General features: G+C 68.3%; 51 protein-coding genes and 1 riboswitch (2 of these 52 cut by a window edge). Of the genes, 27 read left to right on the top strand and 24 right to left on the bottom strand.

Features of this window, described 5'->3' with window-relative positions:
- Both GOAMI_RS01075 and GOAMI_RS01070 read left to right on the top strand, forming a co-directional pair.
- Positions 1 to 4,114: the 3' portion of an ATP-dependent helicase gene (locus GOAMI_RS01075; protein ID WP_006434537.1), read on the top strand. Its footprint begins 521 nt before the window's first position; only the last 4,114 of its 4,635 coding nucleotides appear in the window; its start codon lies beyond the left edge, outside the window; it ends in the stop codon at positions 4,112 to 4,114.
- Positions 4,107 to 4,898, top strand: coding sequence for a DNA-formamidopyrimidine glycosylase family protein (locus tag GOAMI_RS01070; protein ID WP_006434536.1), 792 nt, complete (start codon positions 4,107 to 4,109; stop codon positions 4,896 to 4,898). Before GOAMI_RS01075 ends, GOAMI_RS01070 begins: the two co-directional genes overlap by 8 nt.
- 81 nt (positions 4,899 to 4,979) lie before the next feature.
- On the opposite strand, the gene GOAMI_RS01065 is transcribed toward GOAMI_RS01070, so the two are convergent.
- Together GOAMI_RS01065 and glpD are read right to left on the bottom strand one after the other, a co-directional pair.
- Entirely contained in the window at positions 4,980 to 5,402 is a 423-nt protein-coding gene (locus GOAMI_RS01065; RefSeq protein WP_006434535.1) for a pyridoxamine 5'-phosphate oxidase family protein, read from the bottom strand.
- Positions 5,403 to 5,495: 93 nt separating this feature from the next.
- On the bottom strand, positions 5,496 to 7,238 hold the full coding sequence (glpD, locus tag GOAMI_RS01060) for a glycerol-3-phosphate dehydrogenase (protein WP_006434534.1): 1,743 nt from the start codon (positions 7,236 to 7,238) through the stop codon (positions 5,496 to 5,498).
- A gap of 75 nt (positions 7,239 to 7,313) precedes the next feature.
- Here glpD and glpK point away from each other — a divergent pair, with 75 nt between their 5' ends.
- Positions 7,314 to 8,801, top strand: a complete 1,488-nt coding sequence (glpK, locus tag GOAMI_RS01055) for a glycerol kinase GlpK (protein WP_006434533.1) — start codon at positions 7,314 to 7,316, stop codon at positions 8,799 to 8,801.
- Between the two features lies 1 nt (position 8,802).
- Here the strand turns inward: glpK and GOAMI_RS01050 are convergent, their stop codons facing one another.
- The 3 genes from GOAMI_RS01050 to GOAMI_RS01040 form a co-directional block, all read right to left on the bottom strand.
- A complete protein-coding gene (locus GOAMI_RS01050; protein WP_006434532.1) occupies positions 8,803 to 9,243 on the bottom strand; it encodes a hypothetical protein in 441 nt (146 codons plus the stop codon).
- A complete protein-coding gene (locus tag GOAMI_RS01045; RefSeq protein WP_006434531.1) occupies positions 9,237 to 10,574 on the bottom strand; it encodes a hypothetical protein in 1,338 nt (445 codons plus the stop codon). The genes GOAMI_RS01050 and GOAMI_RS01045 overlap by 7 nt, the downstream gene beginning before the upstream one ends.
- An 83-nt stretch (positions 10,575 to 10,657) precedes the next feature.
- Positions 10,658 to 12,061, bottom strand: coding sequence for an NAD(P)H-quinone dehydrogenase (locus tag GOAMI_RS01040; RefSeq protein WP_006434530.1), 1,404 nt, complete (start codon positions 12,059 to 12,061; stop codon positions 10,658 to 10,660).
- A 331-nt stretch (positions 12,062 to 12,392) separates the two neighbouring features.
- Between GOAMI_RS01040 and GOAMI_RS01035 the strand changes: the two genes are divergently transcribed.
- Positions 12,393 to 12,875, top strand: a complete 483-nt coding sequence (locus GOAMI_RS01035; protein WP_006434525.1) for a gamma-glutamylcyclotransferase family protein — start codon at positions 12,393 to 12,395, stop codon at positions 12,873 to 12,875.
- 6 nt (positions 12,876 to 12,881) lie between these two features.
- On the opposite strand, the gene GOAMI_RS01030 is transcribed toward GOAMI_RS01035, so the two are convergent.
- Positions 12,882 to 14,117 carry an amidohydrolase gene (locus tag GOAMI_RS01030; protein WP_006434524.1) on the bottom strand — a complete coding sequence of 412 codons (1,236 nt, stop codon included), beginning with the start codon at positions 14,115 to 14,117 and terminating at the stop codon, positions 12,882 to 12,884.
- A complete protein-coding gene (locus tag GOAMI_RS01025) occupies positions 14,114 to 14,815 on the bottom strand; it encodes an enoyl-CoA hydratase/isomerase family protein (RefSeq protein WP_006434523.1) in 702 nt (233 codons plus the stop codon). Before GOAMI_RS01025 ends, GOAMI_RS01030 begins: the two co-directional genes overlap by 4 nt.
- Before the next feature lie 101 nt (positions 14,816 to 14,916).
- Between GOAMI_RS01025 and GOAMI_RS01020 the strand changes: the two genes are divergently transcribed.
- A complete protein-coding gene (locus GOAMI_RS01020; RefSeq protein WP_006434522.1) occupies positions 14,917 to 15,720 on the top strand; it encodes a purine-nucleoside phosphorylase in 804 nt (267 codons plus the stop codon).
- Positions 15,721 to 15,778: 58 nt separating this feature from the next.
- Positions 15,779 to 16,447: a hypothetical protein gene (locus GOAMI_RS01015; protein WP_006434521.1), complete on the top strand. Its 669-nt coding sequence runs from the start codon at positions 15,779 to 15,781 to the stop codon at positions 16,445 to 16,447.
- Positions 16,448 to 16,486: 39 nt separating this feature from the next.
- Here the strand turns inward: GOAMI_RS01015 and upp are convergent, their stop codons facing one another.
- The gene (upp, locus tag GOAMI_RS01010; RefSeq protein WP_006434520.1) at positions 16,487 to 17,110 is read right to left on the bottom strand and encodes a uracil phosphoribosyltransferase; all 624 of its coding nucleotides are present in this window, start codon (positions 17,108 to 17,110) and stop codon (positions 16,487 to 16,489) included.
- A 104-nt stretch (positions 17,111 to 17,214) separates the two neighbouring features.
- On the opposite strand from upp, the gene GOAMI_RS01005 reads away from it, so the two are divergent.
- From GOAMI_RS01005 to GOAMI_RS00995, 3 genes are all read left to right on the top strand, one after another.
- Positions 17,215 to 17,571: a type VII secretion target gene (locus GOAMI_RS01005; RefSeq protein WP_006434519.1), complete on the top strand. Its 357-nt coding sequence runs from the start codon at positions 17,215 to 17,217 to the stop codon at positions 17,569 to 17,571.
- Entirely contained in the window at positions 17,571 to 18,527 is a 957-nt protein-coding gene (locus GOAMI_RS01000; protein WP_040004486.1) for a C40 family peptidase, read from the top strand. Before GOAMI_RS01005 ends, GOAMI_RS01000 begins: the two co-directional genes overlap by 1 nt.
- Before the next feature lie 78 nt (positions 18,528 to 18,605).
- Positions 18,606 to 19,874, top strand: a complete 1,269-nt coding sequence (locus GOAMI_RS00995; RefSeq protein ID WP_006434517.1) for a SatS C-terminal domain-containing protein — start codon at positions 18,606 to 18,608, stop codon at positions 19,872 to 19,874.
- A 255-nt stretch (positions 19,875 to 20,129) separates the two neighbouring features.
- Here GOAMI_RS00995 and GOAMI_RS00990 read toward each other — a convergent pair whose 3' ends face one another.
- The 3 genes from GOAMI_RS00990 to GOAMI_RS00980 are packed head-to-tail and all read right to left on the bottom strand — an operon-like array spanning position 20,130 to position 23,031.
- A complete protein-coding gene (locus tag GOAMI_RS00990; protein ID WP_006434516.1) occupies positions 20,130 to 21,239 on the bottom strand; it encodes an adenosine deaminase in 1,110 nt (369 codons plus the stop codon).
- Positions 21,236 to 22,582, bottom strand: coding sequence for a thymidine phosphorylase (locus GOAMI_RS00985; protein ID WP_006434515.1), 1,347 nt, complete (start codon positions 22,580 to 22,582; stop codon positions 21,236 to 21,238). Before GOAMI_RS00985 ends, GOAMI_RS00990 begins: the two co-directional genes overlap by 4 nt.
- Positions 22,579 to 23,031 carry a cytidine deaminase gene (locus GOAMI_RS00980; protein WP_210737721.1) on the bottom strand — a complete coding sequence of 151 codons (453 nt, stop codon included), beginning with the start codon at positions 23,029 to 23,031 and terminating at the stop codon, positions 22,579 to 22,581. The genes GOAMI_RS00985 and GOAMI_RS00980 overlap by 4 nt, the downstream gene beginning before the upstream one ends.
- 177 nt (positions 23,032 to 23,208) lie before the next feature.
- Between GOAMI_RS00980 and sdhC the strand changes: the two genes are divergently transcribed.
- From sdhC to GOAMI_RS00960, 4 genes are read left to right on the top strand one after another with little or no spacing between them, the layout of a single operon-like run.
- Positions 23,209 to 23,613 carry a succinate dehydrogenase, cytochrome b556 subunit gene (gene sdhC / locus GOAMI_RS00975; RefSeq protein ID WP_006434513.1) on the top strand — a complete coding sequence of 135 codons (405 nt, stop codon included), beginning with the start codon at positions 23,209 to 23,211 and terminating at the stop codon, positions 23,611 to 23,613.
- A gap of 12 nt (positions 23,614 to 23,625) precedes the next feature.
- Positions 23,626 to 24,081, top strand: a complete 456-nt coding sequence (locus tag GOAMI_RS00970) for a succinate dehydrogenase hydrophobic membrane anchor subunit (protein WP_005195959.1) — start codon at positions 23,626 to 23,628, stop codon at positions 24,079 to 24,081.
- A gap of 14 nt (positions 24,082 to 24,095) precedes the next feature.
- Positions 24,096 to 25,850: a succinate dehydrogenase flavoprotein subunit gene (gene sdhA, locus GOAMI_RS00965; RefSeq protein ID WP_006434512.1), complete on the top strand. Its 1,755-nt coding sequence runs from the start codon at positions 24,096 to 24,098 to the stop codon at positions 25,848 to 25,850.
- On the top strand, positions 25,850 to 26,638 hold the full coding sequence (locus tag GOAMI_RS00960) for a succinate dehydrogenase iron-sulfur subunit (RefSeq protein WP_006434511.1): 789 nt from the start codon (positions 25,850 to 25,852) through the stop codon (positions 26,636 to 26,638). Before sdhA ends, GOAMI_RS00960 begins: the two co-directional genes overlap by 1 nt.
- 497 nt (positions 26,639 to 27,135) lie before the next feature.
- Here GOAMI_RS00960 and GOAMI_RS00955 read toward each other — a convergent pair whose 3' ends face one another.
- Positions 27,136 to 27,690 (bottom strand): TetR/AcrR family transcriptional regulator, encoded by a 555-nt coding sequence (locus tag GOAMI_RS00955; protein ID WP_006434510.1) that lies wholly within the window; start codon positions 27,688 to 27,690, stop codon positions 27,136 to 27,138.
- Positions 27,691 to 27,863: 173 nt separating this feature from the next.
- Here GOAMI_RS00955 and GOAMI_RS00950 point away from each other — a divergent pair, with 173 nt between their 5' ends.
- The 4 genes from GOAMI_RS00950 to GOAMI_RS00935 all read left to right on the top strand — a co-directional run bounded on the left by GOAMI_RS00950 (position 27,864) and on the right by GOAMI_RS00935 (position 32,052).
- Positions 27,864 to 29,012 carry a cytochrome P450 gene (locus GOAMI_RS00950; protein WP_167325084.1) on the top strand — a complete coding sequence of 383 codons (1,149 nt, stop codon included), beginning with the start codon at positions 27,864 to 27,866 and terminating at the stop codon, positions 29,010 to 29,012.
- Positions 29,013 to 29,096: 84 nt separating this feature from the next.
- Entirely contained in the window at positions 29,097 to 29,507 is a 411-nt protein-coding gene (locus GOAMI_RS00945; RefSeq protein ID WP_006434508.1) for a hypothetical protein, read from the top strand.
- A gap of 84 nt (positions 29,508 to 29,591) precedes the next feature.
- On the top strand, positions 29,592 to 31,133 hold the full coding sequence (locus GOAMI_RS00940; protein ID WP_006434507.1) for an APC family permease: 1,542 nt from the start codon (positions 29,592 to 29,594) through the stop codon (positions 31,131 to 31,133).
- The gene (locus GOAMI_RS00935; RefSeq protein ID WP_006434506.1) at positions 31,123 to 32,052 is read left to right on the top strand and encodes a universal stress protein; all 930 of its coding nucleotides are present in this window, start codon (positions 31,123 to 31,125) and stop codon (positions 32,050 to 32,052) included. Before GOAMI_RS00940 ends, GOAMI_RS00935 begins: the two co-directional genes overlap by 11 nt.
- 22 nt (positions 32,053 to 32,074) lie before the next feature.
- Here the strand turns inward: GOAMI_RS00935 and GOAMI_RS00930 are convergent, their stop codons facing one another.
- Together GOAMI_RS00930 and GOAMI_RS00925 are read right to left on the bottom strand one after the other, a co-directional pair.
- Positions 32,075 to 33,517 (bottom strand): NAD(P)/FAD-dependent oxidoreductase, encoded by a 1,443-nt coding sequence (locus GOAMI_RS00930; RefSeq protein WP_006434505.1) that lies wholly within the window; start codon positions 33,515 to 33,517, stop codon positions 32,075 to 32,077.
- A complete protein-coding gene (locus GOAMI_RS00925) occupies positions 33,514 to 35,013 on the bottom strand; it encodes a gamma-aminobutyraldehyde dehydrogenase (RefSeq protein ID WP_006434504.1) in 1,500 nt (499 codons plus the stop codon). The genes GOAMI_RS00930 and GOAMI_RS00925 overlap by 4 nt, the downstream gene beginning before the upstream one ends.
- A 110-nt stretch (positions 35,014 to 35,123) precedes the next feature.
- Here GOAMI_RS00925 and GOAMI_RS00920 point away from each other — a divergent pair, with 110 nt between their 5' ends.
- The 3 genes from GOAMI_RS00920 (at position 35,124) to GOAMI_RS00910 (ending at position 38,354) form a co-directional block, all read left to right on the top strand.
- The gene (locus GOAMI_RS00920) at positions 35,124 to 35,588 is read left to right on the top strand and encodes an Lrp/AsnC family transcriptional regulator (RefSeq protein WP_006434503.1); all 465 of its coding nucleotides are present in this window, start codon (positions 35,124 to 35,126) and stop codon (positions 35,586 to 35,588) included.
- Positions 35,585 to 36,976, top strand: a complete 1,392-nt coding sequence (locus GOAMI_RS00915; RefSeq protein ID WP_006434502.1) for an aspartate aminotransferase family protein — start codon at positions 35,585 to 35,587, stop codon at positions 36,974 to 36,976. The genes GOAMI_RS00920 and GOAMI_RS00915 overlap by 4 nt, the downstream gene beginning before the upstream one ends.
- A gap of 76 nt (positions 36,977 to 37,052) precedes the next feature.
- On the top strand, positions 37,053 to 38,354 hold the full coding sequence (locus GOAMI_RS00910; RefSeq protein ID WP_040004484.1) for a D-alanyl-D-alanine carboxypeptidase family protein: 1,302 nt from the start codon (positions 37,053 to 37,055) through the stop codon (positions 38,352 to 38,354).
- 39 nt (positions 38,355 to 38,393) lie between these two features.
- Here GOAMI_RS00910 and GOAMI_RS00905 read toward each other — a convergent pair whose 3' ends face one another.
- The 3 genes from GOAMI_RS00905 to GOAMI_RS00895 are packed head-to-tail and all read right to left on the bottom strand — an operon-like array spanning position 38,394 to position 41,420.
- Entirely contained in the window at positions 38,394 to 39,452 is a 1,059-nt protein-coding gene (locus GOAMI_RS00905) for a YhjD/YihY/BrkB family envelope integrity protein (RefSeq protein WP_006434500.1), read from the bottom strand.
- A 48-nt stretch (positions 39,453 to 39,500) separates the two neighbouring features.
- Entirely contained in the window at positions 39,501 to 40,535 is a 1,035-nt protein-coding gene (gene trpS, locus GOAMI_RS00900; protein ID WP_006434499.1) for a tryptophan--tRNA ligase, read from the bottom strand.
- Between the two features lie 48 nt (positions 40,536 to 40,583).
- Entirely contained in the window at positions 40,584 to 41,420 is an 837-nt protein-coding gene (locus tag GOAMI_RS00895) for an exodeoxyribonuclease III (protein ID WP_006434498.1), read from the bottom strand.
- 169 nt (positions 41,421 to 41,589) lie between these two features.
- On the opposite strand from GOAMI_RS00895, the gene GOAMI_RS00890 reads away from it, so the two are divergent.
- Entirely contained in the window at positions 41,590 to 41,772 is a 183-nt protein-coding gene (locus GOAMI_RS00890; RefSeq protein WP_006434497.1) for a (2Fe-2S)-binding protein, read from the top strand.
- A gap of 104 nt (positions 41,773 to 41,876) precedes the next feature.
- Complete coding sequence (gene bfr, locus GOAMI_RS00885; protein ID WP_006434496.1) at positions 41,877 to 42,362, top strand: bacterioferritin; 486 nt, start codon at positions 41,877 to 41,879, stop codon at positions 42,360 to 42,362.
- An 18-nt stretch (positions 42,363 to 42,380) separates the two neighbouring features.
- Here the strand turns inward: bfr and GOAMI_RS00880 are convergent, their stop codons facing one another.
- On the bottom strand, positions 42,381 to 43,655 hold the full coding sequence (locus GOAMI_RS00880; RefSeq protein WP_006434495.1) for an MFS transporter: 1,275 nt from the start codon (positions 43,653 to 43,655) through the stop codon (positions 42,381 to 42,383).
- A 126-nt stretch (positions 43,656 to 43,781) separates the two neighbouring features.
- Positions 43,782 to 45,584: a PE-PPE domain-containing protein gene (locus GOAMI_RS00875; protein ID WP_006434494.1), complete on the bottom strand. Its 1,803-nt coding sequence runs from the start codon at positions 45,582 to 45,584 to the stop codon at positions 43,782 to 43,784.
- A gap of 264 nt (positions 45,585 to 45,848) precedes the next feature.
- A riboswitch (SAM riboswitch) is annotated at positions 45,849 to 45,968 on the top strand.
- A gap of 63 nt (positions 45,969 to 46,031) precedes the next feature.
- On the opposite strand from GOAMI_RS00875, the gene GOAMI_RS00870 reads away from it, so the two are divergent.
- On the top strand, positions 46,032 to 47,354 hold the full coding sequence (locus GOAMI_RS00870; protein ID WP_006434493.1) for a bifunctional o-acetylhomoserine/o-acetylserine sulfhydrylase: 1,323 nt from the start codon (positions 46,032 to 46,034) through the stop codon (positions 47,352 to 47,354).
- 16 nt (positions 47,355 to 47,370) lie between these two features.
- Positions 47,371 to 48,525, top strand: a complete 1,155-nt coding sequence (gene metX / locus GOAMI_RS00865) for a homoserine O-acetyltransferase MetX (protein WP_006434492.1) — start codon at positions 47,371 to 47,373, stop codon at positions 48,523 to 48,525.
- A 22-nt stretch (positions 48,526 to 48,547) separates the two neighbouring features.
- Here the strand turns inward: metX and GOAMI_RS00860 are convergent, their stop codons facing one another.
- From GOAMI_RS00860 to GOAMI_RS00850, 3 genes are all read right to left on the bottom strand, one after another.
- On the bottom strand, positions 48,548 to 50,035 hold the full coding sequence (locus GOAMI_RS00860) for a hypothetical protein (protein ID WP_006434491.1): 1,488 nt from the start codon (positions 50,033 to 50,035) through the stop codon (positions 48,548 to 48,550).
- 163 nt (positions 50,036 to 50,198) lie between these two features.
- On the bottom strand, positions 50,199 to 50,492 hold the full coding sequence (locus GOAMI_RS00855) for a DUF3017 domain-containing protein (protein WP_006434490.1): 294 nt from the start codon (positions 50,490 to 50,492) through the stop codon (positions 50,199 to 50,201).
- Between the two features lie 107 nt (positions 50,493 to 50,599).
- On the bottom strand, positions 50,600 to 51,505 hold the full coding sequence (locus GOAMI_RS00850; protein WP_182155221.1) for a bifunctional methylenetetrahydrofolate dehydrogenase/methenyltetrahydrofolate cyclohydrolase: 906 nt from the start codon (positions 51,503 to 51,505) through the stop codon (positions 50,600 to 50,602).
- A 55-nt stretch (positions 51,506 to 51,560) separates the two neighbouring features.
- On the opposite strand from GOAMI_RS00850, the gene GOAMI_RS00845 reads away from it, so the two are divergent.
- Positions 51,561 to 52,499, top strand: a complete 939-nt coding sequence (locus GOAMI_RS00845; protein ID WP_006434488.1) for a serine/threonine dehydratase — start codon at positions 51,561 to 51,563, stop codon at positions 52,497 to 52,499.
- A 57-nt stretch (positions 52,500 to 52,556) separates the two neighbouring features.
- Positions 52,557 to 53,021, top strand: a complete 465-nt coding sequence (locus GOAMI_RS00840; protein ID WP_006434487.1) for a tRNA (cytidine(34)-2'-O)-methyltransferase — start codon at positions 52,557 to 52,559, stop codon at positions 53,019 to 53,021.
- On the opposite strand, the gene GOAMI_RS00835 is transcribed toward GOAMI_RS00840, so the two are convergent.
- Positions 53,018 to 53,245 carry a DUF167 domain-containing protein gene (locus tag GOAMI_RS00835; RefSeq protein ID WP_006434486.1) on the bottom strand — a complete coding sequence of 76 codons (228 nt, stop codon included), beginning with the start codon at positions 53,243 to 53,245 and terminating at the stop codon, positions 53,018 to 53,020. The two genes, GOAMI_RS00840 and GOAMI_RS00835, sit on opposite strands and share 4 nt — an antisense overlap.
- A gap of 48 nt (positions 53,246 to 53,293) precedes the next feature.
- Positions 53,294 to 56,578: an error-prone DNA polymerase gene (locus GOAMI_RS00830; RefSeq protein WP_006434485.1), complete on the bottom strand. Its 3,285-nt coding sequence runs from the start codon at positions 56,576 to 56,578 to the stop codon at positions 53,294 to 53,296.
- Positions 56,579 to 56,754: 176 nt separating this feature from the next.
- Here GOAMI_RS00830 and GOAMI_RS00825 point away from each other — a divergent pair, with 176 nt between their 5' ends.
- Positions 56,755 to 57,671, top strand: partial view of an SDR family oxidoreductase gene (locus GOAMI_RS00825; protein WP_006434484.1) — the 5' end (the start) only. Its footprint extends 1,024 nt past the window's final position; the window shows 917 of its 1,941 coding nt (coding positions 1-917); the start codon lies at positions 56,755 to 56,757; its stop codon lies beyond the right edge, outside the window.

Below are 57,671 nucleotides of genomic sequence, written 5' to 3'. Positions count from 1 at the left end.
CGCGACCAAGCGCGGCACGCACCTGGCGCTGACCCTCGAGCGCCTCGACGAGCTGCTCGAGAAGCCCGCTCAGCGGATCGGCCTGTCGGCGACCGTGCGGCCACCCGAGGTCGTCGCCGGGTTCCTGTCCGGGTCGGCCCCGTGCCAGGTGGTCAAACCGAAGGCCGACAAGACCTTCGACCTCCGCGTCGACGTCCCGGTCGAGGACATGGCCAACATCCCGCCCGCCCCCGGCCCCGACGGCGCCGACCCGGCCGAACTCGACGATGCCTTCTCTCCCACCGCCGGTTCGCTGTGGCCGTACGTCGAGGCGTCGATCGTCGACCAGATCGAGGCCAACCGGGCGACGATCGTGTTCGCGAACTCGCGACGCCTCGCCGAGAAGCTGACCGCGCGGCTCAACGAGATCCACGCCGGGCGACAGGGCGCGACCACCGAACCCAGGGCCAATCCGACGGTCGCGGGCGGGGCCCCCGCGTTCGTGATGGGCAGCGGGGCGAGCTCCGGCGCCGAAGCCGTTCTCGCGCGTGCCCACCACGGTTCGGTGAGCAAGGAGCACCGCGCCCAGATCGAAGACGACCTCAAGGCCGGTCGTCTCGCGTGCGTGGTGGCGACCAGTTCGCTGGAACTCGGCATCGACATGGGTGCGGTGGATCTCGTGATCCAGGTCGAGGCGCCGCCGTCGGTCGCGAGTGGTCTGCAACGCATCGGCCGCGCGGGCCACCAGGTGGGCGAGATCAGCCAGGGCATCCTCTACCCCAAACACCGCACCGATCTGCTGCACTGCACGGTCACCGTCGAGCGCATGCTCGACGGTGCGATCGAGGAGATCAAGGTTCCCCAGAACCCCCTGGACATCCTTGCCCAGCAGACCATCGCGGCCGCCGCCGTCGACGATCTCGAGGTCGACCACTGGTACGAGGTCGTGCGCCGGGCGGCTCCTTACCGGGATCTGGGACGGGGGGTCTTCGACGCGACACTCGATCTCATCGCGGGCCGATTCCCCTCCGACGAGTTCGCCGAACTCCGTCCCCGGGTCAACTGGGACCGCGACGCGGGCGTGATCACGGGACGCCGTGGCGCACAACGACTCGCGGTCACCTCCGGCGGGTCGATCCCCGACCGCGGGCTCTTCGGCGTCTTCATGGTCGGCGAAAAGTCAACGCGCGTGGGCGAACTCGACGAGGAGATGGTCTACGAGTCGCGGGTCGGCGATGTGTTCGCGCTGGGTGCGACGAGCTGGCGGATCGAGGACATCACCCACGACCGCGTCCTGGTGTCGCCGGCGTTCGGCCAACCCGGCCGGCTGCCGTTCTGGATCGGCGACGCGATCGGGCGTCCCGCCGAACTCGGCGCGGCGATCGGGGCATTCACCGGGGCCATCGCCGACCCCGGGAAGCTCGACACCCACGCCGAGCGGCTCGGGCTGACCGAGAACGCCCGCACCAACCTCGCCACCCTCATCGCCGAACAACGCGAGGCGACCGGACATGTCCCCACCGACCGGACACTCGTCGTCGAACGGTTCCGCGACGAACTCGGCGACTGGCGCGTCATCCTGCACTCCCCGTACGGGCTGCGGGTCCACGCGCCGTGGGCGAGCGCCATCTCCCAGCGACTTCTCGCGACGCTCGGCATCGAAGGCGCCACCACCGCATCCGACGACGGGATCATCCTCCGCCTCCCCGACACCGACGACGCGCCCCCGGGCGCAGATGTCTTCCTCCTCGACCCCGACGAGGTCGAACAGCTCGTCACCGACGGTCTCGCCGACTCGTCGATGTTCGCCTCGAGATTCCGCGAATGTGCCGCGCGTGCACTGCTTCTGCCCCGCCGCGATCCGGGACGCCGCGCACCGCTCTGGCAGCAGCGCCAGCGCAGCGCCCAATTGCTCTCGGTGGCATCCAGGTTCCCCGACTTCCCGATAGTCCTCGAGGCCGTGCGGGAGTGTTTGCAGGACGTGTACGACCTCCCCGCCCTGCTCGATCTGCTCAGCCTCATCCGCTCGCGTCGGATCCGCGTCGTGGAGACCGAGACGCCGAGTCCGTCGCCGTTCGCGGCGTCGCTGCTGTTCGGCTACGTCGGCGCCTTCATGTACGCCGACGACGCACCACTCGCCGAACGTCGCGCCGCCGCATTGTCACTCGACACCAGCCTGCTTGCGCAACTGCTGGGCCGCGTCGACCTGCGCGAGTTGCTCGATCCCGGTGTCATCGCCGAGGTCATCGCCCGCCTGCAACGGCTGTCCCCGGATCGCCAGGCGCGCGACGCCGAAGACATCGTCGACCTGCTCCGCTGGCTCGGACCGCTGACCACCGAGGAGGTCGAGGTCCGGTACCGCGGCGAGACGCCGGTGGCCGAAGTGCTCGCCGAGCTGCACCGCAGCGGTCAGATCATCTCCGTCAACCACAACCGGCGTGCGCTCTGGGCCTCGATCGACGACACCGCGCGGTTGCGCGACGCACTCGGAGTCCCTGCACCACTGGGCATTCCGGCCGCCTTCCTCGAACCGGTACCCGATCCGATCGGCGACGTCATCGGACGTTACGCCCGCACCCACGGGCCGTTCACCATCGCCGACGCGGCGGCGGCCCTGGGGATCGCGACGGCCGTCGTGCGCGACACCCTGGGCCGCCTCGCGGGCGAACGACGCGTCGTCGAAGGTGATTTCCTCCCGGAGACCGGACCGGCCGATCCGGCTCAGGGGACGGCACCGACGACCCAGTGGTGCCACACCGACGTCCTCGGGCAGATCCGTCGTGGGTCGCTCGCCGCGAGCCGGGCCGAGGTCGCACCGGTCGGCACCGAGGTCCTCACCAGATTCCTCGTCGAGTGGCAGCACGGGTCACCCGGGACGCAGTTGCGCGGCGTGGACGGAGTGGCGACGGTCGTGGACCAGCTCGCCGGATATCCGCTCCCGGCGTCGGCCTGGGAGTCGCTGATCCTGCCCGCACGCGTCACCGACTACGCGCCGTCCATGCTCGACGAGCTGCTGAGCAGTGGCGAGGTCGTCTGGTCGGGGCACGGCCGCATCGGCAACGCCGACGGCTGGGTGGCCCTGCATCCGGCCGACGTCGCCGCGTTCACCCTCCCCGAGTCCGACACCATCGACACCACCACCGTCCACGACGCCATCACCACCGCCCTCGAACCCGGTGGTGCACTGCGGTTCCCACAGATCGCCGGGGACATCGGCACGGGTACGACGACACCCGCCGCCGATGTCGAGAGTGCACTGTGGGACCTGGTCTGGGCCGGTCAGGTCAGCAACGACACCTTCGCTCCGGTGCGCGCGCTGCTCCATCCCCGGCGCAGTCCGTCGACTCCACGGTCGGCACGCGCCCACCGCGCACGAGGCCGCGCACCACGACTCCGCGCCGGACGCCTCTCCGCGCGCTACCTGACCGAGCACGCGTCCGGGCCACCGGTCGCGCCGACCGCGAGCGGTCGATGGTTCGCACTGGACCGACCCGTGATCGACCCGACCATCGCCACGCAGGCACTGTGCGACCAGCTGCTCACCCGGTACGGCGTGATCACCCGGGGCAGCGTCACCGCCGAAGAGGTGACCGGCGGATTCGCCCGGGTGTACAAGGCGCTCAACGTCTTCGAGGACAGCGGCCAGGTACGTCGCGGCTACTACGTCGACGGACTCGGCGGCGCACAGTTCGCCTCCCCGGCCACGGTCGACGAGTTGCGGCGGCATGCCCTACCCGACCGCAAGCCCCCGCGCGAGGCCACCATCCTCGCCGCCACCGACCCGGCGAACCCGTTCGGTGCGGCGCTGGAGTGGCCGAGGTCCCGGGATGCCGATGCCGGTCACCGACCGGGTCGCAAGCCCGGCGCGCTGGTGGTGCTGGTCGACGGCGAGCTCGTGTGCTTCGTCGAACGCGGCGGCAAGACGCTCCTGACCTTCACCGACTCGATCCCCGCCCTGGAATCCGCTGCCGGAGCACTGGTGGCCCTGGTCCGTGCGGGCCGCATCTCCCGGTTGACGATCGACCAGATCGACTCGGAACCGGTGCGCGGCACCGACTTCGTCAAGGTCCTCGTCGAGGCCGGTTTCGCCACGACCCCGCGCGGCATCCGACTCCGGTACGGAACCCATGCCTGAGGGCGACACGGTCTTCGCCGCGGCCGCCCGGCTTCGTCAGGGTCTGGAAGGACGCACACTCATCTCGACGCAGTTCCGCATCCCGTCGCTGGCCACCGCCGACCTGTCGGGACGGACCGTCGTCGGGGTCAGGTCGAAGGGAAAGCATCTGCTCATCGACGTCGAGGAGAGCGAGCCCGGTGCAGGCGACGCGGTCAGCATTCATTCCCATCTGAAGATGGAGGGTGTCTGGCATGTGCATCGCCGGGGCCAGAAGTGGCGTCGCCCCTCGTACCAGGCGCGGGTGGTGCTGCGCACCGACGATCACGAAGCCGTCGGCTTCGATCTCGGCACCCTCGAACTCCTCGCCGACCCCGACGCCGCCCTCGCCTACCTGGGGCCAGATCTGCTGGCCGACGACTTCGATCGTGACGAAGCGATCCGCCGACTCGGCGCAGACCCCGAGCAGACCATCGGCGCGGCACTCCTCGACCAACGCCTGATGGCCGGCGTCGGCAACGTCTTCCGCAGCGAGATCTGTTATCTGCGTGGCGTTCTCCCGAGCCGTCCGGTCGGAGACGTGGACCTCGGCCCGATGGTCGACCTCAGCCGTCGATTGCTGTGGGCCAATCGGATGCGCTCGGCCCGGACCACCACCGGCAACACCTCACCGAACGCGCGCATGTGGGTGTACGGCCGCAACGGCCAGTTGTGCCGCCGCTGCGCGACGATCGTCAAACGCGGCGAACTCGCCTCGACCGGTGGCGAGCGATCCGTGTACTGGTGCCCACGCTGCCAGAGTTGATCGCAAACCCACCGGTTTTCGGCAAAACCGGCACCCTCGAGGGTGGAGAGTTTGCCGAAAACCGGTGGATTTGTGGCGGCGTCAGACGGGGTAGCGTTCGGGTTCGGGTCCGAACTCGAAACGACGCGCAGTGATCTCCTCGACCGCGATCTCCACGTAGTTGTACTTGACCGTCGCGATCCACGGACGCAGCGGCAACCGGTCGGCGGCCTCGATCTCACTCAGTGCGGACAGAATCCGCGCCGAGCCCTTGGCCACCACACTCCACCCACCGGTGTCGGTGTGGGCGTCGGACTCGAACGCCACCCGGTTGTTCACCACCATCTCGGCGAGCTTGGTCCCCTCACCCGTACGCAAGGTGATCTTCCCGTCCGCCGCATAGTAGTTGACCGGGAAGATGTCGGGAGTGTCGTTGACGCTCAACGCTATCCGTCCCAGCTCCCCGGAGCCGAGCAACTCCCAGGCTTCTTCCGGAGCGAGTATCTGAACCGGCATCTCCGTCATGATCAGTCCCTTCTTCCCCAGTTCGATGATCCCTTACGAGAGACGGTGGCGACAGAGGACAAAGTCTCCGAGTTCGCCGGATGGCCGGCGGTCTCACTCGGGGACGGGCACCGGCTCCAGGATCTCCGACCGCGCCTCGGGTGCGGCCGCCCGCAGGGCGTCGGCCGAGTCGTCGTCGGGTTGCTGCTGCGAGGCCACCTCGGCCTCGACCCGGGCGATGTAGGTCGCGACCTCGAAGTCGCGCTGTTCGGTGGTCCAGCCCAGGATCGGGGCGAGCAGGTCGGCGACCTCGTCGGCACAGTCGACGCCGCGATGGGAGTACTCGATCGCGATACGGGTACGCCGCGCCAGCACGTCCTCGAGATGCCGTGCGGCCTCGGCGACCGCCGCGTAGACCACTTCGACGCGGAGATACTGCGGCGCCGCGCCCAGCGGTGCGAGCAGCGACCTGTCCTCGGACGCGTAGTAGAGAACGTCGTCGATCAGCGAGCCGTAACGGTTGAGCAGTCGTCGAATCCGGTATGGGTGGAGGCCGTACCGCTGTCCGAGATGCTCGCACTGGTTGATGAGCGCGAAGTACCCGTCGGCGCCGAGGAGCGGCACCCGCTCGGTGATCGACGGCGCCACGCGGGTGGGGATGAAGTCGTTGCAGGCTTCGACGGCGTCAGCGGCCATCACCCGGTAGGTGGTGTACTTGCCGCCCGCGATCGCCACAAGTCCCGGCGCCACGGTGGCGACGGCGTGCTCGCGCGAGAGTTTCGACGTCTCGTCGTCCTCACCGGCCAGCAGCGGCCGCAGACCGGCGTACACGCCTTCGATGTCGTCGTGGGTCAGCTTGGTGACCAGTACCTCGTTGACGCGCTCCAGGATGTAGTCGATGTCCGCACGGGTGGCGGCCGGGTGTGCGAGGTCGAGGTTCCAGTCGGTGTCGGTGGTGCCGATGATCCAGTGGGTCTCCCACGGGATCACGAACAGCACCGAATTGGCGGTGCGCAGGATGACCGCGGTCTCGCTGACGATCCGGTCGCGCGGCACCACGATGTGCACGCCCTTCGACGCGCGCACCTTGAAGTGACCGCGCTGCTTGGACAACGCCTGGACCTCGTCGGTCCACACCCCGGCGGCGTTGATGACGCAGTGGGCGCGCACCTCGGTGACGTCGCCGCTCTCGGTGTCCCGCACGCGCACTCCGAGTACGCGGTCGGATTCTCGGAGAAAGCCGATCACCTGCGTCGAAGTACGGATGACCGCGCCATAGTTGGCCGCGGTGCGGGCCACGGTGAGGCTGTGCCGGGCGTCGTCGACGACCGTGTCGTAATACCGGATTCCGCCGATGAGCGAGTTGCGCTTGAGTGCCGGAGCCACGCGCAGCGCGCCCGATCGTGTCACATGGCGCTGGCCCGGCACCGATTTGGCGCCGCCCATGCGGTCGTAGAGGAAGATTCCCGCCGCCACATACGGCCGCTCCCAGACCCGCTGAGTGAGCGGGTAGAGGAACGGGAGGGGTTTCACCAGGTGCGGGGCCAGCAGGCGCAGCGAGAGCTCGCGCTCCCTGAGGGCCTCCCGGACGAGACCGAACTCGAGTTGCTCCAGGTAGCGGAGTCCGCCGTGGAACATCTTCGACGACCTGCTCGAGGTCCCCGAGGCGATGTCGCGCGCCTCGACCAGCGCCACCCGCAGACCGCGCGTGGCGGCGTCGAGCGCGGCGCCGACCCCGACCACCCCGCCACCGATCACCACGATGTCGAACTGTTCGTCCCCGAACCGCCGCCACGCCTCGGCGTGGTAGAGCGACCCCATGTCCGCCGGCCGGTCCGGGTTGAACTCGGTGTTCATGTTCGCCGAGCCTAATTGATTCCGGCCCACACCACAGCGTGCGACACTGACGGCGTGGGCAGTTCAGGCAATTATGTGGCGGCGATCGACCAGGGCACCACCTCGACCCGGGCGATGATCTTCGACCGCAAGGGACACGTCGTCGGGGTGGAACAACTCGAACACGAACAGATCTTCCCGCGGGCCGGCTGGGTCGAACACGACGCCGCCGAGATCTGGCGCAACACCCGCCGGGTCGGCGCCGCCGCACTGGCCTCGGCCGACCTGACCGCCAAGGACATCGTCGCCTGCGGCATCACCAATCAGCGCGAGACCACGGTGATCTGGGACCGCGAGACCGGACGGCCGGTCCACAACGCCATCGTGTGGCAGGACACCCGCACCGCCGACGTGTGCACCGAACTCGCCGGCGACGTCGGTGTCGACCGTTACCGCGAACGCACCGGCCTGCCACTGTCGACCTACTTCGCCGGACCCAAGATCCGCTGGCTGCTCGACAACGTCGATGGGCTTCGCGAGCGCGCCGAATCCGGCGAGTTGTGCTTCGGGACAATGGATTCCTGGATTGCGTGGAACATGACCGGCGGAGTCGACGGTGGGCAGCACGTCACCGACGTCACCAATGCCTCGCGCACCATGCTCATGGACCTGCGGACGCTGAGCTGGGATGAGAAGATCTGCGACGAGATGGGCATCCCGATCTCGATGCTGCCCGAGATCCGCAGCTCGTCCGGCGACTTCGGCGCGCTGCGAGGCAACGGACCACTCCCCGGCGTCCCGCTGACCGGCATCCTCGGCGACCAGCAGGCCGCCACCTTCGGCCAGGCCTGCCTGTCACCCGGCGAGGCCAAGAACACCTACGGGACCGGTAACTTTCTGCTGCTCAACACCGGAACCGAGCCGGTCTTCAGCGAGCACGGCCTGCTGACGACGGTCTGTTACCGCATCGGCGACGAGCCGGCGCGCTATGCGCTCGAGGGGTCGATCGCGGTGACCGGCTCGCTCATCCAGTGGCTGCGGGACAATCTCGGCCTGTTCCCGGTGTCGTCGGATGTGGAGAAGCTGGCCGCGGAGGTCGACGACAACGGCGGCGCCTACTTCGTACCCGCCTTCTCCGGCCTCTTCGCGCCACGCTGGCGCTCCGACGCCCGCGGTTTGATCGTCGGTCTGACACGCTTCGTCAACAAGGGCCACCTGGCACGGGCTGCGTTGGAGGCCAGCGCCTTCCAGACCCGCGAGGTCATCGAGGCGATGCAGGCCGACGCCGGCATCGAGCTGTCCACGCTCAAGGTCGACGGCGGGATGGTGGTCAACGAACTGCTCATGCAGTTCCAGGCCGACATCCTCGACGTCCCGGTCGTCCGGCCCGTGGTCAACGAGACCACGGCACTGGGTGCGGCATACGCGGCCGGTCTGGCGGCGGGGTTCTGGGAGAGCGAGGACGACATCCGCGCGAACTGGGCCGAACACAAACGCTGGGAACCCGCCATGGCCGAAGACGAGCGGGAACGCCTGTACGGCGAATGGAATCGCGCCGTCGAGCGCAGCTTCGATCTGGCGTGAATCAGGCGACATAGTCGGCGAGAACCCCGACGACACCCGCGGTGCCCCCGAGCGCGGCGGCGGCTTCGTAGGCAGCCTCCCGCAGAGCGGTGCGCGGTGCCTCCGCGGCCGTCGACACCGACATCGCGGCGAGGACGCAGTCAACAGCCCGGGCACGGCGGAAGCTGTCGAGTTGACGATCGGTGTCACCGCGTCGCTGGTGGGCGAACGAGTCGAAATCATGTTGTGCGGCAACGACCCTCAACGACGCCACGCCCGCCGGCTCGGCACTCCCCTGCTGGCGCCACTGGCGGATCACGTCGCGGACCTCGGGGGTCGACGCTCCGGTCACGTCCATGACGGTGGCGACCAGGAGATGCAGACACCGGATGATGTCCTCGTCGGGCACCGCGGAGGCGAGCCGGGCGACACCGCCGGGCAGCCTGTCCACCCGGCTCAGCATGTCCGGCCACGTGTCGTCGACGATGGTTCCTCGCCTCCGCCGGTACCCGCGTCGGCGGTACCGGGGTGCCGAACCGCCGGAGCGAGCGCGTCACCCGGCGTCGGCTGCGGGGGTACGGCCTCCGGTGCGGCCGGGGCCATGTGCGGAATCCAGTCGCCGATCACCGGCGGCCCGACGAGCGGCAGGTCGCCGACTATCTCCGCGCCGTGCTCTCGGTTGTGCAGGTAGGGCGCCGCCTTGTGCTTGTCGTCGTCCTCGGCGCCGGGCCGGCGGGCCGTGGGCGGCGCGCCGGCGGGGCCCACCGGTGGTGCGATCCCCGCACGTGGTCCCGCAGCACTCGCTGCCGGCGGCGTCGACGTCGTCGGCGTGGCGACTCCGGGCGACGACGGCGTCAGCGGGAGCGGTCCGACCACCGGGGCGATCGGCACTCCGGCCCCGACGCCGGAACCCGTTCTGTCAGAACCATTTCCGCGATCGTTCCCGGATCGTCCGGCACCGGCAACACCGTGCGTGCCGACACCGCCCGGTGTGCCCTGACCGCCGCGGAGCAGACCGTCGGGGTCGTCGGCATCCCGGCGGCCGGACGATCCCGACGGCGAGGAGGACGACGAGACCGGCGCGACCGGGGTGGGTCCACCTCCCGCCGGTCCAGGTCCCGGCCCACCGGTCGCGACCGGGGCCGTGGCGCCACCGGAACGGCCGAAGTCTCCCGCGTCGACGGTGTTCGCCGCCTGGCCGCGCGGCGCCTCGGAACCGGACCCCGGGCCGGCCGCGGACGACGGGCCGTCGATCCCGCGCACCACGTCGTCGGGCCCGGTGGGCTCCGGAAGCGCGTGCTGGACACGCTGCATCGGTGACGAGTACGTGCCCGACATGGTGCGGTCCGCCTCGAACCGCACCATCGGAGCGTCCTCGGGGTTGTCGCGGAGATGCTGCTGCAGTTCTCGCAACCGCCCCTCCTGACCCCGTGTCGCACCGACGATCCCGACGGCGGTACTCAGGGCCTCGCCGACCACGGTGGCCGTCTCCAGGCTCCGTTGCATGGCGTCGGACAACGCCTTTCCCGTATCGAGGGCGGCATCGGAGGCGAGGCCGAGCAGCTCGTCGCCGAACATCGCCGCCATGCGATCCGACGCGCGGCGCACCGCCTCGATCGCCTTGAGGATCGTCTCGACGTCACCGGAGGCCCGGCCGGGATCCATGGTGCGGAGGGTGTCGATGATCTCGTCGATGCCCATGCCGGCCCAGTCGGTGCGTCCCCCGCCGAACGACGGCGCATTCGACACACCCCGGTTGTTCTGCGCAAACGGGTCGGCAACGGGCCCTGTCACGACATCTCCCCCTGCGTCGCGGTGCGCCCGGTTCCGGGCGGATTCTCCACGACCCTACCGTGATCGCGCCGCTCGACGAAGTGTCAGTCCAGATCGTCGTGCCGGACGAGCTGACGCGCGGCCTCGGTGATCGAACCGGACAGCGACGGGTACACCGAGAACGTCTGCGCGAGATCGCCGACGGTCAGTTTGTTCTGCACCGCGAGGGCCAGCGGGAGGATGAGCTCGGAGGCGTTGGGCGCCACCGCGACACCACCGATCACCACGCCGGTGGCCGGACGGCAGAAGATCTTCACGAATCCGCGACGCAGCCCGCTCATCTTGGCGCGCGGATTGGTCGCCAGCGGCAGCATCACCGTGCGCGCGGGGTACTCGCCGGCGTCGATGGCCTTCTGCGAGACCCCGACGGTGGCGATCTCGGGACGCGTGAAGATCGCCGACGCAACGGTTTTCAGCTTGATCGGGCTGACGCCCTCGCCCAGGGCGTGGTACACGGCGATGCGACCCTGCATGGCGGCCACCGAGGCCAGCGGCAGCAAGCCGGTGCAGTCGCCGGCCGCGTAGATTCCGGGCACCGAGGTCCGAGACACCCGGTCCACCCGGATGTAGCCACCCTTGTCGACCTCGACCCCGGCACGCTCGAGTTCGAGGTTCGCGGTGTTGGGAATCGAGCCGACGGTCATCAGCACGTGACTGCCGGTGACGGTGGACCCGTCGGCGAGATGCGCGGTGACGGTGTCACCGTCGCGAACGACCTTGTCGGCACGCGCGTGCTTGACGAGTTCGACGCCGCGCTCGGCGAGCGCATCCTCGAGCACCAGGGCGGCGTCCTCGTCCTCGTGCGGGAGCACGCGGTCCCGGCTCGACACCAGCGTCACCTTCACACCGAGTTCGGTGTAGGCGTGGACGAACTCCGCGCCGGTGACACCGGAACCGATGACGACGAGATGCTCGGGCAGCTCTTCGAGGTCGTAGAGCTGACGCCAGGTGAGGATGCGTTCGCCGTCGGGCTGCGCGTCGGGCAGGATGCGCGGCGACGCGCCGGTCGCGATCAGCACGACGTCACCGTCGTAGCGCTCGGTGCTGCCGTCGGCGAGGGTCGCGACGACGCAGTGGGTCGAGACGCCGACCTGCGTCTCGTCGAGAACGGCGGTACCGGAAACCAGTTTGACGCCCTCACTGAGGAGTCGCGACTTGATGTCGGCGGACTGGGCGAAGGCGAGGTCGCGCACGCGCTGATGGATCTGCGGGAGGGTGACCAGGGTGTCGTCGGTCTTGATGTTGATGCCGAGGTCGACGGCGCGACGCACCTCGGTACGGATACCGGTGGAGGCGATGAAGGTCTTCGACGGGACGCAGTCCCACAACACACAGGCACCACCGATCCCGTCCGAATCGATCACCGTGATGTCGGCGCCGTACGCGGCCGCGGCGAGCGCCGCCTCATAACCCGCTGGTCCACCGCCGATGATGACGATCCTGGTCACTGTGCACTCCTGTCCTTCACCGGTCTCGTCGCGGCGGCCTTCGTGGGGCACCGTGCGCCCGGCGTGGTGTTGTCGAATGGGCGAACTGGTCGGTGCCGGACCGGCGGGCGTCCGACTGGCTGGTGTCCGACTGCTGATCCGACTGGGTCGAGCCTCGCGGGGTGGTGCGTCGCTCTGATATGGCGGACCGTCACGTGGTGTCGCGCCACCTAACAACCTAGTCCTGATCGTCCCGCGGCACTCCTCGGGTGGCCCCGCATGCGGCGTACGCCACTCCTCGGCTCCTGCCTGTCGCCTTCCGGACTCGCCGCCGACCCACTAGGCTCCACCCGTGCCGATTTACGCAGCCTACGGATCCAACATGCATCCCGAGCAGATGGCGGAACGCGCGCCGCACTCGCCGATGTCGGGTACCGGATGGCTACGCGGGTGGCGCCTGACCTTCGGTGGCGGCGACATCGGCTGGGAGGGTTCCCTGGCGACGGTCACCGAGGACCGCGATGACCCCGACGCCCGTGTCTTCGTCGTCCTGTATGACGTGACGACCGAAGACGAGGAACTCCTCGACCGGTGGGAGGGTTCCGAGCTCGGCATCCACCGCAAGATCCGCGCGCGCGTCGACACCGCCGACGGCCCCGTGCTGGCCTGGCTGTATGTGCTCGACGCCTACGAGGGCGGACTCCCCTCGGCCCGCTATCTCGGTGTCATGGCCGAGGCCGCGGAGATCGCCGGCGCCCCCGCCGACTACGTCCAGGATCTGCGGTTGCGCGAGTCGCGCAACGTCGGGCCCGGGCCTGGTCCCGTAGAACCCTGAGGTCTTCTAGGGCGCGAACGGCGGCGTCAGTTCCGGCAGTTCGCCGGCAGCGCTGCGTGCGTTGAGTACGACCCCGGCGAGCGTGCGGACGCCGATGGCGAGGGCGCGTTCGTCCAGGTCGAAGTTGGGGGCGTGCAGGTCGACCTGCGGACCGAAACCGTCCCACACGCCGAGTCGGGCCATCGCGCCCGGAACCTGCTCGAGGTACCAGGAGAAGTCCTCGCCGCCGGGTGATTGCGGGGTGGCGGCGACGGTCTCGGGTCCGATCGCGGCGACCGCGCGTTCGAGCATGCCCACCGCGATCTCGTCGTTGACGACGGGCGGAACGCCTCTGAAGTAGGAGAGGTCGTAGCGCACGCCGAGCGGCGCGAGGAGTTCGCCGACGACGCTGCGGACCAACGGTTCCAGTGCCGCCCAGGTGTCGTGGTCACCGGTGCGGACCGTGCCGCGCATCCGGCCTTCCTGCGGGATGGCGTTGGCGGCGCTGCCGGCATTGGCCGCACCCCACACCATCACCGTGCCCGATCGGGGGTCGACGCGCCGGGAGAGCACGCCGGGCAGTCCGGTGATCACGGTGCCCATCGCGTAGATCAGGTCGCCGGTCAGGTGCGGGCGGGAGGTGTGTCCGCCTGCGGAGTGGAGTTGCAGGTCGATGTGGTCGGCCGCCGACGTCAGCGGACCCGATCGCAGGCCGACGGTGCCGACGGGCAGACGCGGATCGCAGTGCAGCGCGAAGATGCGCCCGAGTCCGCTGGTCACACCGGCTTCGATGGCGTCGAGCGCGCCACCGGGCATGACCTCCTCGGCCGCCTGGAAGATCAGCCGGACACCCACGGGCAGCGGACCGGCCGAGGCCAGGAGTTTGGCCACGCCGATCAGGATCGCCGTGTGGGCGTCGTGTCCGCAGGAGTGAGACGCACCCTCCACGGTCGAGGTGAACGGGAGGCCGGTGTGTTCGGTGACCGGCAGGGCGTCCATGTCGGCGCGCAGACCGATCCGCGGTTCACCGGAGGGACCGAGGTCGCAGACGACGCCGGTGCCCAGCGGGAGCCGGCGCGGGTCGAGACCGGCGGCCGACAGTTCGGCCATCACCAGCTCGGTGGTGCGCACCTCCTGCCGGGACAGCTCGGGATGAGCGTGGATGTCGCGCCGCCACGCGATGAGCTCGGGGCCGTGGGCGGCCAGCCACGCGTCGATGATGCGCGACGCGTCGGGGAGTCTGTCCGCCGTCACGCCGGTCACGACAGGACCCCTGCCGGAGTCGGAAGGGCGAGGTCGTCGAGCAGTGGTCCGCGCAGGCCTCGTTTGATCAGGGCGAGGTTGGAGCCGGCCGTCGCCGCGCGCGAAGCGGCGACCTCGGCGGCGCGGGCGGTCAGCCGCTCCGCCTCGACCGCCTCGTCGACGATCCCCGCCGCGGCGGCCTCGGCGGCGCCGTACCGCCGGCTGGTGTACATCGCCTCGGTCGCGGCCCGATCAGTGAGCCGCGTGCGCAGGAGTGTCGACATGCCGCGGGTGAAGGGCATGTTCAACGCGGCCTCGGGCAGAGACCAGAACCCACGTTCGGTGCGCATCAGCACATGGTCGGTGCAGAGGGCGAGCATGGCGCCGGCACCGAACGCGTGGCCGTTGATCGCGGCGACCGTCGGGACGGGGAGCGTGAGGATCGTGGCATACAGCGAGTGCACGCGGTCGAGGTATGCGGGCAGTTGATCCGGCGCGGCGAAGATGTGGTCGGTGTCGAGCCCGTTGGTGAAGAACTTGCCGGTCGCGGTCAGCACCAGTGGGCGGCTCGGGTCGGCGCTCACCTCACCGAGCAGTCGTTCCACCTCGTCGAGCCATTCCAGACGGAAGCGGTTCTCGGGGTTCGACTCGTCGAGTTCGACGCCTGTGGCCCCGAGCTGGAGTTCGACGACCTCCCCGACCTCGTTGAGATATGGCATGGCCTGACCCTATCGCCCCGCGACGAGTCCTCTCCGGGCACGGCCGTCGCACGATCCCTCGGTGCCGCACCGGCGTCGGGGTCACCGTTTAGGGTTGGCGCATGGATCCCACTGCCGACGCCGGCGCCGCAGCCATCGTCGCGGCCGCCACCATCGCCGCCGAGACCGACGCCGCCGCACACGATGTGGCCGTCATCCTCGGCTCCGGGTGGGCGCCGGCGGCCGACGCGTTCGGCGCGCCGATCCGTTCGTTGCCGATGTCCTCGATCCCCGGCGTCACCCCGCCCGCGGCCGCCGGTCACGGCGGAGTGATCCACTCGGTCCGGGTCGGCGACCGCCGAGTCCTCTTGATCCTCGGCCGGATCCACGCCTACGAGGGCCACGATCTCGCACGCGTCGTGCACCCGGTGCGTACCGCGGCCGCGGCCGGCGTCCACACGGTCGTGCTCACCAACGCGGCCGGCGGCCTGCGCGAGGACATGTCGGTGGGTCAGCCGGTCCTGATCTCCGACCACCTCAATCTGACGGCTCGTTCTCCGCTGGTCGGCGCACAGTTCGTCGACCTCGTCGACGCCTACTCCCCGCGGTTGCGGGAGATCGCCCGTCGCGTCGACCCGTCGTTCGCCGAGGGTGTCTACGCCGGTCTGCCCGGACCGCACTACGAGACCCCGGCCGAGATCCGGATGCTCCGCACGCTCGGAGCCGACCTGGTCGGCATGTCGACCGTGCACGAGACGATCGCGGCCCGGGCGGCCGGACTCGAGGTTCTCGGGATCTCGCTGGTGACCAATCTGGCCGCCGGGATCACCGGCGAACCCCTCAGCCACACCGAGGTGCTCGACGTCGGGCGTGCGTCGGCGACACGCATGGGCGAGCTGCTCGCCCAGATCATCGGCGAGCTGTAGAACCGATCCCGACGCCGAATCCTCACCCGAGTAGTCCCGACAGATCTCGAGGAGCACCATGACCTATCCACCCGACGGTTCCGGCGGTTACCCGCCCGGCGGGTACCCGGGCGCCTATGGGCCGGGTGGCTATCCGCAGGGTCCGCCACCGCAACCGCCGCGCTCGCCCTGGACGTCGCCCGCGGTCCTGGTGGCGATCGGCGCCGGTGTCCTGCTGGTCGTGGCAGGGGTGCTCGCCGCATTTCTCCTGATCCCGTCGGACGAGGAGTCCTCCGACACGACCGCCGCGACCACCACCAACCCGGAGCCCGCGACGATCACGAGCACCGTCACCCGGTCCCCGACACCTCCCCAGACGACCGTCACGACGACGCCGCCACCGGTGCCGAACCGTCCGACCCCGACCGTGACGGGTGCCGACTGGCAGGGATTCGTCACCGGTCCGCGCTGCAACGCGGCCGACGACCCGGCCGTCGCGATCGGTCAGACCTCACGGTCCCGGGTGGTCATCTGCCAGGTCGGGAACCAGACGGGTCGCTGGTACTACAAAGGCCAGGCACCCGAGGGCGGCATCGAGCTGCAGTTCCCGACCCGCGTCGGCAACACCTTCGAGGCGCGCAACGGAGCGGTCCGCTATCTGGTGTCCCCCGCGAGTCTCACCATCGTCGAGGGCGGTTCGGTGCTGACGAACGAACCGATGCTCGCCTACTGGTCGCTGCCCGGCTGAACCGCTCGCGACCGGCCGCCGTCCTCGGCACGAACCCCGTCAGCGCGGCCCGAACTGACGATCGCCGGCGTCGCCGAGCCCCGGCACGATGTAGTTGACATCGTTGAGTCCCTCGTCGATCGCCGCCACGACCAGCCGGCACGGATGGCCCGACTCCTCCAGGAGGGCCACGCCCTGCGGCGCCGCGACGACGCAGACCGCGGTGATGTCGGTGGCGTTGCGCGCGACGAGCAGTTCGATCGTGTGCAGCATCGACCCTCCGGTCGCGAGCATCGGGTCGAGCACGAAGACCGGAAGTCCGGAGAGGTCCTCGGGCAGCGACTCGAGATACGGCACCGGTTGTGCGGTCTCCTCGTCGCGGGCGATGCCCACGAAGCCGACCCGGGACTCGGGCACCATCGCATGCGCCTGCTCGACCATTCCCAGACCCGCTCGCAGGACCGGCACGAGCAGCGGCGGCGTCGCCAGACGCGATCCGGTGTACGGGACCAGCGGCGTCTTGATCTGCATGTCGACACGCGGCGCACCGGCCAGCGCCTCATAGATGAGCATCTGGGTGAGATCCGACAGCGCCGCACGGAATCCGGCGTTGTCGGTGGTCTCGTCTCGCATCGTCGTCAGACGCGCGGCGGCCAGGGGATGATCGACGATCAGGCGTTCCATGGCGACCAGAGTATTTCCTGGGTCCGTCCGCGTGCGCAGTGCGTGCCGTGAGCCGCGTCGGGTGTCCGATGGAACCGAACGGGTGTCCGCCGCGTCAGAATCCCATGAGCCCGCGATCCACGACCTCATCCGCCGCCCTCACGCCTCCCGACCACACCCCGGGTACCACGCTGCTGACGGATTCCGCGGCACTGCAGGAGTTTTCGTCAGCCCACAGTGCCGGCGGCGCTCTGCTCGGTGATCGTGCCGCTGACGAAGCGGCACTGGTCGACCTCGCGATCACGTTCGGGATCATCGGCGCGGAGTTCCTCGCCGCGGTGGTCGAGTTCCTGCAGATCCACCGGCGCAGTATCGAGACGACCGCGGCACGTCAGGAACAACTGGCGTCGGCCACCCGGCGCGCCGACGAAGGCTACCTCGACTGCGACTGCGCGGCCGCGGACCGGGAGTTCACCCTGTGATGCCCGGTGCAGAGCTCCTCATCGAACCGCTGCGCCTGCTCGTCGGCGCACTCGGCACCGGCGTCCTGGCGCCGGGCAATCCGGCAGAGACGATCCGGTCCGCCGCGTCGGCCGTCGACGCCGCGCGCCGTGGGTCGGTGGCGGCCACCGAAGCCGTCCGCCCGCATTGGAAGGGGTCCGGCGCGGACGCCGCCACCGACGCGGCCGTCGGACTGCAGCAGAGCATGGGCGCGCTGACGGGCGACGCCGACGAATTCGCCCGCCTCGTCGAGAGCGCCGGCAGCAAGGTCCGGTCGGCGTCGACCCAACTCGGCGCCCTGGTGGATTCGCTCGAACGTCGTGCCCGCGCGTTCGGGAGCGAACTGTTCACGCCGGCCGGACTGCTGACGATGCTGCCGGTGGCGGCCGAGCACCTCGGGCGCGGCCTCGAGATCGTCTCCCGCACCCGCGCCGACCTCCGCTCCGACACCGACGCGATGACTTCCCTGGGCCGACGGATCGCGCCCGCTGCGGTCACGACCGCCGCACCACCGGGCGAGCGGCATTCGGAATCCCCGGCATCCGAACGCGTGCCGATCACCCTCCCCGACGGTTCGGTGGCGTACGCGCCCGACGAGCGAGCGGCGAAAGCCGTCCGGGCGGCGTTGAGTCAGCGCGGTGTTCCCTATGTCTGGGGCGGGACGACGCCCGCCGGATTCGACTGCAGCGGTTTCACGCGCTGGGCGTATCGGCAGGCCGGCCTCGAACTCCCCCGCCTTGCCCAGGATCAGGACACCGCCGGATTCCGCGTGTCCCGGGCGCAATTACAGCCGGGCGATCTCGCCGTGTGGTCCGGCCACGTGGCGATGTACATCGGCAACGATCAGATGATCGAGGCCGGCGATCCGGTGGGTGTCTCACCGGTTCGGACCGCCAATCTCGACCAGACCTTCGAGGGATTCTTCCGGCCGCGCTGACGATGCGGCGCGAGTACCGTTCGGCGTCTGTGGGGGCACTACTGGATCCACGGCGATCAATCGCTAGGCTGTGTCCCCATGGCCGGAGACATCGTCCCGATTGAGCTCGGACTCACCGACGGAAACAGCTTCACCCTGTGGGCACCCCGCTGGCGGGAGGGTGACGACGAGTGGGAGGCGTTCCTCGGTCTCGACGAGGATCTCTACGTCCTGCCCGGCGTCGCCGAACTCGCGGCCTTCATCCGCACCAACGACGACAACGACCTCGTCGAGCATCCGGCGTGGCCGACCATCGTCGGCGTGCAGGCCGACGAGCTGGTGCCGGACGAGCGCCACACCTACGACCTGGTGGGCGTGCCGGAGCTGGCCGCCGAGGACCCGACCCCTGAGGTCATCGCCGAACTCGAGGACGCACTCGAGATCGTGCGCATCCTGGGTGAGGTCTGCGAGCTGACCTCGGTCACGAAGTTCTTCAACGGCAACCCGATCCTGGGTGCGGTCACGACCGGCACGCGCAACTTCGAGGGTCGCGAGGGCCTCGACCTGTGGGTGCGCATCGGACGTCTCATCGCGAAGCACTGGGACGACGTCCTCGACGCGATCGACGAGGTCATCACCACGCCGAAGGTCGACGCCAAGGCCGTGGAGGCCGCCGAAGCCGAACTCGAGGCCGCCGCCTCCGCGGAGGACGAGGACGAGCCGGACGACGACGACATCGAGATCGTCGAGACCGCGGACGACGAGGCCGAGGACGAGGACGACGAAGACGAAGAAGATGAGGACGATTACGACGACGACGATTTCTGGGCGTCGGTCGGCATCGACCCGATCAAGATCGTCACGCGCGGCAACGAGTACCTGACGCTGCGCTGCTACCTCGGCGACGACCCGGTCTTCCTCGGCACCAAGGGCAAGATCTTCGTGTTCACCTCGGCGCGGGCACTCTCCCGCTTCCTCGCCGACGACAACAGCCATGACCTGTCCGACCTGTCGACGTTCGAGGACATCCGCACCGAGGCGACCAACGGCTCGCTCGAGTTCGACGTCATCGACGACAACGTGTACGTGCTGCCCGGTCTCGCCGAGGACATCGCCGACGGCCCGCGCCGCATGGACCGCGACCAGCTCGACCTGGCCGTCGAACTGTTCACCGACGCAGCCGACTACGCCGGCGACGACACCGTCAACGAGGCACTGGGATCGTCCACTCCCCTCGGCTGGTTCGTCGACTACACCGTCAACCCCGACCCGAAGCGGATGGCCCCGAGCGGACCGTTCGACAACGAGGCCGAGGCGTGGCGCGCACTCGAGCACGACTTCGAGAACCGGCTCGTCAAGAAGGGCTGAACCGCCGCCACCCGCTCCTTGAGTAGCCCCGGAGCTTGCGGAGGCGCTACATCCGCTCCTTGAGTAGCCCCGGAGCTTGCGGAGGCGCTACACCCGCTCCTTGAGTAGCCCCGGAGCTTGCGGAGGGGCGTATCGAAAGGACCTACGCCGCCGGCCGTCATCCCCGCCGGCCGAGTAGGCCCGAGGGGTTACCCGAGGGCCGTCATCCCCGCCGGCCGAGTAGGCCCGAGGGGTTACCCGAGGGCCGTATCGAGGTCACCCCAGCAGCACCGCGTAGCCCGGCTTGATCACGTCGTCGATGAACGCCAGACGTTCGTCGAAGTGGATGAACGCCGACTTCATCGCGTTGACCGTGAATCGTTCGAAATCGGCCCAGCCGTAACCGAACTGATCGGCCAGCAGTCCGAACTCCTTGCTCATCGTGGTGTCACCCATGAGCCGGTTGTCGGTGTTCACCGTGACGCGGAACCGGAGTCGGGCCAGCACGTTGAACGGATGCTCGGCGAGTGATGCGACCGCGCCGGTCTGCACATTCGAGCTCGGGCACAGCTCGAGCGGAATCCGCTTGTCGCGCACGACGTTCGCGATCAGGCCGAGCTTCGCGCCGGTGAAGGAATGGGCGGCGAGGTCGACGCCTTCGGGGAGTTCGATGTCGTCGAAGACCCGCACGCCGTGCCCGAGACGGTCGGTGCCGCAGAAGCCGATGGCCTCGTGGATCGACGGCAGGCCGAACGCCTCGCCCGCGTGGATGGTGAACGGCGCACTGTTGGCCCGCATGTACTCGAAGGCGTCGAGATGACGGGTCGGCGGGTGGCCCGCCTCGGCGCCGGCGATGTCGAAGCCGACGACGCCGCGCTCGCGGTAGCGCACCGCGAGTTCGGCGATCTCGCGCGACCGTGCCGCGTGACGCATTGCGGTGACCAGACATCGCACGCTGATGCGCTTCCCGCGGTCGGCGACGATCCGCTCGCCGTCGGCGAAGCCACGGAGAACCGCTTCGACGACCTCGTCGAGGGTGAGCCCGGCCTCGAGATGCTGTTCGGGTGCGTAGCGGACCTCGGCGTACACGACGTTGTCGTCGGCGAGGTCCTCCACACACTCGCGCGCGACCCGTTCGAGGGCGTCGACGGTCTGCATGACGGCGACGGTGTGGGTGAAGGTCTCCAGATAGCGCTCGAGGGAGCCGCTGTCGGCGGCCTCCCGGAACCAGCGCGCGAGCCCGGCCGCGTCGTCGACCGGCAGCCCGTCGTAACCGACCTGGTGTGCGAGTTCCAGGACGGTCGCCGGCCGCAGCCCGCCGTCGAGGTGGTCGTGAAGGAGCACCTTGGGCGCAAGGGTGAAGTGCGCCGGATCCAGCGTCGTCATCTTGTGAACCTAACGGAATCGAGGATCAGTGGCCGGTCGCCGGCGCCGCGTCTGTCGGTGCCCCCGTCCTCGATCCGAAACGCACCGTCGAGGCTCGAGCGCGCGCCGGCGATCCGTTCCTCATCCTGGGTGTGCAACGTGAACAGCGGTTGACCGGCGCGGATGGGGTCGCCGGGTTTGGCGTGGATGATGACACCCGCCTCGGCCGAGACCGATTCCCCCGGTTTCGACCGTCCGCCGCCCAGCCGCCACGCGGCGTCCCCGACCGCGCGCGCGTCCATATCCGTCACGATGCCGTCTCGATCGGCGGTGACCACCTCCTGGTGCCGGGCGACCGGCAGCGGAGCATCCGGGTCGCCGCCCTGCGCGGCGATCATCGACCGCCAGGAGTCCATCGCCCGGCCGTTGGCGAGATGCGACGCCGGGTCGGCGTCGGGCAGACCCGCGGCGTCGAGCATCTCCCGGGCCAGTGCCAGGGTCAGTTCGACGACGTCGGCGGGCCCACCGCCGCCGAGCACCTCGACCGACTCGGCGACCTCGACCGCATTGCCGACCGCCAGGCCCAGCGGAACGCTCATGTCGGTGATCAGCGCCCGGGTGTCGACCCCCGCGTCGTGTCCGAGTTCGACCATCGTCGACGCCAGTTCACGCGCATCGGATTCGTCGGGCAGGAAGGCGCCCGAGCCGGTTTTCACGTCGAGGACCAGGGCTCCGGTGCCCTCGGCGATCTTCTTGCTCATGATCGAGGTCGCCAGCAGCGGGATGGACTCGACCGTCCCGGTGACATCACGGAGCGCGTAGAGCTTACGGTCGGCGGGTGCGAGATCCGCGCCCGCGGCACAGATGACCGCACCCACCTGCTCGAGCTGGGCGAACATCTCCTCGGTACTCACCTCGGCCCGCCAGCCGGGAATGGATTCCAGCTTGTCCAGGGTGCCGCCGGTATGCCCCAGGCCGCGGCCGGACAGCTGCGGAACCGCGACTCCGAAGGACGCGACCAGAGGCGTCAGGGGCAGCGTGATCTTGTCCCCGACGCCACCCGTGGAGTGTTTGTCGACGGTGGTCAGGGGACGTCCGTCGCGGCGAAGGCCGGTCAGATCCATCCGGCGTCCGCTGTCGATCATCGCCCGGGTCCAGGTCGCGATCTCCCGCCGGGTCATGCCGCGGAGGTAGATGGCCATCAACAGCGACGACATCTGTTCCGGCGCGACCTCGCCGCGCGTGAAGCCGTCGACCACCCAGGCGATCTGCGCGTCGCTGAGCTCGAAGCCCCCACGCTTGGTCGCGATCACCGAGACGGCGTGGATGACCTCGTCGCTCGCAGCCCCGAGCGAGGAGGTCACGAGACGACCTCCGCGATGTCGTCGGGACCGAACGCGTCCGGCAGGAGGTCGGAGAGGGGACGCGGGCCGGCGGGGTGATCGACGAGGAGTTCGCGGCCTCCGTGCTCGAGGAGGACCTGCCGGCACCGCCCGCACGGCATCAGGATCTTCCCGGAGGCATCGGTGACCGTCACCGCACGCAGGGACCGATCACCCTGTGAGATCAGCTGCGCGACCAGCGCGACCTCGGCACATATACCCAGGCCGTATGAGACATTTTCCACATTGCAGCCGGCCACGACACGCCCCTCGGAGGTGACGCCCGCCGCCCCCACCGGGTAGTGCGAGTACGGCGCGTAGGCACGGGACAACATTTCAGTTGCCCTGTGTCGCAGGACATTCCACGGTATTTCGGTAAGCACGCCCACCTCCTGGCAAATCGTGTAACCAACCGGACATGCGCAATTCATCGCCGCCAAAGCTCGGGTAAGGCAAACCTAAGTCGTAATGTCTTGTGCCTCAGATCGGTTCGGGCAATTTATCACCGCAATGGGCATGGGTTTAGAGTCTCTTGTCATGGGTCCATGGTCGAGTCGGAGCATGCCGATTCGACGCGTCCATCGACGATGTTGGAGGCCACTTTTCCGATGAGCACCTCGACCGAAGTCGCACCTGACCCGGTGCGTCGACGTTCCCTGTACCGCGGCGACCCGGGCATGTGGTCCTGGGTCCTGCACCGCATCACAGGCGTCACCATCTTCTTCTTCCTGTTCGTACACGTGTTGGACACCGCGGTCATCCGCGTCGATCCCAACCAGTACGACGAGATCATCGAAACCTACAAGACCCCGATCATCGGTCTCATGGAGATCGCCCTGGTCGCGTGCGTCCTGTTCCACGCCTTCAACGGCGTGCGCCTGATCCTGGTGGACTTCTGGGCCAAGGGCCCCAAGTACCAGCGTCAGATGCTGTGGGTCGCGATGACCCTGTTCGTCGTCGTGTTCGCCGCCGGCGCCATCCGCCTGCTGCAGATCATGTTCAGCCACCTGTAGGAGACACCAGAGATGACCACCTCGGAAGCCACCGGTGTCGCGAAGACCCTCGGCAAGGAACACGACCGTCCGGCCAGCCTGGACAACCCTCGTTCGCCCCGCAAACCCAAGGGCGGCAACTTCGAGAAGAACGCATGGATGTTCATGCGCTTCTCCGGCCTGATCCTCGTCTTCCTGACGATCGGCCACATGTTCATCATGCTCGCCTGGGACGGCGGTGTGCACCGCATCGACGCCTCGTTCGTCGCCGCGCGGTGGAGCTCCCCCGGCTGGCAGATCTGGGACCTGACCATGCTGTGGTTGGCCCAGCTGCACGGCGGCAACGGTGTCCGCACCGTCATTGCCGACTACTCGCGCAAGGACTCGACCCGCTTCTGGCTCAACGTGCTGCTGGCCGTGTCGATGATCCTGACCCTCGTGCTGGGCACCTACGCGATCCTCACCTTCGACGTCAACAGCGTCGGCTAAAGGAGACCAACAACATGCAGGAACACCGCTACGACGTCGTCATCGTGGGCGCCGGCGGCGCCGGGATGCGCGCGGCGATCGAATCCGCACCGCGCGCCCGCACCGCGGTTCTGACCAAGCTCTACCCCACCCGCAGCCACACCGGCGCGGCTCAGGGCGGCATGTGCGCCGCGCTGGCCAACGTCGAGGAGGACAACTGGGAGTGGCACACCTTCGACACCGTCAAGGGTGGTGACTACCTCGCCGATCAGGACGCCGTCGAGATCATGGCCAAGGAGGCCATCGACGCGGTGCTCGATCTGGAGAAGATGGGTCTGCCGTTCAACCGGACCCCCGAGGGCAAGATCGACCAGCGTCGATTCGGCGGGCACACCCGCGACCACGGCAAGTCGCCCGTGCGTCGTGCCTGCTACGCCGCCGACCGCACCGGTCACATGATCCTGCAGACGCTGTACCAGAACTGCGTCAAACACGACGTCGAGTTCTTCAACGAGTTCTACGCCCTCGACATCTGCCTCACCGAGAACGAAGACGGCGAGCAGGTCGCCACCGGCGTCGTCGCCTACGAACTCGCCACCGGTGAGATCCACGTGTTCCACGCCAAGTCGATCGTCTTCGCGACCGGCGGCTCGGGCCGCATGTACAAGACGACGTCCAACGCCCACACCCTCACCGGTGACGGCATGGGCATCATCTTCCGCAAGGGCCTGCCCCTCGAGGACATGGAGTTCCACCAGTTCCATCCGACGGGCCTGGCCGGCCTCGGCATCCTCATCTCGGAGGCCGTGCGCGGTGAGGGCGGCATCCTGCGCAACGCCGACGGCGAGCGCTTCATGGAGCGCTACGCCCCCACCATCAAGGACCTCGCGCCCCGCGACATCGTCGCCCGCTCGATGGTTCTCGAAGTGCTCGAGGGCCGCGGTGCCGGACCCAACAAGGACTACGTCTACATCGACGTGACCCACCTCGGCGAGGACGTCCTCAACGAGAAGCTCCCCGACATCACCGAGTTCGCGCGCACCTACCTCGGCGTCGACCCGGTCACCGAGTACGTGCCGGTGTTCCCGACCTGCCACTACGTCATGGGTGGCATCCCGACCAACGTCGACGGTCAGGTGCTGCGCAACAACGACGAGGTCGTACACGGTCTGTACGCCGCCGGTGAATGTGCCTGTGTGTCGGTGCACGGTGCCAACCGCCTCGGCACCAACTCGCTGCTCGACATCAACGTCTTCGGTCGCCGCGCAGGTATCGCCGCCGCCGAGTACGCCAACAACGCCGACTTCGCCGACCTCCCGGAGAAGCCGACCGAGATGGTCGACGGCTGGCTGGAACTGCTTCTGTCCGAGCACGGCCACGAGCGCGTCGCCGACATCCGGACCGAGCTGCAGGCGTCGATGGACGCCAACGCCTCGGTGTTCCGGACCGAGGAGACCCTCAAGCAGGCGCTGACCGACATCCACGCGCTCAAGGAGCGGTACGCCCAGATCAAGGTCCACGACAAGGGCAAGCGTTTCAACAGCGATCTCCTCGAGGCCATCGAGCTAGGCTTCCTGCTCGAGATGGCCGAGGTCACCGTGGTCGGCGCACTCAACCGCAAGGAATCGCGTGGCGGCCATGCACGCGAGGACTACCCCGATCGCGACGACGTGAACTACATGCGTCACACCATGGCCTACAAGAAGGGCACCGACCTTCTCTCGGACATCGAGCTGGACTACAAGCCCGTGGTGCAGACCCGTTACGAGCCGATGGAGCGTAAGTACTGATGACATCTGTTCTGGACAAGCCCGCACCCTCCTCCGACGAGCCGCCACTGCCCCCGGTGCCCGACGAGGCCACCATGGTCACGCTCAAGATCTTCCGGTTCAACCCGGAGAATCCGGACGCCCAGGGCTTCGAGAGCTTCCGCGTCCCGGCACTGCCGACCGACCGTCTGCTCAACCTGCTGCTGTACGTGAAGGGCTACCTCGACGGCACCCTGACGTTCCGCCGCAGCTGCGCACACGGCGTGTGTGGTTCCGACGCGATGCGCATCAACGGCGTCAACCGTCTGGCCTGCAAGCTCCTGATGAAGGACATGCTCCCCAAGGACAAGTCCAAGGAGATCACCATCACCGTGGAACCCATCAAGGGTCTTCCGGTGGAGAAGGATCTCGTGGTCAACATGGAGCCGTTCTTCGACGCGTACCGCGCGATCAAGCCGTTCCTGATCACCTCGGGCAACGAGCCGACCCGTGAGCGCATCCAGAGCCAGAGCGACCGCGCCCGCTTCGACGACACCACCAAGTGCATCCTCTGTGCGTGCTGCACCACGAGCTGCCCGGTGTTCTGGATCGAGGGTTCCTACTTCGGCCCCGCCGCGATCGTCAACGCGCACCGCTTCATCTTCGACAGCCGGGACGAGGGCGCCGTCGAGCGTCTCGACATCCTCAACGACGTCGACGGTGTGTGGCGCTGCCGCACCACCTTCAACTGCACCGACGCATGCCCCCGTGGCATCCAGGTCACGCAGGCGATCTCGGAGGTCAAGCGCGCACTGATGTTCTCGCGCTAGAGGTTCCAACGCTTTCTCTGCAGCCCGGCAACGGCCCGCACCGATTCGGTGCGGGCCGTTGCTCATCCGGGCGCCGGGCCTGCGCGCAGGCCCGCCTCGCGGCCACCGGAAACCCGCGTCGCACCTCTCGCCGCCACTGAGGTGCGAGGAGCGATAGCGGCCGGACTGAGTAAGCGACGAAGGAGCGCATCGAAGTCGACGAGCCACCACCGCTACCTGAGGTGCGAGGAGCGATAGCGACGAGCCTCGAAGGGCCTGGTGACCATAGCGCGAGAACTGTTCCGAGCGAGTACCTCTCACCTTCGCTCGTAACGGCGGCCGCACGCATGCAGCATTAGGTGTCGCCAGACGACACCTAATGCTGCACCTACGGGATCGGACGTCGGGAGTTGCCATCGAGGTGCCCTGGCCGGGCCGAGATGAACTCGCGTGCGACATCGACCCGGCCAGGCGACACCGGCCGATGTCGCCCGTTCTGAGTGTCATCGCACACGACGTCAGTCCGACGCCCGTCGGTGAGAGACTCCCGCGACGATCGAGTCCACCAGCTCCGCCTCCTCCTCCGGCGCGGCCGGCCACAGCAGCATCGTCAGCACCGACCGGATGGCGAACCGTGCCGCGACGGCATCATCGGGGTCGATGCCGACGAGTTCCGCTGCCACGGCCAGCACCGTCGGCGACGCGAGCACGGTCGGGGTCGACGCAATGAGGTTCGCCGGGCGGAGGAACTGGCGGATCACCCGGTCTGCCCGGAGCGCCCGGACGGCCTCGGTGATCGCGACCCGCGCCCGCTCCTCCCCCACTGCGCCGGCCGCCTCTGCGTGGATCGCCTCGAGCACGGGCGCAGCGGTGGTCGCGAGAACCGCCTCGATCAACGCGGTCCGGCCACCGGCGTGCCGGTAGATCGTCGCTCGCGAGCAGTGCGCTCGGAGCGCCAGTTCGTCGACGCTGAACGCGTCGAGTCCCCGCGTGGCGATGAGCGCCGCCGCCTGGGAGACGAGCTTCCTTCGCGCCGCGTCGCCTCGATCGCCACCGACGAGCCGGTCCGTCATCCCCGCACCTCCGTCACCGATTCTCATCATGAGACAGATGACCGAATCATGCACGCCCTTTCCGACAGGTCAGAGCGATCAGGTGAGACAGCGGAGCCGCTCACCGGAGTAGCCGGGTATCGACTTGGCGTGGGATCGTTGCCCCCTGCATGCCGGTCGGCGACGCTGAGAGAATGCTCGCACTCGACGATCCCGCCTTCCTGTCGCGCTTCCACAGCGGATTCCCGGTCCAGCGGATCGGCGACTCCCCGTTCTTCGCCGTCGGCTCCTGGGAACTCATCGCCGACGTGGTGCGCCGACCTCAGGAGTTCTCGTCGAACCTGACCGCCACCATGGTCTGCCACGAGGACGGGTCGGTCTCGGAGTTCCCGGTGGCCGGCCTCGGCGACGCGATGCACGTCCTGGCGACCGCGGACGGTCCACGGCACCGGCTCCACCGGTCGCTGGTCATGCCGTCACTGACGCCGGCACGTATCCGTGCGTTGGAGCCCTATGTCGCCGAGGTGGTGGACACCGCGTGGACCGAGGGACTGAACGAGAACACGATCGACTGGACAACCGCTGTCGCACAACGTGTCCCGATAACGGTGGTCACCGAACTGCTCGGTCTCTCACACGACGACGTCGGCGATCTCGCCCACTGGGCGGGCGCAACCAATGTGCTGATCGACGGCGTCATCACCCCCGGTCAGCTCACCACCGCGACCACCGCCGTCGCCGAACTCACCGCCTACCTCGGCGACGCGCTCGATCGGGCGCGCGACGACGACCGGGCGGGCACGCCGGGACGAGGCGTGCTTGCCGACATCGCGTCGGCCGTCTCCCGTGAGGACCTGGATCGCCCGTCTGCGGTGATGATCCTCCTGCAACTGGTCGCGGCGGGCTCCGACTCCACCGTCAGCCTCCTGACCAGCGCCGTCCGGATGCTCACGCAGCATGCCGACGTCGCCGCGCGACTCCGCCGCGAGCCCGGGCTCATCCCGGCCTTCATCGAGGAGACACTGCGCCTGGATTCCCCTTTCCGCGGCCACTTCCGGCATGTCGTGTCCGACACCACCCTCGGCGACACCCACCTTGCGGCCGGCTCCCACGTCTATCTCATGTGGCGCGCGGCCAACCGTGATCCCGAGCATTTCGACGCCCCGCCGACCATCGACCTCGACCGTGCCACCGCCCGGTCGGGACACGGCTCGCACCTGGCATTCGGCAAAGGACTCCATCTGTGCGTCGGTGCCGCCCTGGCCCGCCTGCAGGGCCGCCTGGCGATCTCCCGATTGCTCAGCGCACAACGGATTTTCGGCAGACTGCGGCGATGGAGCTGACACTCGTTCGGTGAACCGTGGAACCGCCCGGCGTTCGGCTGCGTCCAACAAGAACTTATCCAGCCCGCCGAACGGAGCGCCGACGTGGTCCGAGTCCTGTACTTCCGCCTTCTACTCACCGTCCTGGTCAGCACAGTGCTGTGCCTGGCGGTCTTCTCACCCGCAACGGCGTCGCCTCCGGACGAGCCGGACACCCACCGGATCACGATCACCTTCACCTCCGACCGGCAACTCAACGGTGCCGCCGTGTGGTTCGACGCCGACGGCCGGCTGCGAACGCAAACCGACGTCCCGCTCGCACATCAGGACGGCCCGACGAAGCTGTGGTCGGCGACCCTGGTGTACACGAGACCTTCGCCGCGCGAACCACTCGATGCGCTATTCCAATCCAGCGGAACCTTTTCCAGATGCGAGATCCGCGTCGACTCCGTTCTCGTGGCCGACGACATGGTACGCGGACCGCACCCGACGAGCAGGTGCCGACCACGCAATTGAGCCGGGTTTCGAACTTACCGGGAGGAACCGGAACGGAGAATCGTACTCTGGCTCTCGTCATGGATACGTGAGCGGAGAACGGGCATGTCGGAGCGCATCGAGGCCGGATCGGTCGGAGCCGACGCGGGCACGCCCGGCATCATCGAGAACCCGGGAAGCAAGGGACTTCGCGCCGGATCGATCGGGCTGATGGGAAACGTCATCATCGGCTTGTCCGCTGTCGCACCGGCTTACAGCCTCGCCGCCACCCTCGGTTACGTGGTCGACAACGTTCGCGACAAGGCACCGGCGATGTTCGTCCTCGCGTTCATCCCGATGCTGCTAGTGGCCTTCGCCTATCGCGAACTGTCCCGCGACACCCCCGACTGCGGCACCACCTTCACTTGGGGCACAAAGGCTTTCGGTCCATGGATCGGCTGGATCGGCGGCTGGGGTCTCGCGGTGTCGGCGATCATCGTGCTCGCCAACGTCTCCGAGATCGCCGCGCTGTACCTGTTCCGGTTCCTCGGCCTGGACGGTCTGGCCGACAGCCTGATCGCGAAGATCCTGCTCGGGAGTGTCTTCATCATCGGCATGACTTGGGTCAGCATCCGCGGCATCGTGATCAGCGAACGCATGCAGGCGATCCTGATGTTCATCCAATTCGCGGTGCTCATCGTCGCGAGCGTGATCGCCCTGGTCAAAGTGGGCACGGGCCGTGCCGGAGCGCAAGCGATCGACCCCGAGTTGTCGTGGTTGTGGCCGAACGGTCTCGATCAGTCGCAGATCGCGGCGGCGGTGATCCTGTGCATCTTCATCTACTGGGGATGGGATGCGTGCCTGGCCATCAGTGAGGAGACCAAGGACCCCGACAAGACCCCGGGACGCGCCGCCGTGCTCACCTGTCTGATCCTGGTCGCGACCTACGTGCTCGTCGCCTATGCCGTCCAGTCGTTCGCCGGCTTCGGCGACACCGGGATCGGACTGGGGAACGAGGCGAACGCCGAGGACGTGCTGACCATCCTCGGCGATCCGGTGGCGGGTGCGGTCATGTCCTCGGCACTGCTGTTGACCGTCTGCGTCTCCGCGTTGTCCTCGACCCAGTCCACAATCCTGCCCACCGCACGGAGCAGCCTCTCGATGGCCGTCTACAAGGCGCTCCCCGACAGGTTCGCCTCCATCCATCCGCGCTACATGACGCCGGCCTTCGGTACCGCCGCGATGGGCGCCGCGGCGCTCACCTTCTACCTGGTCCTCTCACTGCTCAGCCAGGACACGCTCGCCGACTCCATCTCCTCCCTCGGACTGGCGGTGGCGTTCTACTACGGCATCACCGCCTTTGCCTGCGTCTGGTACTTCCGGTCGACCCTGTTCGGCTCCGCCCGGAATTTCTTCCTGCGCGGCCTTCTCCCACTCCTCGGCGGACTCGCGATGGCCGCGGCCTTCATCCGTTCGGCGATCGACATGATCTCGCCGGACTACGGCGCCACCTCGGTCGGCGGTATCGGAGGTGTCTTCGTACTCGGCGTGGGCATGCTGGTCCTCGGCATTCCCCTGATGCTGGCCTGCTTCGCCCACAACAGTGACTTCTTCCGGGGCAGGACACTGACCGCGACCACCGAGGTGAAGGTTCCCGATGTCCACTGACACGACCGCGCCCCGGCCCGAGTCGGAGCCCCCCGACGAGGAGACCGAACCCCCGACCACTCCGCGCCTCACGGTCGGATACCTCGCGACGCCCTCCGGCGCCGACGGTGTCGTCCTGGCCGTGGCGCTCGCACGTGTCACCGGGGCGACGATCGACCTGGTGTGCGTGGTACGGCCGGTCCCCTATGACGGCCGGCCCGGTCTCGCCCAGTATCAGCAGCGCATCGAGGCGCAGGCAGCCGAATGGCTCCGCGAGGGGGCTGCACTCATCCCCGCGGGGTTCCCCCATCGCACCGTCGTCACGGTCGACGACTCCTTCGCCGGCGGCCTCGCATCGCACGCGGTCGCGACGCAGGCCAGGATGATCGTCGTCGGCGGCACCGGCGACGGTCTGCTCCGTCGCCACACCCTCGGCACCGTCAGCAACGAACTCGTCCACTCGTCGCCGGTTCCGGTCGCCCTGGCACCACGTGGATATGCCGACCGGGTCGACGCGGTCCTCGACACGGTGACCGTCGCCGTGCCGGTGAAGCCCGGCGCCGACAATCCGCTCCCGTTCGCCGAGAAGCTCGCCGAACGCGCAAAACTCGACCTCCGGCTGCTGTCCCTGGTCTCCCTCGAGTCCCCCTTCGACGACGACTCGTCGCGTGACGCGCGGACCGCACAGATCGCCGTCGCGCGTGAACTTCTCGACAAAACCCGCGCCGAGGTGAACGCCGAACTCGCCGTCGACGTCCTCGTCGCCGACGGCGCCACTCTCGACGAGGCACTCGCCAACCTGCCGTGGGACGCCAACGACATCGTCGCCGTCGGTTCCGGACACCTGGGATCGTCCAACCGGGTCTTCCTCGGCAGCACCGCCTCACGCATCCTCCGATGGACGACGGCACCGGTCATCGTGGTCCCCAAGAACAGCTGAGAACTGCCGAGCAGGAAGCGGGTCAGCTGTCGAAACCCAAGCCGACCTTGTCCAGCAGAGTGAGCCACGCACCCCGACGGCCGTTCCGGCGTTCGCTGCGCGCGATCTGCTGCCGGGTGACGGTGATGCCGGCCCACCGAACCGGCTCCGGTGGGAACGGTAACGGCTTGCGGCGCACCATCTCCAGGGCGGTCCGTTCGGTCTGCAGACCATCGACGAGGTCGAGTGCGGTCGCGGCCGCGAAATGCGAGGCACCGACGCCGAGACCGGTGAAGCCCACCGCCGTCACCACCTGCCCGTCGTGGGAGGTGTCCCAGAAGGCGCAGAACCTCGAGCAGGTGTCGATCACCCCGCCCCACGTGTGCGTCGCGGTGATCCCCTCGAGTTGCGGGAACATCTGCAGCAGATGCTCACCGAGCAGCGCCCACTCACCGGGGCGATGCGCGCGACGCGGATCGTCGTCGGAACCGAAGTGATACGGCGCATCCCAGCCGCCGAACAGCAGCCGGTTGTCCGCGGTGAGCCGGAAGTAGTGGAAGCGTGGACCGCTGTCGGCGAGTCCCTCACGCCCGGACCAGCCAAGAGACGCCAGCTGGTCGTCGGACAGCGGTTCGGTCATCAGCGCGTAGTCCCACACGGGGACGGTGTAGAGACGCAGCCTACGGACCAGCGACCTGCTCGCCGACGTCGCGACCACGACCCGGCCGGCGCGCGCCTGTCCGTATCCCGTTCGCGCGCAGACCCTGCCCGACGAACCATGGCCCGACGGCCCCCTGGACAGTCCCAGTACCTCGGTCTCCTCGTGGATTCGTACCCCGAGCCGTTCCGCGGCGTCGGCGAGACCGAACGCGAGCTTTGCCGGATCGATCAGCATGACCTCGGGGTCGTAGAGTGCGCCCCGGACCATGGGCGAGTCGACGCGTTCCCGCGCCGCGGATGCGTCGAGCAGCACGAGCTCCTCGCCGAGCGCCCGGCCCGCGGCCGCGGTCGCGGCCAGTGCGTCGTACTGCCATCCGGTGGTGGCGAGGTCGAGTTCTCCGGTGCGCTCGACGTCGGCGTTGATGCCGAGACGGGCCAGCGTGCCCTCGATGGCGTCGAGTGTTTCGCGCCCCATGTGCAGCAGCGTCGGCATCTCGTCGCGGAAACGCTGCAGACCGTTGCCGAGCCCGTGCGTGAGGCTGGCGGCGCAGAAGCCGCCGTTGCGTCCGGACGCGTGTTCGGCGATCCGGTCGCGTTCGACGAGCACGATGGTCCGAGACGGATCCCGTTCGGCCGCTTGGACCGCGGTCCACAGCCCGGTGAGGCCACCGCCGATCACCAGCAGGTCGGCGGTGACCTCACCGACGAGTCGGGGCCTCGGTTCCGGACGGAGATCCCGATCGAGCCAGTAGGGGCGGGCCGCGGCCTGCGCGACCATCTCGACGCCCCGGGAGGTCGGCTCGCGGGCCCACGTTCCGGTCGTCACACCGACCGACCATTCAGGGCGAAGACCGTTCGGTGCCATTGCTTTTCGGCGACGCCGTGGATGTCACTCATGACGTGCTTGATCAGCAGGTACTCGTCGAGGGAGTAGGTCGACATGTCCTTGCCGAAGCCGGAGGCGCCGTACCCGCCGTGCGGCATCTCGCTGATGATCGGGATGTGATCGTTGATCCAGACGCAACCGGCGTGGATCTCGCGCGACGCCCGCTGTGCGCGATAGACGTCGCGCGTCCACGCCGACGCGGCGAGGCCGTACGGGGTGTCGTTGGCGCGACGGATCGCGTCGTCGTCGTCGATGAAGGGGCTGACCGTGAGCACCGGTCCGAATACCTCCTCGCGGTAGATCTCCGAGTTCTCCGTGACATCGGCGACGAGCGTGGGCGGGTAGAAGGCGCCCCGACCGTCGGGCACCGCGCCGCCGGTGACCACCCGGGCCCCGGCTGCCCGGGCACGCTCCACCATCCCGGCCACCTTCTCGCGGTGCCGTCGTGAGATGAGGGAGCCCAGATCGGTGGCGGGGTCGGTCGGATCGCCGATGACGACGCGCGACATGAGGTCCGCGACGCCGTCGACGAATTCGTCGTGGAGCGTGGGGGCGACGATCGCCCGGGTCGCCGCGGTGCAGTCCTGTCCGCCGTTGATGATCGAGGCCGCGACCGCACCGTGGATCGCTGCCGGCAGGTCGGCGTCGTCGAAGACGACGAACGGCGCCTTGCCGCCGAGTTCGAGTTGGATCCGTGCCCCGGTGGTGGCGGCCTGCGTCATCACCTGCCGGCCGACCGCGCTCGACCCGGTGAAGGTCACCATGTCGACGCCGGGATGTCCGGCCAGGTGGGCGCCGGCATCCGGACCGGTGCCGACGACGATGTTGAGAACGCCGTCGGGCAATCCGGCCTCGGTGGCGATGCGGGCCATCGTCAGCGTCGTCAGCGGCGTGATCTCGGCCGGCTTCAGGACCACCGCGCACCCGGCGGCGAGTGCCGGGATGACCTTCCACACCGCCATCTGCAGCGCGTAGTTCCAGGGCGTGATGGTGCCGACGACGCCGACGGGTTCACGGCGGATCGACGAGGTGTGGTCGCCCGAGTACTCCGCACTCGCCTTGCCCTCGAGATTGCGTGCGACACCGGCGAAGAACTCGATGTTGTCGATCGATCCGGGGACGTCGAACTCGGTCGCGAGCCGGATCGGCTTGCCGGTGTGCGCGACCTCTTCGGCGATCAACACCTCGGACTGCGCCGCCAGCGCTCTGGCCAACGCGAGCAGGACACCCGCCCGTTCGGCCGGGGTGGCACGTCCCCAGGCCGGCTGCGCGGCGCGGGCACTCGCGATCGCGGCATCGACATCGCCGCGACCTGCGAGTTTCACAGTCGCAACCGGCTGATCCGTGGCAGGATTGACCACGATGTGATCGGCACCGGTCGAGTGATGTGGCTTACCGTTGATCCAGCCGGACGGAATGCTGGTTGGTGGGGACATACCCCCAGAGCCTACCGATGTCGTTGCGGATTCACGCGCTGAAGCCAGGTTTCACTACGGTTTCCGTCGTCAATGTTGCGATTTACTGCTAAATCCGTCACCATCATGGGGTGGCTGACCCTGTATCCACACAGCTGGACGCAACCGCGAAGAAGATCATCGAGCTCCTGCAGGCCGATGGTCGGAGCAGCTACGCCTCCATCGGCAAGGTCGTCGGACTCTCCGAAGCCGCCGTGCGCAACCGTGTGCAGAAGCTCAGCGACAGCGGTCTCATGCAGATCGTCGCCGTCACCGACCCTCTCAAACTCGGATTCGCACGCCAGGCGATGATCGGCATCCGTTGCGTCGGCGACACCCAGGCGCTCGCCGAACGGCTCGCGGAACACCCCGAGATCGACTACGTGCTCCTGACCGCGGGGTCCTTCGACATCCTGATCGAGGTCGTCTCCGAGGACGACGACCACCTGCTCGAGATCCTCAACAAGAAGGTACGGGTGCACCCGGAGGTCGTCGGTACCGAGACCCTCGTCTACCTGAAACTCGTGAAACAGCAATACAACTGGGGAACCCGATGACCGTGACCGCCCCCTCTACGCCCCCGAACTCCGCTCAGTCACTCGGCGCCCGCAGTGCAGCTCACCTCTGGGGACACTTCGCCCGGCACGGCGACGCCATCACCCCTCCGGTGATCACCCGAGGGGAGGGCGTCCGCATCTTCGACGATCGGGGACGCAGCTACCTCGACGGCCTGGCGGGACTCTTCGTCGTGCAGGTGGGTCACGGACGCGTCGAACTCGCCGAGGCCGCCGCCCGGCAGGCCAAGGAGCTCGCCTTCTTCCCGCTGTGGTCGTACGCGACACCGCCGGCCATCGAGCTCGCCGAGCGGCTCGCCGCCTACGCGCCGGGCGATCTCAACCGTGTCTTCTTCACCACCGGTGGCGGTGAGGCCGTCGAGAGTGCCTGGAAACTGGCCAAGCAGTATTTCAAGCTGGTCGGCAAACCCGGTAAGCACAAGGTGATCTCGCGTGCGGTCGCCTACCACGGCACCCCGCAGGGCGCACTCGCGATCACCGGCGTGCCGGCGCTCAAGGAGGCCTTCGAGCCGTTGACGCCCGGTGCGTTCCGGGTGCCGAACACCAACATCTACCGGGCGGACGACCACCTGTCCGATGACCCGAAGAAGTTCGGCCGCAGGGCCGCCGACCGCATCGCCGAGGCGATCGAATTCGAGGGCCCCGACACCGTGGCGGCCGTCTTCCTCGAACCCGTCCAGAATGCCGGCGGCTGCTTTCCGCCGCCGCCCGGCTACTTCGAGCGGGTGCGCGAGATCTGCGACGAATACGACGTCCTGCTCGTCTCCGACGAGGTGATCTGCGCATTCGGTCGCATCGGTTCGATGTTCGCCTGCGAGGACTTCGGCTACGTCCCCGACATCATCACCTGCGCCAAGGGCATGACGTCGGGCTACTCGCCGATCGGCGCGATGATCGCCAGCGACCGGCTCTTCGATCCGTTCCGCGACGGCACCACGACCTTCGCGCACGGCTACACCTTCGGCGGGCACCCGGTGTCGGCGGCGGTCGCGCTGGCCAACCTCGACATCTTCGAGCGCGAGGGCCTCAACGATCACGTCAAGACCCAGGCCCCGGCCTTCCGGGCGACCCTTGAGAAGCTGTACGACCTGCCGATCGTCGGCGACGTGCGCGGCGAGGGCTTCTTCTACGGGATCGAGCTCGTGAAGGACAAGGCCACCAAGGAGACGTTCACGGCAGCCGAATCCGAACGCATCCTGCGCGGGTTCCTGTCCACCGCGCTGTTCGACGCCGGGCTCTACTGCCGCGCCGACGATCGCGGCGATCCCGTCGTGCAGCTCGCGCCGCCGCTGATCGCGGGACAGGCCGAGTTCGACGAGATCGAGCAGATCCTGCGGTCGGTCCTGGGCGAGGCGTATTCGCTGCTGTAGTCCGCATGGCCGAACGTCGGACACGACGCGTTCGCACGTCCGGAGACCACGTGGTTCCGCTGGTAACGTGCGATCGGTGACCTCGGGGTGGACTCGCCGGACCGCATCGGCACTCGTTGCCGCTGTTCTCGGGATGCTTCTGTGCATGTCCGCCGGACCGGTCGGCGTCGGACCGGCCGGGGCCGTCCCGCTCCCCACCGGCGCCCCGCCCGCCTTCAGCACTCCGGTCACCGATCACTGTCCGCACAAGATCGGCACGCCGCCTGCTGTCGACGAATCCGAGGCGGTCGCACCGGGTTCGACGACCCCTTCCTCGCTGCCCGTCCCGACACCCGCGATCGGGGGTGAGGATCTCTCGTACTGCGGCGTCGTCGCCGACCCGGCGGCCGGTCCCGTTCCGCCACGGCTGACCTCGGCCGGGTGGCTGATCGCCGACCTCGACTCCGGCCGCGTCATCGCGGCCAAGGACCCCCACGGGCGGTACCGGCCCGCGTCGACGATCAAGGTGCTGCTCGCACTCATCGCCCTCGACGAACTCGACCTCGACGCGACGGTCATCCCGACCGCGGAGGACTGGAGCACCGAGGGCGACTCGTGCGGGATGGGACCGGGCGGTCACTACACCGTCCGCGACCTGCTCACCGGCCTGCTCATGGTGTCGGGCAACGACTGCGCGAACGCCCTCGCCCGCGAACTCGGTGGCGTGGAGACCACGCTGGAGAAGATGAACGAACGCGCCCGCGAGCTGGGCGCCGCCGACACGCGCGCGGCGAGCCCATCGGGTCTCGATGCCGCCGGGATGTCCTCCTCGCCTTACGATCTCGCGCTGATCTTCCGAGCAGCCATGGCGCAGGAGACCTTTCGGGAGCTCATCGCGAAGCCCACCTTCCGATTCCCCGGCTATCCGCGCCGACCAGACGTGCCCGGCGACAAGGACCATCCGGCCTACGACATGTACAGCAGCAATCGGCTTCTCGTGGACGGCTATCCGGGCATGCTCGGCGGGAAGACCGGCTACACCGACGACGCGCGCAAGACCTTCGTCGGCGTGGCCGAACGCGACGGCCACCGCATCCTCGTCGTGCAGATGTACGGATTGTCGGTCGAGGGCGACATGTACTGGGATCAAGCGCGGGAGATGTTCGAATACGGCTTCCGTGCAGGTCCCGAGATCACCGTCGGACATCTCGTCGACCCCACTGCTGAAGCGGCGGAATCCACTGCGCCGCGCGCCGCCTCGTCCCCGGACTCCCACCTCGCGAGTTCGGGTTCCGACACCGCCTCCCCGATGTCGGTGCGCGTCCTCATCGGTCTCGTCGCGGCGCTCGCCGCCGTGGTCTTGCTGCTGTTGGGACTCAGGCTTTTCGGCCGCAGGTGATCCACCCACCTGCTTCTGCTCAGAAGGGCGGTGGGTACGTCAACGCCTGCGGACGACCCCCACGAGCGTCGCGATCGCCGCGCCGGCACCCGCCGCGGCCGCCAGTGCCGCCGGACGCGGCGTCGGACTCACCTCGACCGTCGGCGAGATGACCACTGGCCGATGCAGTTCCGCGTCGGGGTCCTCCTCGACCTGGAACTCCTCGTTCGCTTGGTCGGTCGCACACCAGGCGGCGGCGTACAGCACGATGCGCGACGCGAGGTACGCGAACACCATGACACCGAGGATCGGGCCGAATGCCACACCCGCCGGGCTGCTCAGCACCGACTGGAGGTAGAGCCCGCCGACCGTCTTGACGATCTCGAACGCGACCGCGGTGATCAGTCCGGCTTTCAGGGTGTTGCGGAATGGCAACTGCACCAGGGGAAGCCGCGCCATGATGAACGTGAACAACGCCCAGGTCGCGAGGATCGAGACCGCGGTCGACACCACCCGCACGAGGATCGGCGCCCACGACGCGTCGTCGAGGCCCACCCACCCCAGCACAGTCTTGGTGAGACCCGAATTGCCCAGCGCGGTCACGGCCATCGTCACCGCGAAGGCGACGCCGAGTCCGGCGAAGGTCACCAGATCCCACACTTTCGACATGACCGCGTTGCGTTGTACTCGACCACCCCACATCTCGGTCATTCCGGTACGGACCCCGGAGATCCAGCCGATGCCGGTGAACGCCGCACCGAGCAGGCCGACCACACCCACCGTGGTACGGGAGTCGATGGCCGAGGTGATGATGTCGGAGACCTGATCGCCGAGTTGCCCCGGCATCTTCTCCACGACCGCGTCCTGGATCTCCTGCAGCACCTCCGGCTGTTGGGCCAGCACGAAGCCGGCGACCGCGAACGCCACCATGATGATCGGGACGAGCGCGAGGATGCCGTTGAAGCTGATGCTCGCCGCGTAGAGATTTCCGCGGCGGTCGTTGTAGCGGTCCACCGTCCGCACGACGTGGTCGAGCCAGGTCCAGCGCTCACGCCGGTCCTCGTAGATCGACTTCGCACGGGTGACGAGTGACTTCCCCGAATCGACCACCGAACTCACCGCACGCCTCCTCGTCGAATCGCCGAGGAGGTCGAACTCAGGACTGTGTCAGCGCCTCGGCGACAGGAATCCCACCTTGTCATAGACCGACTCGAGGGTCGCCGAGGCCACCGACCGAGCGCGTTCGGCGCCACGAGCGAGAATCGCGTCGAGCTGCGCGGGATCGTCCATGTAGTCGGAGACGCGGCCACGCAGCGGCGTGACGAACTCGGTGAGCACGTCGGCGGTCTCGACCTTGAGGTCGCCGTACCCCTTGCCCTGGTACTTGTCGACGAGGACGTCCACCGGAGTGCCACTCAACGCCGACTGGATGGTGAGCAGGTTGCTCACACCCGGCTTGTTCTCGGGGTCGAACCGGATCTCGGTCTCCGTGTCGGTCACCGCCGAACGGATCTTCTTCGCAGACTTCTTCGGCTCGTCGAGCAGATTGATGAGGCCCTTGTCGGACTCCGCCGACTTGCTCATCTTGGCGGTCGGGTTCTGGAGGTCGTAGATCTTCGCGAACTCCTTGACGATGTATGCCTGGGGGACCTTGAGGACCTTGCCGAAACGCGAGTTGAAACGCTGCGCCAGATCGCGCGTGAGCTCGAGGTGCTGACGCTGGTCCTCGCCCACCGGCACCTGATCCACCTGGAAGGCGAGGATGTCCGCGGCCATGAGGATCGGATAGGTGAACAGCCCGACACCCGCCGCGTCCACGCCCTGCTTGGCCGATTTGTCCTTGAACTGTGTCATCCGGCTCGCCTCACCGAAACCGGTGATGCACGACAGCACCCAGGTCAGCTCGGCGATCTCCGGGATGTGCGACTGGACGTAGATCGTGGAGCGCTCGGGATCCACGCCGACGGCCAGCAACTGAGCGACCGACAGACGCGTGCGATCGGCGAGGGTCTTCGGATCGAACGACGCCGTGATCGCATGCATGTCCGGGATGAAGTAGTACGCCTCGAAGTCGTCCTGCAGGGCCACCCACTGGCGGACCGCACCCAGGTAGTTACCTAGGTGGAAGGAATCGCTGGTCGGCTGGATTCCCGACAGCACGCGCGGTCGGGCGGCACCGGATGCGGAGGCGTCAGAACTCATTGGTCCATTTTCGCAGACCCGCAAAGCCCTTTGACGCGGGTGCCCGCCTCACTCGTAGACGACGGTGACCGGCGCATGATCCGACCACCGCAGGTCGTACGCGGCCGCCCGGTCGACGGTGGTCTTGACCGCCCGCTCGGCGAGCGAGCGGTTGGTCAGCTGATAGTCGATCCGCCAGCCGGAGTCGTTGTCGAAGGCCTTGCCACGCCACGACCACCACGAGTACGGGCCGCTCTCACCGGGATGGAGCTCACGGGAGACGTCACGCCAGCCGGTCTCGAGGAGCCCGCCCACCCACGCGCGTTCGTGCGGCAGGAAGCCCGGGCTCTTGAGATTGCCCTTCCAGTTCTTGATGTCCGCCTCGGCATGGGCGATGTTCCAGTCGCCACCGACGACGACGTGCCGGCGACGACGGACGAGCCGACCGAGATGGTCGCCGAACTCGTCGAGAAACCGCGCCTTCTCCTCGAATTTGGCGATGTCCTTCTCGGCGTCGGTGAGCGCCGCACCCTTGGGCAGGTACAGACTGGCCGCGGTCACCGGTCCGAGATCGGTGTCGAGGTCGACCTCGAGATAGCGACCGAGTTCGTCGAACTCGGCGCTCCCGAAACCGATCCGGACGGCGTCCGGCGCCCGGCGGGTGAGCACGCCGACACCGGCATGCCCCTTGACCGCCGACTCGCTCATCGTGAGATGCCAGCCCGCCTGAAGAGCGGGAGCCAGGGCGTCCCGGGCGAGGTCCTCGCTCGCGCGTACCTCCTGCAACAGCACGATGTCGAGCGACGAGTCCTCCAACCAGGGCAGGAAGCCGCGGTTGTTCTCGGAACGATGTTTGACCGCCGCGCGGATTCCGTTGACGTTGACCGTGGAGATGGAGAGTGGCACGAGGCCACATAGTACGGATTCGGTCCGACAGATCCCGCGCCCGCCGCATACCTCCCGAGACGGGTCTACGGGTCTCCGATTGAGACGAAATGGAGGTAAGGCAACCCTTGTGCTCACCGAGGAGAATATGTAAGCATTACCTAATCCAGGCACTACGTTAGGTCCGAAGATGTTCGTTTGCATATGCCGCGCCGTCACCGTCGACGAAATACATGAGCACTGTGATGCCGGTGCCTACACCGTCGACGACATCAGTGATCGGTGTGGCGCGGGCGAGGGCTGCGGAACCTGCCTGGAGAAACTCGACAGCATCCTGAGCGAAAGGGCGGCCACCTCGACGAGCGCTGCATGATCCGACACTGACAACTCCAGTCACAACCTCGCGCGAGTACACGCGCGGGGCGTTTTGCCGTGTTAACTTCGTCACCAGACAATCGGCTAACGGGAGGCTGTCAGATGCGTGGCGACGACGAGATCATTGCACTACTCAACGAGCAGCTCACGAGCGAGCTGACCGCGATCAACCAGTACTTCCTCCACTCGAAGATGCAGGCGAGCTGGGGTCTGACCGAGGTCGCAGCGAAGACCCGCGCGGAGTCGATGGAGGAGATGACGCACGCCGAGATCCTCACCGACCGCATCCTCTTCCTCGACGCACTGCCCAACTATCAGCGACTGCTGCCGCTCCGAATCGGGCAGTCCATCCGGGAACAGTTCGAGTCGGACATGGCCGTCGAGGTCGAGGTCGTCGAGCGACTCCGCCCGGGCATCGCCATGTGCCGCGAGAAGGGCGACATCACGAGCGCGAACATCCTCGAAAAGATTCTCGCCGACGAGGAAGAGCACATCGACTACCTCGAGACGCAACTCGAGCTGATCAACAAGCTCGGCGAACCGCTCTACCTGTCGAAGACCATCGCGACTCCCCCGTCCAACGGCTGACGAACAGCAGCCGACCGCTCAGGCGCCGACCGGCCGTCGCCGAGCGGTGGCGATCGCGACAACCGCGACGGCGATTCCGCCGACGGCGAGCACCGCGCCGATCGCCGACGGCGACAGGAACCCCCACCCGGCCGAGACCACCACGCCGCCGAGGAACGCGCCCGCGGCGTTGGCAACGTTGAGCGCCGAATGATTGAGGGCGGCGGCCAGTGTCTGCGCGTCGGCAGCGACGTCCATCAGCCGCGTCTGGAGAGCCGGCAGCATCGTCGATCCGGTCAGCGCCACGAAGTAGGTGAGAATCAGTGCCGCCCAGGCATTCTCGGCGAGCACCGCGAAGGCGGCGAGAGTCACCGCGCTGGTGAACAGGCCGGCGAGGATGGCGACGGACACACTCCGATCGGCCGCGTAGCCGCCGACGAAGTTCCCGGTCACCATGCCCAGTCCGTACAGCATCAGGGCGAAGGGCACGACGGAGACCGGCAGTCCCGTGACCGACGTCAGGGCCGAGTTCAGATAGGTGTAGAACGCAAACATCCCGCCGAACCCGACGACGCCGATCACCAGGGTGAACCACACCTGCGTTCGTCTGAGTGCCCCGAGTTCGGTCAGCGGGTCGGTGATCGTCATGCCGGACAGGGTCGGCAGCACACGGACCAGTGCGACGACGGTCGCGATGCCGATGACGACGACGATCGCGAATGCGGTGCGCCACCCGAACGTCTCCCCCAGCCAGGCCGCCGCGGGCACGCCCACGACGTTCGCCACCGAGAGACCGAGCATCACCTGCCCGACCGCCTTGGCCCGATTCCGCGGACCGGCGAGGTGCGCGGCGACCAGCGCCGCGACGCCGAAGTACGCACCATGCGGAAGACCGGCGACGAACCGCGCCACGAGTAGAAGTCCGTACGACGGCGCGAGCACGGTCGCGAGGTTGCCGATCGTGAACGCCACCATCAACGCGATCAGGAGCACCCGCCGCGACATGCGCGCCGTGAGCGCCGCGATCAGCGGAGCACCCACGACGACGCCGAGCGCGTAGGCGGAGATGACGTGGCCGGCGGTCGGCTCGGAGACACCGAGGGAACCGGCGATGTTCGGGAGCAGACCCATCGCGACGAACTCTGTGGTCCCGATGCCGAAACCGCCCAGCGCGAACGCCAGGATCGTCAACCGGCGGGCACGACTCGAGATCGTCGACGAGGGACGCTCCTGCACCTTCGACGATGCGTCGTCGAGCACCTTCGGAACGAGGTCGTCCGGCGCACCGGTGGTCGTCGTGGGAGCGTCAGGCACGCCTCATGCCAACCGGCCCATGGAGACCACAATTCCCCCGGACCCGGTGAGTTGCTTCACAGGGGGCCGACGACCCCGCCCGCCTGCCCGATCGCTGGGCGATCGATTCCTTGGAGGTTGCCGGGACTACTCGGAGCCCGAGTCCCCGCTCGACGAACTGTCCGATCCGCCATCGCTGTTGCCGGAACCGCTGCTCGAATCCGACCCGCCGCTGCCGGAACTGCCCGAGTCCGAGCCGTCCGGGTTCGAGGTCCCGGAGTCGGCGCTGCCGGAGCCGCCGTCGGGATCGGAGCCCGGGGTCCCGGCGTCCGACGACGGCGCGTCGGAGGAATCGGTCTCCGACCGCGTCACGCCCGGATCACCGCCACCGGTGGACGGGTCGGTGCCGTCTCCGCCGCCGGCCGGGCCGTCGTCGGGTTCGGCGGCCGACGCAGGCGCCGAGGTGTCCGTATCCGCCGAAGAGTCGACTCCGGACGGACCGCTCGCCACCTCGGTGACGGCCGGGATGCCGGAACCGCCGTGGGTCGCCTCGACCTCCGGTCCGCTGGTCTCGGGATCGTCGTCGACGGCGGCGAAGGTTCGGGCGAGAGTCACCGGCACCTCGGAGTCGTCGTCGGCGAGCACGGTGAAGGTGTTCGGCTGCGACGTGACGGTCGGTCCGACGATCGCGCCCGCCCAGTACCGCACGGCGTTCACCGGCAGCAGCACGATGCTGCGAACGCTGGCGGCCAGCGCGGTCACACCGCGCATGAGTCGCGCCGGGGACAGGCTGACGATGCCCTGCAGGATGTCCTCGAAGACGAAGAGGTCGGGAAGGTAGGCGCCGTAACCGAGCTGCGGCAGCGGCGGGAGGACACCCTGGACCAGGCGGACGACGGGCTGCAGGTTCGCCAGGGTGATCCCGAGCGGGAGGCCGACCGTCGGACGGCCGGACAGGAAGTCGCCGATCTCGCCGGTGTAGCCGAGGTCGGATGCCCAGCCCTGGACCAGCTCGGCGAATGCCGACTTCGCGCCGACCATGCAGACCGTCCCCGCGTCGTTGCACGAGACCGGTCGCGTCGCCCACTGGGACGCGGGGTCCCGGTACATCGCGTACGGGTAGAGGAAGTGCTTGACCTGGTAACCGAGGAGCCCGTCGATCGCACCGATCGGGTCGTGGATGGGATCGGGCAGGTCACAGATGGGGTCGCCCTCGATACAGACCGACACCACCCGACCCTCGAGCTCACCGAAACCGGCGTCGGTCCCGCTCGTCCCGCGCGGACCGGACATCGTCAGCCCCGGGATCACGCCGATCAGGGACAGTTCGATGCCGCGTCCGGTCTTGTCGCCGGCCTGCCGCGGGTCGGAGTACAACTCGCCGCTGATCCCGTCCGGGTCGATGACGACGGTGATCGGATTGCCGTCCTCGTCGAGGAGTGGGTCGCCGTTCTCGTCGGTCGCCACGACCTCGACCGGACCCGAGCCGATGTCGGCCAGGACATCACCCGCGACCCGGGCACCCTGCGAGTACCCGGCGACGACGACCGGCTTACCCGAACACCGGGTCTGGTAGCCGGCGATCGCCGATGTGGTCGCCGCGTTTCCCTGCGCCACGCTCGAGTCGTACCCCGTGGCGCCCAGCGGCCAGAGCGTCGTCGGATAGTCGGCGTAGATGATCGTGTATCCGTTGTCGCCCGCATACTCGGAGTCCGGGTCCGGATTCCCGTCCGGCCCGAGCCCTCGGTACCGCTGTGTGACCCCGACCAGGTGTTGCCCCTCGGGGTCGTTGGTGCCGGCGGCGATCACGACCGCCCCCGCTCCGCAGGACTCGGATGCCTCCGCGAGGGCGTCACCGGGGAGGCATAGGGCGACGGCCACCGCGAAACCGGTTGCAGAGGCGACGAGGACGGAGATCCGTCGAGAGCGGAGGTGCGCCAGCGCAGCCATGAGGTGTTCTCCTCGATGAACCCGGACCATGCCAGTGCGGAAGCCCGCCGGGGTTGCCCGAACCCTAAGGCGACGACGAAGAACCTGACATGATGCTGAGAAGCGCTAACGACGCTGTACTGGGGATTCGCCGTGCCGTTTGACCGATTTCAACCGCTCGGACCACACGCTCAGTACACGGTTCGGAGGCAGTGTGAGGGGTTCGACTCGGCGTGACCGGGAGGGTTCTCAGGCACTCACATCCGTGTTATATCCTTGTCGCCAGGTCATGAGTATCAGCGCCAAGCCCCGGCTTGCTGATCGGCAACCCTCCAACCGCGGTGGGGTGCTCCGGGTGATGACCGGGTTGGGATCGCAGCAGCGAAGCCCCGGCAAGCGCGGGTCCGAAGGTCGGACCCCAACAGGGTCGAATTTGGCCCTGCCGACCGTAGAAAGTGATCAATCGTCATGTCTGATGCCAACGAGGGCACGAATCCGGCCGACAACTGGAGCTTCGAAACCAAGCAGATCCACGCCGGCCAGACCGCCGACGCGGCCACGAATGCCCGGGCTCTGCCGATCTACCAGACCACCTCCTACGTCTTCAACGACACGCAGCACGCGGCGAACCTCTTCGGTCTCGCGGAGCCGGGCAACATCTACACCCGCATCATGAACCCGACCCAGGACGCGGTCGAGCAGCGCATCGCCGCCCTCGAGGGCGGCGTCGCCGCTCTGCTCGTGGCCTCCGGGCAGGCCGCCGAGACCTACTCGATCCTCAACATCGTCGAGACCGGCGGTCACGTGGTGTCCAGCCCGCGTCTGTACGGCGGCACCTACAACCTGTTCCACTACACCCTGCCGAAGCTCGGCGTCGAGGTGAGCTTCGTCGAGGATCCCGAGGATCCGGCGTCGTGGCAGGCCGCCGTCCGCGAGAACACCCGCGCGTTCTTCGGTGAGTCGATCTCCAACCCCAACAACGAGATCCTCGACATCAAGGGAGTCTCCGAGGTCGCACACCGCAACGGCGTGCCGCTGATCATCGACAACACCGTCGCCACCCCGTACCTGATCAACCCGCTGGCCCACGGCGCCGACGTCGTCGTCCACTCGGCCACCAAGTACATCGGCGGACACGGCACCGCGATCGGCGGCGTGATCGTCGACGGCGGCACCTTCGACTGGCGTGTGCAGCGCGACGGTAAGGACCTGTTCCCCGGCTTCACCACCCCGGACCCCAGCTACCACGGTGCGGTCTTCGCCGACCTCGGTGCGCCGGCCTACGCACTCAAGGCCCGCGTCCAGTGGCTGCGCGACACCGGTGCCGCCATCGCCCCGTTCAACGCCTTCCTGCTCGCCCAGGGCCTCGAGACCCTGAGCCTGCGCATCGAGCGTCACGTCGCCAACGCGCAGAAGGTCGCGAAGTTCCTCGAGGGTCATGCGCAGGTCGAGTCCGTCGCCTACGCCGGCCTCGAGTCCTCGCCCTGGTACCAGCGCGGCCAGGAACTCGCCCCCAAGGGACAGGGTGCGATCATCTCCTTCGAGATCGCCGGCGGTGTGGACGCGGGCAAGAAGTTCGTGGACGCGCTGACTCTGCACAGCCACGTGGCCAACATCGGCGACGTCCGCTCGCTGGTCATCCATCCGGCCTCGACCACCCACAGCCAGCTGACCCCCGAGGAGCAGCTCGCCGCAGGTGTCACCCCGGGACTTGTTCGCCTGGCCGTGGGGATCGAGGGAATCGACGACATCCTGGCGGACCTCGAACAGGGCTTCGCAGCCGCCAAGTGAGACAGGTGAGGCAATTTTGTCGGTGAGTATCGACCTGAACGCGCAAGCGTCTGATCAGCCCGACTGGGAATCGGTCCCGGACGGGAAGCTCGTCGGCATGAGCATCGGCTCGCTGCCTCTCGACAGCGGCGAACGGATCGACAACGTCACCCTGGCGTTCCAGCGCTGGGGGACGTTGTCGCCGTCCCGCGACAACGTGATCCTCACCCTGCACGCACTCACCGGCGACTCCCACGTCACCGGTCCCGCCGACAACGAGCACGAGGCGCCCGGCTGGTGGGACGGCCTCATCGGTCCGGGCATGGCCATCGACACCGACGAATGGTGCGTCATCTCGGCCAACGTCCTCGGCGGCTGCAAGGGATCGACGGGTCCCGGGTCGCTCGCCTCCGACGGTCGGCCGTGGGGTTCGCGATTCCCACAGATCACCGTCCTCGACCAGGTCCGCGCCGAGGTCGCTCTCCTCGACCGTCTCGGAATCCGCAGCGTCGGAGCAGTTCTCGGCGGATCGATGGGCGGAGCCCGTGCACTCGAGTGGGCGATCGAATACCCCGAGCGCGTCCGCAGCGCACTGGTGCTGGCCGTCGGCGCCCGTGCCACCGCCGACCAGATCGGCATCCAGACCACCCAGATCGCCGCCATCAAGTCCGACCCGGCCTGGAACGGCGGAAACTACCACGGCACCGGACAGGTACCGCTGACCGGGATGGGCATCGCCCGTCAGATCGCGCACCTGTCGTACCGCAGTGAGCCCGAGCTCGACGAGCGCTTCGCCAACGAACCGCAGGGCGACGAGCAGCCGCTGCTCGGCGGCCGGTACGCCGTGCAGAGCTACCTCGAGCACCAGGCGTCGAAACTCATGCAGCGCTTCGACCCGAGCAGCTACGTCGTGCTCACCGAGGTCCTGAACCACCACGACGTCGGCCGCAACCGCGGCGGCATCAAGAAGGCGCTCAACGAGTGCACGGTCCCCGTCATCGTCGGCGGGATCGACTCGGATCGTTTGTATCCCTTGCGGTTACAGGCCGAGCTCGCCGAAGAGCTGGGCAACTGCGTCGGCGGTCTGCAGGTCGTGCGATCCGACACCGGGCACGACGGCTTTCTCACCGAATTCGACGCCATCAGCGACCTGCTCAAGCGCACGGTCGAACTGGCCCGCCGCGACGCCTGAGCCGGTCCCCGTTCTTCGGCGCTCAGCGCGGGACGGGTACCGGGCTGCTTGACGACGGAGCGGCAGGTGCTTCCGCCCGCGGCGTGGCCGAGTGATCGGGCGGAGGAGGAGTCGGCGCCGGACTCGACGGCAGTAGCTCCTTCGGCAACAGATCCGGTGGGATGCGCGGCGTCGTGCCCGGAGCGAACGGCAGCGTCGGCCACGGATACGGCGACAATGTACGCGTGCTCGTACCGGTCGACGGCGAGGTCGGCGCCAACTCTGTGGTGGCCCAGCCCGGAGCGTCCCGGTCCGGTGTCGGAACCGGTTGCTGGGGCACGGTCGGCTGCTCGAAGGTCTGCTCGAAGGTCTGCTCGACGGGCTGGTCTGGGACGCGCGTCACCGGAGCCGACGTCGTGGGCACCGGATCGGATCGCTGCTCGCTCGTCGTTGCGACCGCCGGGACACTGTCGACCGACGGCGACGGCTCGGTGACCTGTCGTTCGGCGAACGAGGAGCTGACCGCGTAGATGGTGATCAGTGCCGCGGCGATGATCGCGCCCGCGACCGCGAGCGGCATGGCCGAGAGCCACTCACGCTGCGGACGACCACCGATGAAGGCCAGTCGCGCGGTGCTCGGACCACTCTCACCGGCGAGGAGCGCCGCACCCGTCGCTGCCACCAGTTCCGGGGCGGACGGGCACACTGTGTCGAAGTCATGCCCCTGGGTGATCTCCCGGACCGCGGGCAGATTGGCGAGACCACCGACGAAGACCACTGCGTCCGGATTGATGCCTCGCGCGGCCACGTCGGCCACATAGCGGTCGAACACCTCGCGTGCCTCACGCACCATCGGTTCGACGGCGCCCGCGACATGGGATTCGGTCAGCGACACCCGTCCCGAACCGCCCGGAAGCGTCACCGGCGAACCCTCGGTGCCACCGGATCCCGCACCGCCGTAGGCGATCTCTTCCTTCGCGGTCCGGCAGGCGCTGAGCAACTCGCTGCGCCCGGCGCGGGTGCGCGACGAATCTCCGAGAGCCGGGTTGTCGGCGGTGAGACCTTCGGCTATGGCGCGGTCGAGACGCCGGCCGCTGATGACGGTCGAGCGTTCGACGGCGGTGATCTGCCGGTTCTGCGGGTCGACGGTGTACATGGTCATACCGGTGTCACCGCAGTCCACGACCACGGCCGCGGAGAAGCGATCGATCTCGCCGGTGTCGGCGAGGTAGGCGACGACGGCCTCGTCCTCGGCGACGAGACGGATCTGGCGGCGGGGGCCGCTCCCCCGTGATCGCAGATGGCGTCGTTGGGCTGTGGTCCGGGCCGCGACGCCGATCGGGCCGACGCGTGCGTCGGCCTCGCGGGCTGCGCTGAGCATGACGTCGATACCGGCGTTCACGCGCCCCGGGCCGTCGAGCCCGTCGGTCGGGTCGACGTCGATCACGCGCGAATCCACCACACTGCGGCCCAGATCGTCACGCGTCAGCAAGACGTAGTGGATCATGCCGGCGCCTGCCGACACGCCCATCGACGTCACTCGGTTCACGTGGCCATCGGTCGGTGTTGCAGTGATACGTACTCCAGCGGTCGATGCGTCTGCCCAGCGTCGTACTCAGTGCTGTCGGCAGCGAGATTTGCCTGGTCAGGCGCGACCACTGCGTCTCAAGGTCACGCTCAGGTCTCTATTGTAATCAATCCGTTCCCAACGAGTCGATCGACGTGGCGAGCCAGAGCATCACACCACCGACCGTCGCCATCACCGAGACGTCGAACAGTTTCCCTCTGACCTGCAACAATCCGGCCTGCGACGAAGGGATGAACGCCCGGAGCAACGCACCGACGAGAAGCGCCGCGCCGAAAACGAAAGATCCGCGTCGCCATCGGTCGAACATCACGAACAGCGCGGCCACGAGCACGCCGAGCATCACCAGCAGATATGGGATCTGAACGAGGACCGCACGCACCCCGTGCACCTGCTCGGGCACGGGTTCGGCTCCGTGAGCTCCGTCACCCGGAGGTCGCGGTCTCGGTTGGTTCGGATCCGTCGAGGGCGGATCCGAACCGGCCGGGCCGACGTGCGGCTCGTCCGGGCTCACGCCGTGCCGCCGCCCTCGACCCCGGCGACGGCCTCGGCAGCGGCTTGTTGGGCGGCGAGCTGCTGCTCGGCCCGTTCGACGACGTTGACGAGCAGGAATGCGCGGGTCAGCGGCCCGACTCCGCCGGGGTTCGGCGACACGTGTCCGGCGACCTCCCACACGTCGGGATGGACGTCGCCGACCAGGCCGTCGTCGGTCCTGCTGACGCCCACGTCGACGACCGCGGCACCCGGCTTCACCATGTCCTTGGTGATCAGATGCGGTACACCTGCAGCGGCGACGACGATGTCGGCACGCTCTACCTCCGAGCGGAGGTCCGCGGTCCCCGTGTGGCAGAGAGTGACTGTGGCGTTCTCACTGCGCCTCGTCAGCAGCAGGCCTATCGGCCGTCCGATCGTGACCCCACGACCGACGACGGTGACGCGGGCACCCGCGATCGGGACGTCGTAGCGCCGGAGGAGATGGATGACGCCGCGCGGCGTGCAGGGCAGTGTCGACTCCTTGCCCAGCACCAGTCGACCGAGGTTGATCGGGTGCAGTCCGTCGGCATCCTTGAGCGGGTCGATCCGCTCGAGCGCCGCGTTCTCGTCGAGGTGCTTCGGCAGCGGCAGCTGCACGATGTATCCGGTGCAGGCCGGGTCGGCGTTCAGTTCGTCGATCGCGGCGTTGAGCTGCTCGGTGGTCGCGTCGGCCGGCAGGTCCTTGCGGATGGATTCGACACCGATCCGGGCGCAGTCGGCGTGCTTGCCCTTGACGTAGGAGTGCGAGCCGGGGTCGTCGCCGACGAGTACCGTGCCCAGACCCGGGGTGATGCCCGCCTCGCGCAGTTTGTTCACCCGTTCGGTGAGATCCGCGAAGATCTCGTCGCGCGTGGTCTTGCCATCCAGTCGTATCGCGGTCACGCCCGACATTCTTCCATCCGGAGCGAGCGCGATGTGAGCCACTACTGTCTGTGCCGTGAGAGCAACCCGGGCCGACGTCGACCCCGCCGCCAGGACCATCTCCCCTCTCCTGCGGCGCACACCGACATCGCACAGCACCATCGAGACCGTCGACGGCCCGCGGGACGTCGCGTTCAAACTCGAGTACCTCCAGCTCGGTGGCTGTTTCAAGGTCCGGGGCAGCCTGTGGGCGACGCTGCACGCGCGCGCCGAGGGAACGCTGACGGACGCCGGGGTGCTCGTCGCGTCAGGAGGCAACGCCGCGATCGGCGCGGCCTGGGCCGCACGGATCGCCGGCGTGCCCTGCACCGTCGTGATCCCGGAGACGGCTCCCGCGGTCAAGGTCGGAACACTGCGAACTCTGGGCGCGGAGGTTCATCTCGTCGGGCTGCGCTACCAGGACGCCGCCGACGCCGCGGTGGAGATCGCCGCGACCACCGGCGCCCTGGCTCTCCACGCCTACGACCTGCCCGACATCGTCGCGGGTGCGGGCACGATCGGCCTCGAGGTCGCCGAGGACATACCCGGTCCGGTCACCACCGTGGCCTGCGTCGGCGGCGGTGGGCTCCTCGCCGGTCTCGCGGCGACCCTGCGTCCCGGCGACCGCCTGGTGGGTGCCGAACCCCTCGGGGCATCGTGTTTTCACCAGGCACGGGCAGCGGGTTCACCGGTCCCGGTCGAACTCGAGAGCATCGCCGCCGATTCCCTCGGTGCGACCCGCCTCGGTGACATCTGCTGGGAGACCGCCGCACAGCATCCGGACGTCGACAGTGTGCTGGTGACCGATGACCAGCTCGTCGCCGCTCGACGAATGCTGTGGGACTCTCACCGCATCCTCGTCGAACACGGCACCGCCGCGGCCGTCGCCGCGGTGACCACCGGAGCGGTTCGGACAGAACCGGATTCGACGCTGTGCATCGTGCTGTGCGGTGCGAACACGGGTTTCGACCTATAGCGGACACGAACCGTCGCCGTCACTCCCGGCGAGGCCTGCGACTACGCTGAGCACATCATGTTCCGGATCATGTTCTATCAGCCCTGCATCCCGCCGAACACCGGAAACGCGATCCGGTTGGCCGCCAACACCGGGTGCGAACTACACCTCATCGAACCCCTGGGATTCTCGATGTCCGACGCCCAGGTCAAGCGGGCGGGTCTGGACTATCACGAGATGGCGAACGTGACCGTGCATCCCAACCTGGTGACGGCGTGGACCACGTTGAAGCCCGAGCGCGTGTTCGCGTTCACCGCACATGCGGAGCGCTATCACACGGACGTCGACTACCGGCCCGGCGACGTCCTGCTGTTCGGCCCCGAACCGACCGGACTGCCCGCGGAGGTCCTCGCCGAACCCGAGGTCACCGACCGGGTGCGCATCCCGATGCTCGCCGGCCGTCGTTCACACAACCTCGCCAACGCGGCGAGCATCGTCGTCTACGAGGCATGGCGGCAGAACGGTTTCGCCGGGGCCGTCTAGCCCACCCGGAACCGCTTGGTGCGGGCGGTCGCCCCGCCGATGAGCGCGACCTTGCTCTTGGGCACTCCGAGATGTGAGGCGAGCAGTTCGGCAACGGCCTTGTTGGCACGGCCCTCGGTGGCGGGCTCGCGAACGTAGACGGTGACGGAACCGTCGGGTCCGGTTTCCACCAGCGGACCCTTGCTGCTCTTCGGCTTGACGGTCACCACAACCTGCTGCGACATCGATATCCCCGATTCATTGTCTTCCCACTCGGGCAGGCCTCCCGCGGGCTACTGCCAGTCTCTGGATCTGGTTCCAACTCGAAGATCCATGCGCTGCAAACGATCTGCGACGATGGTCACGGCCCCCTCGGCATTCTGTACCCGGCCGCGCACCAGCAGAGCCGGTGCTGTCTGTGCCAGTACACGGTACCGCGCCCACAGGCCCACCGAACACACCACATTGACCATCCCCGTCTCGTCCTCCAGGTTGATGAAGGTCACGCCCGAAGCCGTCGCGGGTCGTTGGCGATGGGTCACCGCACCGCCGATCAGCACACGCGCGCCGTCGGGCACCGACAGCAACCGGTCTGCGGCCACCACCCCCAACGCATCGAGCCGAGGGCGCAGGAACTGCGTCGGATACGTCTTCGGGGTGATGCCGGTGGCCCAGGCATCGGTGGCCGCCAACTCGATGTCGGACAGGCCGGGCAGCGTCGGGGTGGCACCCGCCGATCGCAGTTCCAGCTGATCGTCGCGGACGGTCGCGGCAGCACCGGCCTCCCAGAGCGCCTGACGTCTGCTGAGGCCGAAACCGTCGAAAGCCCCGGCCCCGGCGAGACCCTCGAGTTCCTTGGCGCTCAGGGCAGCACGCCGGGACAGGTCGGTGATGTCGGTGTACGGCCCGTCGGCGCGACGGTCGACGATGCGTTGGGCGACCTCCTCACCGACCCCGCGCACCCCGTCGAGTCCCAACCGCACGTCGAGGCCCTCGTTCTCCAGAGTCGCGTGCGCGAGGGAGGCGTTGATGTCGGGACGATGGACGGCCACCCCGTGCCGGCGGGCATCGGCGACCAGCGACTGCGGCGAGTAGAACCCCATCGGCTGTGCCCGCAGCAGTGCTGCACAGAACGCGGCCGGATGGTGCAGCTTGAACCACGACGAGTAGAAGACCAGCGACGCGAAACTCTGCGAGTGGCTCTCCGGGAAGCCGAAATTGGCGAAGGCGGCCATCTTCTCGAAGATGCGGTCGGCGGTGTCGCCGGTGATGCCGTGCAGTCGCTCCATGCCGGCGTAGAAGCGTTGGCGCAGGCGTTCCATCTTCTCCGGCGACCGTTTGGAGCCCATCGCCCGACGCAGCTGGTCGGCCTCGGAGGCGTCGAAGCCCGCGACGTCGACGGCCAGCTGCATCAGCTGCTCCTGGAACAGCGGCACGCCCAGAGTCCGCTCGAGGGCCTTGAACATCGACGGATGTTCGACGGTGACCGGTTCCTGCCCGTTGCGTCGTTTGATGAAGGGATGCACCGAGCCGCCCTGGATGGGACCGGGACGGATCAGCGCCACCTCGACGACCAGGTCGTAGAAACACCGCGGTTTCAGCCGCGGCAGGGTCGCCATCTGCGCGCGCGACTCCACCTGGAACACGCCCACCGAATCGGCACGGCAGAGCATCTCGTAGACCGCGGGTTCGGCGAGATCGAGCGTGGCGAGGTCGACCTCGATGCCCTTGTGCTCGGCGACCAGGTCGATCGCATAGTGCAGCGCCGAGAGCATGCCGAGACCGAGCAGGTCGAACTTGACCAGCCCGATGGCCGCGCAGTCGTCCTTGTCCCACTGCAGCACGCTGCGGTTCTCCATCCGCGCCCACTCCGTGGGGCAGACGTCGGCGATGGGCCGGTCGCAGATCACCATGCCACCGGAGTGGATGCCCAGATGCCGTGGCATACCGAGGATCTCACCGGCCAGATCGGTCACGTCCGATGGTGCGGTGTCCGGGGACTTCGCCCAGGCGTCCTGCTGACCGGGCGCATACCCCAGGGCCCGCGCCATGTCCCGGATGGCCGAGCGACCGCGATAGGTGATGACATTGGCGACCTGCGCGCTGCGATCCCGGCCGTACCGGCGGTAGACGTACTGGATGGCCTCCTCACGACGGTCGGACTCGATGTCCACGTCGATGTCGGGCGGCCCGTCGCGTTCGGGGGCCAGGAACCGCTCGAACAGCAGCTTGTTGGCGACCGGGTCGACGTTGGTGATCCCCAGGGCGTAACAGACGGCCGAGTTGGCCGCGCTCCCCCGGCCCTGACACAGGATGTCGTTGGCCTTGCAGAAGTCGACGATGTCGGCGACGACCAGGAAATAGCCGGGGAACGTGAGGGTCTCGATGATGGCGAGCTCGTGCTCGATCTGCCGGTAGGCCTGCGGATGTTCGGTGGGCGTGCCGTAGCGGCGCCGGGCGCGGGTCATGGTGAGTTCACGCAACCAACTGGCCTCGGTGTAACCCTCCGGCACGTCGAACGGCGGCAATTCCGGCGCGATCAGGCCCAGTTGGAAGGCGCAATCGGCGGCGAGGCCGGCCGCGTTGTCGATCGCGTCGAGGTGCGCGGGCATCAGCCGTGCCATCTCGTCGCCGCTGCGCAGATGCGCGCCGGCCACGCCCGGCATCCAGCCCGCGATGGTCTCGATGTCGGTGCGGGCCCGAACCGCCGCCATCGCCATCGCCAGCCGGCGGCGTCGGGGCGCGGCGAAGTGCGCACCGGTGGTGGCCACCGTCGGCACCCCGGCGCGCGCGGCGAGACCTGCGAGCACCGCGTTGCGTTCGTCGTCGTCGGGCATGGCCTGGGCGGTGAGCTCCAGGACGACGTTGCCGTGGCCGTAGGTCTCGATCATCTCCCGCAGCGCGATCTCCGCGGCCGGGACGCCGCCGCGGTCCAGCGCGCGTCGGACCGCGCCCTTCCGGCAGCCGGTGAGGATCAGCCAATGCCCGTCCCCGGCACCGGCCAGGGCGTCGCGGTCGTAGCGCAGCAAGCCCTTCTCGCCCGCGACCATGTGCGCCTCGGCAATCGTCCGCGACAGCCGGCGGTAACCCTCGCCGTCACGGGCGAGGACCAGCAGGTGTTCTCCCGGGGGATCGTTGTGTCCGGTTCGTGCGATGTCGGGCTCCAGCGACAGCTCCGCACCGAAGACCGTCGGCATCCCGAATTCGCGGGCGGCCTCGGCGAACCGGACGATCCCGTAGAAGCCGTCGTGGTCGGTGACGGCCAGCGCCGCCAGACCGAGCCGCTGCGCCTCCTCGACCAGTTCCTCCGGCATCGACGCACCGTCGAGAAAGCTGTAGGAGCTGTGGGCGTGGAGTTCGGCGTATGCCACCGACGACGATCCCCGCGTGATGTCATCCGCCTGGTACGCACCACGTTTGCGCGACCAGGCGGGGCTGTCGCCGCCGTCGCCCGGGAACATCGCGTGGTCGCTGTCATCGGGACCGAAGGCGGTACCCGGACGTCCGCCGTCGGGTGCCCGACCGGAGAGCACCCGCTCCATCTCCGACCACGTCGGTGGTCCCTGATCCCAGCCCACCCGAACAGTCTATCGAACACGAGTTCGAATTGACATCCGGATTCCCCGCCGATCCCCGTAGGCCGTTGCGTCCGGCTCGAGTTAGTGCAACTCTGAGTACCAGACAGATTCCATCTCCCATCGGGGGACGGGACATCCAGCGGGTGGCATGCCCGCTCACATGACGGGATCCCTACATGACTAGCTACTTCATCACCGGAGGCAGCGGGTTCATCGGCCGGCGCGTCATCGATCGTCTTCTGACCGTCGACCCCGACGCGACCATCCACGCACTGGTGCGCGAATCCTCTCGATCCACGTTCACCGCCCTGCTCGACGACCTCGGTGCCGCCGATCGAGTGACCCCGGTCGTCGGCGATCTGACCAGCCCGGGCCTCGGCCTCGACGCGAACGACCTGCCGGATTTCGACCACGTGGTCCATCTCGCCGCGATCTACGACATGGCCGCCGGCGCCGAGTCGCAACGGGCCGCCAACGTCCTCGGCACCTCACGCGTCGCCGACTTCGCCATCGCCCACGACGCCCTGTTGCATCACGTCTCCTCGATCGCGGTGGCCGGCGACCACCGCGGCCGCTTCGACGAAACCGATTTCGAAGTCGGGCAAGGCTTTCCGACTGCGTATCACCGGACCAAGTTCGAGGCCGAACGAGTCGTGCGCGAACGCGAGGGCCTGCGGTGGCGCGTGTACCGGCCCTCGATCGTCGTCGGCGACTCACGGACCGGCGAGATGGACAAGATCGACGGCCCCTACTACTTCTTCGGTCACCTCGCGGCGCTCGGACGTCTCCCGTCGAAGCTGCGGTTGCCGATGCCCGACCTCGGCACGCTCAACATGGTGCCCGTCGACTTCGTCGCCGCAGCCATGGTGGCGCTCATCGCCGTGGAACCGCAGCGCAGCGGACTCGTGTTCCACCTCGGGGACCGGCGTTCGCTCACCATCACCGAGATGTACAACGCGCTCGCCCCGTCCTTCGGTGCACCCCGGGGATTCGACGCCGTCCCCCACGCCATGGTCGAGCCGGTACTGGCGCTGTCCGCGATGGGACCGGCCCGCGTCGGCCGCAATCTCCTCGCCACCCAACAGGGCATCCC

The organism is Gordonia amicalis NBRC 100051 = JCM 11271, from assembly GCF_000332995.1.
Taxonomy (GTDB): domain Bacteria; phylum Actinomycetota; class Actinomycetes; order Mycobacteriales; family Mycobacteriaceae; genus Gordonia; species Gordonia amicalis.
Note: the sequence above shows the minus strand (reverse complement) of the source record. Positions and strands in the feature narration are given on the sequence as shown.

Excerpts from the sequence above, each read along its gene's own strand:
- GOAMI_RS01015 (WP_006434521.1), top strand. The coding sequence starts at position 15,779 with ATGACCTATCCACCCGACGGTTCCGGCGGTTACCCGCCCGGCGGGTAC.
- GOAMI_RS00955 (WP_006434510.1), bottom strand. The coding sequence starts at position 27,690 with ATGACGGACCGGCTCGTCGGTGGCGATCGAGGCGACGCGGCGCGAAGG.
- GOAMI_RS01005 (WP_006434519.1), top strand. The coding sequence starts at position 17,215 with ATGAGCCCGCGATCCACGACCTCATCCGCCGCCCTCACGCCTCCCGAC.
- trpS (WP_006434499.1), bottom strand. The coding sequence starts at position 40,535 with ATGAGTTCTGACGCCTCCGCATCCGGTGCCGCCCGACCGCGCGTGCTG.
- GOAMI_RS01065 (WP_006434535.1), bottom strand. The coding sequence starts at position 5,402 with ATGACGGAGATGCCGGTTCAGATACTCGCTCCGGAAGAAGCCTGGGAG.
- GOAMI_RS00950 (WP_167325084.1), top strand. The coding sequence starts at position 27,864 with ATGCTCGCACTCGACGATCCCGCCTTCCTGTCGCGCTTCCACAGCGGA.
- sdhA (WP_006434512.1), top strand. The coding sequence starts at position 24,096 with ATGCAGGAACACCGCTACGACGTCGTCATCGTGGGCGCCGGCGGCGCC.
- GOAMI_RS00970 (WP_005195959.1), top strand. The coding sequence starts at position 23,626 with ATGACCACCTCGGAAGCCACCGGTGTCGCGAAGACCCTCGGCAAGGAA.
- GOAMI_RS00960 (WP_006434511.1), top strand. The coding sequence starts at position 25,850 with ATGACATCTGTTCTGGACAAGCCCGCACCCTCCTCCGACGAGCCGCCA.
- GOAMI_RS00995 (WP_006434517.1), top strand. The coding sequence starts at position 18,606 with ATGGCCGGAGACATCGTCCCGATTGAGCTCGGACTCACCGACGGAAAC.
- GOAMI_RS00890 (WP_006434497.1), top strand. The coding sequence starts at position 41,590 with ATGTTCGTTTGCATATGCCGCGCCGTCACCGTCGACGAAATACATGAG.
- upp (WP_006434520.1), bottom strand. The coding sequence starts at position 17,110 with ATGGAACGCCTGATCGTCGATCATCCCCTGGCCGCCGCGCGTCTGACG.
- GOAMI_RS00915 (WP_006434502.1), top strand. The coding sequence starts at position 35,585 with ATGACCGTGACCGCCCCCTCTACGCCCCCGAACTCCGCTCAGTCACTC.
- GOAMI_RS00990 (WP_006434516.1), bottom strand. The coding sequence starts at position 21,239 with ATGACGACGCTGGATCCGGCGCACTTCACCCTTGCGCCCAAGGTGCTC.
- GOAMI_RS00860 (WP_006434491.1), bottom strand. The coding sequence starts at position 50,035 with ATGGGCGTGTCGGCAGGCGCCGGCATGATCCACTACGTCTTGCTGACG.
- GOAMI_RS00875 (WP_006434494.1), bottom strand. The coding sequence starts at position 45,584 with ATGGCTGCGCTGGCGCACCTCCGCTCTCGACGGATCTCCGTCCTCGTC.
- bfr (WP_006434496.1), top strand. The coding sequence starts at position 41,877 with ATGCGTGGCGACGACGAGATCATTGCACTACTCAACGAGCAGCTCACG.
- GOAMI_RS00935 (WP_006434506.1), top strand. The coding sequence starts at position 31,123 with ATGTCCACTGACACGACCGCGCCCCGGCCCGAGTCGGAGCCCCCCGAC.
- GOAMI_RS01050 (WP_006434532.1), bottom strand. The coding sequence starts at position 9,243 with ATGCTGAGCCGGGTGGACAGGCTGCCCGGCGGTGTCGCCCGGCTCGCC.
- glpD (WP_006434534.1), bottom strand. The coding sequence starts at position 7,238 with ATGAACACCGAGTTCAACCCGGACCGGCCGGCGGACATGGGGTCGCTC.
- GOAMI_RS01025 (WP_006434523.1), bottom strand. The coding sequence starts at position 14,815 with ATGCCATATCTCAACGAGGTCGGGGAGGTCGTCGAACTCCAGCTCGGG.
- sdhC (WP_006434513.1), top strand. The coding sequence starts at position 23,209 with ATGAGCACCTCGACCGAAGTCGCACCTGACCCGGTGCGTCGACGTTCC.
- GOAMI_RS01020 (WP_006434522.1), top strand. The coding sequence starts at position 14,917 with ATGGATCCCACTGCCGACGCCGGCGCCGCAGCCATCGTCGCGGCCGCC.
- GOAMI_RS00835 (WP_006434486.1), bottom strand. The coding sequence starts at position 53,245 with ATGTCGCAGCAGGTTGTGGTGACCGTCAAGCCGAAGAGCAGCAAGGGT.
- GOAMI_RS01000 (WP_040004486.1), top strand. The coding sequence starts at position 17,571 with ATGCCCGGTGCAGAGCTCCTCATCGAACCGCTGCGCCTGCTCGTCGGC.
- GOAMI_RS00980 (WP_210737721.1), bottom strand. The coding sequence starts at position 23,031 with ATGAATTGCGCATGTCCGGTTGGTTACACGATTTGCCAGGAGGTGGGC.
- GOAMI_RS00870 (WP_006434493.1), top strand. The coding sequence starts at position 46,032 with ATGTCTGATGCCAACGAGGGCACGAATCCGGCCGACAACTGGAGCTTC.
- GOAMI_RS01070 (WP_006434536.1), top strand. The coding sequence starts at position 4,107 with ATGCCTGAGGGCGACACGGTCTTCGCCGCGGCCGCCCGGCTTCGTCAG.
- GOAMI_RS00940 (WP_006434507.1), top strand. The coding sequence starts at position 29,592 with ATGTCGGAGCGCATCGAGGCCGGATCGGTCGGAGCCGACGCGGGCACG.
- GOAMI_RS00840 (WP_006434487.1), top strand. The coding sequence starts at position 52,557 with ATGTTCCGGATCATGTTCTATCAGCCCTGCATCCCGCCGAACACCGGA.
- GOAMI_RS00925 (WP_006434504.1), bottom strand. The coding sequence starts at position 35,013 with ATGTCCCCACCAACCAGCATTCCGTCCGGCTGGATCAACGGTAAGCCA.